This window comes from Novimethylophilus kurashikiensis, assembly GCF_003112435.1.
GTDB lineage: Bacteria > Pseudomonadota > Gammaproteobacteria > Burkholderiales > Methylophilaceae > Novimethylophilus > Novimethylophilus kurashikiensis.
On record NZ_BDOQ01000010.1, the window covers coordinates 1 to 54,222 of the forward strand.

Sequence of the window (54,222 nt, forward strand, 5' to 3'; positions counted from 1 at the left end):
AGCCTGCCGCTGGGCTTGGCCAGCGGCAGGCTTTTCCGCATGTCGCATAATGACGATGGTGGTGTCGGCAGCCACTGAGGACGAAAACAGGGACATCGCCACAATTAACAGCGATAGCAAGGGCGCAATCATATTTTTACCTTTTTTGAATTAGGCTTATTATATCAAAAAAGATTGAAAAGGTCAAGCCCCTTTCTAATCCTCCTTCTCGTCCAATTCTTCCACTTCTTCCTCATCTCCGTATTCGTCGACAACCTCAATATTGAGGTGAGCAGCGAGCGATTTAAGCGCACTCTCCACCTCCTCCATTCCGTCCCAGCCCACGCTATCGTGGCTGCAACTGGATATCACCTTATCATCGAAGCAAACCTCGAGGACCTCATCATTTTTGCGCCTGAATATCAGTTTAGCCATCGCTTACCCCACAAGTGCCAGCAACCAGGCCTCATCGGCCACAAGGATTCCAAGCTCCTGTGCTTTGGTCAATTTGGAGCCAGCGCCCTCCCCTGCCACCACCGCGTACGTTTTTTTGGAGACTGAGTCTGAAGCTTTTCCGCCGAGGGACTCCACCATTGCTTTTGCATCTTCACGCGAAAGGGTTGGAAGGGTGCCGGTAATCACCACAGTTTTTCCGGACAGCGCATCTCCCGCGCGGATAACCTGCTCCGCCTCTGGGCGGACTAATTCTGCCAAACGGTCAAATTCAACACTGGTATGTGGGTCGGCGAAAGCACCGTGGATGGCGGCTACGGTAATGGGACCAATATCTGGCAAGGCAATCAGGTCGGCCTCAGTCGCCGCACGGAAGGCTTCCCAGGTGCCAAACGCCTGCGCCAGTTGTTTTGCTGTACTTTCACCGACACCTTCAATGCCGAGGGAGTAGATGAACTTGCGCAATGGACGACCCACGCTTTCAGCGATGGCCGTCAAGAGGTTTGCGGCCGAAACCTTACCCCAACCTTCCAGTTTCGCAACTTCAGCCGCGTCGAGGCGATACAAGTCGGAAATCTTGGTGACCATGCCGGCATCCAGCAACTGCTCTACTGATGACTCACCCAGGCCATCAATATCCATTCCCTTGCGCGAGCCGAAGTGCGCAATACGGAACAGACGCTGGTCGGGGCAGCTGGTGCCGCCAGTGCAGAAATGTTGCGACTGGATGCGAATAATAGGCGAACCACAGCATGGGCAGGCATCAGGCATCTCCCAATCCTGAGAATCAATCGGGCGCAGCTCAGTCATCACAGACACCAACTCAGGAATCACATCGCCTGCCCGGCGCATAACGACCGTATCCCCTACCCGGACATCCTTAAGCCGAACCTGTTCAAGATTGTGCAGCGTGACATTCGAGACGGTGACGCCGCCGACTTGTACCGGGCGCAAGCGTCCAACCGGGGTTACGGCGCCTGTGCGACCAATTTGAACGTCGATGGCCTCAACCACCGTCGGGCGTTCTTCAGCCGGGAACTTGTAGGCAGTCGCCCAGCGCGGTTCGCGAGAATTCCATCCCAAATGCTCCTGCTGGTCAAAGCGATTCACCTTGAAGACGACGCCATCAATATCAAATGGCAGGTCCTGTCGCATGGCTGCCATGTCAGCGAAGGCTTGTTGGATGCCTTCTGCACCATACACCACGCGGGCTTGAGGCGCGACCTTGAAGCCAGCTTCGCGGAACCAGTCCAGCACTGCACTTTGCGTCGTAAATCCATAATCAGCGGCATTCACCAGGACGTAGGCGAAGAATGTAAGCCCTCGAGCTGCTGTCACGCGCGGGTCCAGCGCACGCAAACTCCCTGCAGCAGCATTACGACAGTTCTTGAGTTCCTTTTCACCAGCAGCAAGGGCCTTTGCATTTAGCTCCGCGAAGACTTTCTTGGTAATCATCGCCTCACCGCGAACCTCACCGGTGAATTCATTTGGCAGGCGAAGCGGGATTGAGCGAATGGTGCGGGCCTGAGCAGTGACATCCTCACCTGTTTCACCATCACCACGGGTTACCGCCTGCGTAAACCAACCCTCGACGTAACGTAACGCCAGGGAGGCCCCATCATACTTTGGCTCACTGGTGTATTCAGTCGCCGCTTCAGCGCCCAGTTCTGCATCAACCCGGGTGGCGAAAGAGAGCGCTGAGGATTCATCCATCGAGTTGCCCAGGGAGAGCATCGGTGCCGAGTGCGGAACGCTAGGCAGGTAGGCAGCCGGCGTGCCGCCCACGCGTTGCGTCGGAGAATCGGCCGAAATCAGGGCAGGGTTGGCCGCCTCCATATCCTGCAACTCACGGAACAAGCCATCGTATACCGCGTCAGATACCACCGGGTCGTCCATCACGTAGTAGGCATGCGCATACTCAATCACTGTATTCTTCAATGTCACGTAACGGACGGCAATCGGGGAATCCTGAACGATGATTTCTGGCACAACAGCTCCTTTCGAGAGAGGCTTAATCTTTTGATTTGATGAGCAAAACTATATCACAAAAGACAAAATAACGCAAGGAGTTTATGCCCAAACATCGATGGAGGAGCGACCTTCCGCACTCATGTATCCAGCCATTTTAATAGTCTCTACTCGGTCGCTCTGGTGCTTGGCTTCATTCAACACAGCCTGCGTTACACGTTCCCGGTCACGTGGGCCGACCTGGCCATAAGCGACATCAAGCATTGCGCGGTTGCGAGTTGGGTCAATCGTAGTCATACACTTTTCCGTATCATTCAATATTTTGTAAGGTCAACGCTCCATCCCCATGGAGCGACTTGGTTGGGAGGTTGTCTGGGCGTGTTGTTGAGTTGCCTTTACTGTCTCTCCGCCGCGAGAGGGCGCCGCATGAGGAAGGTCATGCGCAACTTCCCCCGCCTGCCGAGCCTTTACAGTCTTAGCAGTATCGAACATAGCCGAGCTCACATCCTTTAAGGTCGCCTCCTTGGGCAGACTGGAAATGGCTTTTGCCGTTTCCAGGGCAAGCTCCCGGTCATGGGGCTTGCCGCTCTTCACCATGTCGGTGATGATGGTCCCAAGGCCTTCAATTTGTTTGTTGTGCTTGCTCACAGGATGCTCAACAACGGCCTTTTTGAGCCCGTCCAGGGAATGATTCCCATAGGCCGCGCGCAATTCTTTCTGGTACTCATTCTGGCTGATATGCGACAGACGGCTAATAGCAGACTTCATCGTATGGAAGTCTTCAGGTGATTTAAGCGACGCCCGGGTGGCATCATTTTCCATGATGTTGAGAAACTTCTGCGCAACCGGCCCGCGATAGTTGTTGAAGATTTCTTCTTTGGCTATCCGGGAATTATGCTCAGTGATGAGTTGCAAGTCCTGTAACGCCTGCTTGTTTGAGAAGGCGTGCTGGGAGCCGGTGTAGTAATACATGTTTTCTGCAGCGCGAGCCTTATCCAGAGGGAGCGCCGTTTCATGCAGCTCTTTCTTGATGAGGTTGTCGATTTCCATGCGGATATTGTTACGAGCCCGCTCGTCCTGCGTACCAGCTAGCTCTGCGACCTTCGGGCGCAACAATGCCTCCGCCTCCTCGATGGAGCGGCCACCGCCATGGCCATTCATTGCCTTTTCCATCCCATAGTCAGGGTAGAATCGCGCGCTTCGGTCAATTGCATATTCGCCGACATAGCCAACCTTCCCGGCCACACCGTTATGCGTGTACATGGAAGCCACGCGCGGCGTCAGCGCAGCGTGCATCACCGTATCCGAAATCACGCCACCCTCTTGGATGGGGGTGGAGGTGCCGCGGTAAATCTTTGCGCCCTCGAGCAAAGGCTTCTTCTCGATGAAGTTTCTTTCCAGCAGCTCAAAAAGGTCTTGAGCGCCGCGCTTTAGTAATGCAGATTGGAGGCTCATATTCGTCTCTTGACAATGAATTGCTTTTTTGGGCTAAATAAGGTATACTTTGTTAACAACGTATAGAGCAATTGCCGCTCCAAAGTTAACAGAAAGTGAACAAACTATGTCTGATACAAAATTGAATTCTGTGCTGGAAGATAACGGTTATACAGTTCTCGACGAGAAGTTTGGGGTGTATCGTTTGCAGCAATTTTATGGGCCGAATAAAACTCTCAGTTTTGATGGTGTGGGTGTATTCTGCTCTCCCGTGCCCATGAGCCAAGCTAAAGAAGTGTACCTGAGCCTGTACGACGCTATTGAATACAGCAATGGTTCTCAGGAAGCCATCGATGCGACCATGGAATCATGGGCAGTGCTGAATGCCTGTCGGCTGTCTATGACCGGGATTCCTACTGCAGTCATTAACGACATGTCTCGATTTGGCAAGGTTGTCCAGGATAACGTGACGCTTGTGCGCCCGGATGGCCGTATCCGCCACTGCGCCATCATGGAATCGGGTGATGTCATCTGCTATCACTGAACCACTAAGGTTGGCGCTGGGGTATCACCCCGGTGATAAACCTGTTTCGAAGGGCGCCGTCCTTGCCGGTGTATTCGGCGCCCTGATGGGAGATGCCTTTGGTGTCCCTCATGAATTCAAGCCTCCCTACATCTTACCCACCGCAGACCACTTGAATCTGGTCATGCCGGCCCATTATCCGAAAACCTATAGCGGCATCCCGTACGGCACCTGGTCGGACGATGGCAGCCAGTTATTGTGCCTGCTCGATTCGTTGGAAAGCGAAGGGGGACAGCTTGTTTTGAGTACTTTCGGCGCAAGATTACTAGCCTGGTACGAACGGTCCCTCCATCAAGCAGGTGGAATCGTATTTGATTGTGGCGGCCAGACTGCCTACGCTTTAGGTCGCCTCAAAGAAGGTGTAACCCCTTGTCGGGCTGCCTTGAGCCGCTTCACGGCCGAGGCGGAGCGCTCCAGCAACGGGAATGGGGCCCTCATGCGTGCGTTGCCGGCAGCGTTCAGCAGCGTGCTATGGGAGGTATCCGAGGAAGAGGCAGTTCGTATGGGCGCGCAGCAGTCCAGGATTACGCATGCGCACCCAATTTCAATGATTACTTGTGCCTTGTATACCCAATTGGCCATCCAGGTCATGCATGGGTCAAGGCTGCCCTCCTGGAAGGACCGTGCAATTTCCGCGGCGCATCAACTTGAATCCGAACTCGAGCTCTCGGATGAGGAACTGAAGGCTCTGGACGAAATACGTCGCTTTGGCCGTTCAGAGATGCCAACTGGCGGCGGATATGTCGTCAATTCATTCTGGTCGGCTATCTATGCCTTAGACCGCAGCACTGATTACCTTTCAGCAATCCGAGCGGCCGTGAGCCTGGGAGACGATACCGACACCACCGCCTGCATCGTGGGCGGGCTTGCTGCGTTGGAGCACGGGCTCGCCACTGTGCCCACTCAATGGTGGGAAGTGCTTACGCTGCCAGAAGAGTCTGTTGGGCTTCTAACCCGTATTGCTGCCTAAGTAGCCAGCTTTCCACCGCTAGCGTGTAGAAGGCGTTGACCGAGCGGCGATAGCGTACGGCTGCCCGACGCATCTCCATATCAAACTCGGCGGAGAGCACCATAGCTAAGCGGCGGCGACGAGTCCCCTGGTAACTTTGAGACCATCGGCGGGGATGATGGACCTCGGCACCCTCAGGCTGTCGGGCCAAGTCTGCGACGGCAACACGTACAACTTCCGACTTGTAGAGTTCTTGGGTTGAGCAGTGTGTGCAAAGGGCGTTGTAAACACTTTCAGGAAAGGAAATAATTCTGCGCATGAGACGAGTACGATGCAATCTGTATCCTGTATAGCTTGCATCGGCCAATCCCGCGGCGCGCTAAGTCCCCTCGGCGTCAGGCAACTCCATCTCCAGTGGCCCCAGGGTGAAATAGAACACAGAGCCGCCAGGCACAATTGTCTCTGCCCACATGCGACCACCATGCCGCTCCACCATTCGTTTCGCCAAGGCCAACCCTATCCCGCGGCCCTGATGGGCTGACGCCTGATTGAAATAAGGCCTAAACATGTCGTCATGCATTTCTGTATCAAACCCAGGCCCATTGTCCTTCACGTAGAACACAGTTTCCATCTCCAATTGCTCCGCACCAATTTCAACAATTGGGTTTTCATTATCGATTGATGCGAAGTGGACCGCATTGTCGAGCAACGCGTTGTAGATGGTCCTTAGAATCAAGGCCGAGCCAATCATTCGCGGCATCGGCTTGGTCGTGAACGTAACCTTTGGGTAGCGCTGATGCAGTCCCAGCACCACAGGCGCCAGGATATCCGACATACTCAAAAACTCGGGTTCGAACGGCATCGAGGTTCCACAGAGATAACTCACCGCACCCTCCAGCAGTCGTTCCATTCTGGAGGCAACGTCCATCATCTCACCAACATTCTTGGCAGGTGGCGGCGTATCTTCCTCGCGCATGTTCTGGAGTAACTGGACCAGGGTCTCAAGGGATTCCTGAAGCAGAGTCGAAACCGAATAGACAAAAGTTTCCAAATCACCCACCGCGTCCGAGAGACGCTTCTTCTGGGTGGACACGCGTTGATTCAGTTGGTCATTGAGGCGAAGTACTTCCGTTTCATTACGCTTACGCTCGGTGATATCGTCAAACAGCATGACGAAAAATCCCTTCTCAAGACCGCAAACACTGAATTCCAGCCAACGGCTAAGAGAGGGTACCCATGCTTCAAAACGAGAGGAAACTCCAGAGTTGGCGGCGGACGCACAGCGCTCAAACAACTCCTTGTTGGTGCGGTAAAGGTCGGGCATGACATCACGCAGTTTTTGCGCGGTGATGTACATCGGATTCAACCCAGAGACAGTCTCAAAATGATTGTTGGACTCCAATACGATGAGGTCCGGCGAGCCGTCCTCAAGAGATATTGCCTGGCAATAAGCTACGGCGGCCATCATATGCTCAAACAGACTTAGATAGCGCTTCCGGCTCTTGAGCAATTCCTCTTCAAAACGGTTTTGTTCGCTGATATCGACTATCGACCCCATGAGGTACGATTCTTTATTCACCGGTAACGTGTCGCCGTAGTAAGCAACATGGAACTCAGTTCCGTTCTTCCTTCGATGAATAAGCTTTAGTCCTTGTAGGCGGCCATTTAGGGCTAACCCTTCTTGAATGTCGTGGAAGGAAAATCCACCCGCCCACAAATTCAGCTCTTCCGGAGTTTTACCAAGGATTTCATCTTCGGTATACCCAAAGGCATGGCAGAACGCTTCATTTACGGCGAGATATCGCCCATTATCCCGTTCGCTAATGAACGTGCTGGTCGGACTGCATTGGAAGAATTGATAGAACTTCCGCTCACTTTCCTTAAGCTTGTCCTCCATCTCCTTTCTGGAGGTGATATCCGTCGCAATGGCGCAAACTCCGTAAACAATGCCATCCGAATTTCGCATCGGGGTTTTTGTCGTGAGAAAAGTAAGCGGCGCTCCTTTGGCGTTATGGTGCAGCGACTCCTCGAAAATAATGCTCTTCCCTTCTCGCATCACTTCCCGGTCGCTAGCCATAAATTGTTTTGCGAGGTCCTCTGGGAAGACTTCGTCATCAAAGTGACCGATAACATTGGATGCCTTCAGGCCAAACATATTCTCCGCGGCATGGTTGAATACCAGATACCGACCGGACATGTCTTTGGCAATAATGACATCCGCAGAATTATCCGCCAGCGCCGAGAGCAGGATGCCCATTTCTGTTGACCGGGCTCTCGCCGAGTCCAACTCCGTACGCCATTTTTTGGTCTTGTAGATGTGATATCCAACGAGAAGTAGCAGGACAACCAGCGTCGCCACAAAAATGAAATAGAGGAGCGCCTCACTTGTCTTCAGGGCCGGATTACCGTCTTCACGGACATACCCCATCATCAGCAAAATGCCAAAAATCTGGAGCACAACTACGGAAGTGTGCGCAATGATAGGGAAGTTCGAAGGAGTCCTTCGGTCTCGTCGCGCTTGCATATTCTTTTTAGTAGCAAAAAAACAATATTCTAATGATTCCTAAGATGCTTTTCCATTACAAATGTAACGTACAAAATTCCTATGCGGACATAGGCTTTAAGTCTTTGTATATAAAAATGGGACCCGACAAAGGGTCCCATTTGACGTTACATGTCTGTCAGGCAAACGTTACATGTCTGTCAGGCAAACGTTACATGCGACTAATGATTTTCATTAATCACCCACTCCCAGTTGTAGGCTTTTTTGCAGTCTCCATTGATGGCCATCTTGATGATGGCTCCTTTATCGAGAGTCCCACCCAGGAGCGTTCCATCACCGTCCCACCACCAACCCACGAAAGCTGTTTCGCTGGCATACAGGTGAACACGATTAGTGACTAGCTCACGCCGCAGAGCGGCCTCACCTTCACCCGTGCTCCACCAGCAATTTTGAAAGAGGAAGGCGAGTAACTTACGACCCAATTCCGAGCTTTTATTAACCGGCGCCATATCGGGGGCAACATCAAAATTTGAGTAGCATCCGACACCCGGGCCAGGGAAGACCTGGTTGCGCATCAACTCCCCAAAGGTCGTTGCGTCGTCCAGCTCTAGCAGGTTTTCGTGAAGCATAACATCCTTAACAAATAATTTTTTGCAGGGTGGAGGGTGGAAACAGCAAGTCGCCAGGGCCAGGTGCGGTCACCTTGTTGAATACCAAATTGAGATGCTCCTTAATGGATGCCCACTCCTCCGCCGTCGGCGCCGCTGCCACCAACTCCGCACGGCCCTGAAGCCAATAACAGAATTGTTCCGGAGTCATCGAAGGGCCAAGGTGTTTGGGCGCAGGGAGGCCTAATGTTGATGGTATTTTGACAACTGAAGGGGCTTTATTGAATACCAACTCATCGAGCGGTGAGCCCCGGAATGTTCCTCGCCATCTAAGTGCAGAGAGGTCACCCGCTTCATCATGGGTAATCTCTAATTTTCCATTTTTGCGGGCTTTCCGCCAGCATCCATTTTTACGCCACGCCGTATAGCCCTGCCGAATAGCCATCTCGTTGGTATAGACCACACAGTGAAGGCCGGACGCCTTATCTAAAATAACGTCCCCAACAAATAGCGGCTTACCGTTAAGGTCGTCCACACGTTTAGCCTCGAAAGGGATGCCCGTCAAAACCCGTAGGTCATTTATCCATTGAGAAGTTGGGCCGGTTGGCTCTGATGCGATGGCGGATTCCATTTGCGCAATCGACTGCAGGTAGTGGGATAACGGGTGCGTAGGGTTCTTCACCCGCGCGTACACTTTTGAAAAAGGCTCCCCCGCCCCGCAATCACACAACGTTGCATAATCATCAGTGTGGTCATGCCCCGTGACGATATTCATCTTTATCGGCAACTTGCCACAATGAGCGCACACGTTAGCAGAACCGTTCCAACGGAAATTAACCGCCAATAATTTTTTCGACATCCGAGTCTCCTTGTTACTTTAATACTATACCATTATATGCTATATAAAGCAATAATTGCTTGAGAAATATAGCAATTTATGTTAGTATAGTTAAACACTACCAATAACAGTTACTCCATCAAAAATGTACGATTCTGACCAGTTAGTTGTTGTAAACCATGGCGAGGGACCGATGCTGGTTGTTGCAGGCGCAGGCTCGGGAAAGACCACTGCCGTCGTTGGGCGTGCTGCCCGCCTCATTCTGGAAGGTCTCGACCCGACCAAGCATTTAATGCTTACCTTCACTCGCAAGGCAGCTGAGGAAATGCGGGAGCGAATTGCAAAGCAACTACCGGGGATTGACCCAATGTTGCTGCAGATTTATACGTTCCATTCCTTCTGTTGGAAAACCATCCGCAAAAGCCCGGGGCTCTTTGGCTGCCTACCAGGATTGACACTGCTTCTCGATGACGACATCGACAAACTCTTCAACAAGTTCGCCAAGTCTCGCGGTTTATTGTCGGCGACAGACCCTGCAGCTAAGCGCAAGCAGCAGAGATTCGTTAATGACCTCCGGACCTGTTATGGGGTATTGAGGAATGAGGGCGGAACCCTCGATGACGCAGACATGATTGCAGACATCCTGGGCCGGTTCATCGATGATAGCGCTGACACGCTCACGGCATTCAATGGGTTGGTGACCGCCTATGAGGAGTACAAGGCCTCGACCAATACGGTGGATTTTGACGATTTGATTGGCATCATGGTGCATGGCTTGCGCAAGGAACCCATGCTCCGCGATAGGATGCGGGCACAATTCCCCTACCTCACAGTTGATGAATCGCAGGACACCAACCTGCCGCAATTCCAACTCGTGGAATTATTGGCCGGCGACTCACGGAATGTCGTCATGGTGGGTGACGACGACCAGGCCATTTACGCTTGGCGTGGTGCGCGTCCTGAGAATCTTCAGGACTTCAAGAGCACGTTTGGCGCCAAGGTGGCGTACCTCATGAATAACTATCGTTCCCAGAGCCGGATTGTCGAATCAGCCGGGGAGCATATCAGCTACAACATTGCCCGATTTGAGAAGACTCCCGTGCCTATCCGTGCTGGGGCCGAGAAGCTTAAGGTCTGGTATCTGGAGGCGGGCGCCGAAGCTGCCAAGCTGTTGGCCAAGTCCATTCAATCCGCCATTCGGAACGGCGTAGCGCCTGGTGAAATCGCCGTGTTGTACCGGACCAACCGGGCCGTGCACCTCCTAAAGCGTGCATTGATTGCGTTGCGTATTCCGCACCATATCGTGAACGGCATGGATTTCATCGAGCAAGCAGAAATCCAGCTGGCTATTGCCGCCGGTCGACTCGCGCTCAACCCACGGGACGCGGCCGCGCTCACCCGCCTATCCGAACTGGCAGATGGCGTTGGCGAGAAGGCGCTTGAATCGCTGTTTATGCATGCAACAGATGCCGGGTTATCCATCCTGGAGGCTATCCCGACCGCAAAGCTTTCTGCAAAGGCGCTAGGTAGTCTGGAATCCATCAGAAAAGGCATTGCCCGGCTCACAGAAGATGGCCCGCTGGAATTGTTTTCAGTGCTGGAGGATTTGGGAATCCGCGCATACTTTACAGCCAAAGATAAGGACAAGGAACTCACGGCACGTCGGTTGGCGGCGCTCCACGAGCTGCAGAACATGATTAACGACTGGCTGGCCGGGAGCCTCATGGATGCCGAGTCCCAATGGGATGAAGTATTTGATTCCCTGTTGCTCGACACTAAGCACAATGACACCCCTGACGGCCAGGTTTGGCTGTCCACTGTGCATCAGGCAAAAGGTCTGGAATGGGGACATGTCCATGTTTGGGGTTTATCCGACGGCATCTTCCCGTTGTCCCACGGGGATGAGGAGGAAGAGCGACGGCTATCGTACGTGGCAATTACCCGCGCTAAGGATGTGTGCGAGCTGTGGCACGCAAAAGAGTATCCTGACCGTCAGGGGCAAGCCTTTTCACGCTCACGCTTTATCGGCGAATTGCCAAAGCATCATGTCGAATTCAATTAGATAGTGAAGGTAGCCACAACATGACCATATTGCTCAACGAAGAAACTTTCGCAGAACCACTTAGCCCTGAGGAACTCGCCTGGGCGACAAAGCTCGACAAATTATTGGGGCAAATGCCACCCAGGATTAAGCTCATCGAAATCGATGACCGTCTCAAGATTGTTGATAAGGCGCTCGCAGAATGTGCGGGCTTATCAGGCGGCGGCTATGGGCAAATTGTAAAAGCGGGGGCCGAGCTGGCCGACCTCACCAACGGGATGTTTCAAATCAGTGGTATGACGTTTTAATCACTAGTCGAACAGCGAAAATGACTGAGTACCCACAAAACAATAAGTAGACAAATATAGTAATTAATAGTATACTTTTCGGCAATCAAAGAAGTTTGGAGCCGAAATGTCCCTCGCGGTCATTACCACTTATTATAACCCTTGCCGTTACGTTACTCGCCGCAAGAATTACGACATCTTCATGGCGGGTATGCGCGCCGCCGGCGTTCTTTGCCTCACGGTAGAGTGCGCATTCCCTGGTCAAGACTTTGAGCTGCCTCCCTCGCCGGACGTTGTGCAGGTTCGCGCGACTACTTTGCTTTGGCAAAAAGAGCGGTTGCTTAATATGGCTGCGGCCTATCTCCCATCGGACGTGAAATATGTTGCATGGCTGGATTGCGACATCGTGTTCGACAACAATAAATGGGCGGATGACCTGGTTGAAGTGCTGAAACAGCACCAGGTTGCCCAGGTCTTTGAAACAGCCATTCGCCTCGACCGCGATGGTATTACTGATGCCGAGCCGCGTGCGGAATCATTTGCCTCAGTGATGTCGCGTTGTCCAACAACACTCAATGCCGGCCGGTATGACGTTCATGGCCACACCGGGTATGGCTGGGCGATGCGACGAGAGTTGTTTGATGAAGTTGGGTTGTACGAGGCGGCCGTAAGCGGTAGTGCCGACCATTTTATGGCGCATGCCATCTATGACCATTACGGCTTCTGCATCGAAAATGCACTGAAGCATGACCCGGCGCAAATATCGCATCTCAAGGAATGGGGTGACCAGTTTTACAAGCTGGTCCGCGGGAGCCTGGGTGTCGTCCCCGGCACGATTCGTCACTTGTGGCATGGAGACACCGTAAACAGGCGCTATTTCCTGCGCATGCATGAAATTACCGACTTGGGATTTAATCCCTATACCGACATTCAGGCACAACCAGGAAAACCCCTTGAGTGGACGCCTGGAATTAACAAACCAGGGCTTGAAGCCTATTTCGCAAACTATTTCAATCAGCGCCAGGAAGATGGCGATGGAAAAGAACGCCAAGGAGTATACGCATGACGCAGTACCCCACATCGATTACGTCTGACGCGGAAGCTGCAGCCGTTGAAGCCAAAATAACAACGGCCCAGCAGGAGCTCGAAAAAATCCGCGGACAGGTCCGCGATATTACGCGTGGCCGCACCAACGCCGGCCAGCGTATGGTGAATACCTATCTGGGGAGCCTTAGCTCTACAGGGTTAACGACACTGGCTCGAGCATTTCCAGGGTTCCTCAAGGCGGAATTGCGTGAACTCTATCTCAAGAACATCCCGATTCTCTGGATATTCAAGCCCTCTGGATACGCGAACGCGCTTTCGCTGCTCAAGACGCAATTCCTGGCCTACCTCGACAAGAGCGGTCAGTTCCTGGTTGAAGATGGCCTGCTGCGCGAGCTGGGCCTGCGCCAGGCCATGGTTAGCCAAGAGCTGACCCGACTCGTTACCCTGCATGCTCAATATCGACACATGCAGTCCATGGGGGTTAAGTCGCCCGTCATCAAGCGGTCCACGACCATTATCGAGGAAGATGATGAAGATGTTCAGCCCTACCTCGTCGACATTGCAGATGACGAAATTCTGAATCTCATCAATCCTCCTTCTGTAGTAATTGCTACCGACGACAGCCTTGGCTATTATTCCTAGGCGACCTTCCTCCAGCCCCGTTCTCCGGGGCTTTGTTTTTGGATGCCGTGATGCTGGTTAGAAAATTCGAACGAAATTCTCAAGGCCGTGACTTTGTCGTGGGAGACATCCATGGTGCGTTTGACCTGTTGGTCAATGCTCTAAATTTGGTGGAGTTTAATCCGGATGTTGACCGCCTGTTCCTGGTTGGGGACTTGGTAGACCGTGGCCGCTATTCGAAGGTGGCAAAGGATTTCCTCTCCCAGCCGTGGGTCCACTCCACACGAGGCAATCACGAACAGTTATTCCTTTCCCTCTTCGCCAATGGTAAGCCATCCGCTAATGAGTTAGCCTGGCACGTCGAAAGGAATGGCTTGGGGTGGGTTACCGAACTCACGCAAGATGAAATCGCTGAATTCTGCCGTCTGTTCTCCGCCCTTCCTTTCGCTATCGAGGTCGAGACAGTCCGCGGCAGCGTCGGGCTGGTCCATGCAGAGGTCCCTGTCGGTATGGATTGGGCAACCTTCCTACGCCGCATCTCCGAAGGAGACGAGCAGGTTATCCAGTCAGCCATCTGGGGGCGCACGCGCGCCAAACAGGAAATTGTGTCAGGGGTTTTAGGTGTCGACCGGCTCTTTGCCGGGCATACCCCCCAGGCGCAGGGCGCCAAGCGCTTTGGAAACTGCTACATCGTGGATACAGCAGCGGTATTCGGAAGTGCTCATGGCCCGACTGAAGGGCACCTTTCGCTTGCGAACATGACCTGCACTACCGAGGTCTTGGTGTCTCCCGCGTCGCAAAAATCACTGGTCGAGATTTTCAACATTCCTTCAAATCGACCATTTGGGTATTACGCTAGTAATTAAGCGGTATTTTTAGCACGGATTTTGCCAAAAATACCGCCGGATACTCTCAACTTTCGAAATTATCGCGCACCAATCCAAGCGCCTTTAATGCTGCCAACGTGCTGTCGACATCTGTGTGATGGATGGCAATACCACCTGCCTCCTCCCATGGCTTGAGGTTGCGCTCCAGGTCATCGACCAGGACAGCCCCAGGGGAGACAAACTTGTATTTGTTGACCCCGCCGTACACCGTGTTCACCTTCAGGTCTGGAGATAGATTCCTCGCTACCCAATGGCGCTTATCGCGCTCCGCTGTGACCAGGAAGCCTGTTGGCAGGGGCATGGCTGTCAGGATTTCAACCCCCTCCCCCAGATGAGAAACCGCATCCAGAAGACGCATGGAATCAGGGATAAGGGGAAGCTTTGAAAATAGATTCGGTACCAGGGACAACCGGCCCCAGGCCATCGCGCCACTCATCTCGGTGTAATCGCGCTTCAGAATCTGCCGAACAAACGGGAAGAAATCTGCGAATACCCCATCCAGGTCAAAATAGAGCCTGGTCGGGACATCAGAGATTACACCGGTTTGGTTGCGCGCATCATTCATGACAGGCAGGCTTGGCAGTGGTATTGGCGCCCCTGCCGCGCCTGAGGAGGGGTAGCAACATGGGAAGCAATGAAGCACCCCAGGATGCGTATGACAATCGCAGGTACACCCGCCATAGGCGATTGGCAGACGCCTCATCGGGGGCCCCCTCGCTTGCGGAGAAACTTTTTCACCAGGGTGGCCATAACTTCCTCGACCTCGGCCGCCGAGTCAAGAATGAGAACCGGGACAACGTTGAGGTCGTCTTGGTAGAAAACCCTTGCCAGGTGGTTAATCTGCATCTCGGCAGAACCTGGCAGGTGGATACTATGGCTAAACAGCGTATCTGCTGTAGGTTCCAGGTAGGCCTCGAGCCCGTATTGGCCAATATCCGAGATTAATTTTTGGAAGTGTGCAGGCTGCGCCTCGAGTAGCTCAAAGTCCCCGGTCGTCAATACGACCGCCGGGCGCCTGAAGCCTTGCCCGTCGTTGGAAAATAGAACTCCACGGATATTCAACGGAATTTCCCGAGGATTCATCAACCCCATAACCTCAAGGTTAAGCGAATCACCATGGTTTAAGAACCGACTCCCCTGCTCAAGTATCCAACTTTCATGCTCTTCATCTAGGAGGGCCGCAGCCAAGGGGAAACAATTCCACTTGTAGAGTTGTTCAAACATGCGGCCACGCAGGATGAATTCGGAGACATTAAAGACTTCAGAGAGCGCTGCAGCGCGATTTTCGGCTACGACCGCTTCGCACTGCGCCTCAATAAGAATATTCGCAGCACCGCGAAGATGCATGTTGGCGCGGGTTTCAACTTCAGTGGGGAGGCCAACCAGGGATTCGGGATGTGGATGATTAAGCATTGAGTTGATGCTGCCGGAAGCAAGGCCATCTCGCAGGATAGCGGCTGAATACGCCAGCACCAGCATCAAGGTCACCAACACCGGGTCCTGGGCCTCGAGATGAGAACTTACTTTCGGCGCAATGAGGGCAGCCAGCTCATCACACATCGCAAGCTCTGCCCGAGGGAAATGTACCCCAGCAGTGTCAAGCAAGTGAGTCGCCTGTATGCGACATAACTGCCCCTGCAACGATGGCGGGAAGAGGTCACTATAATGGTCGATAAGCACGGAGGCTGCTTGGTACGCCCGCGTGAGCTTAAGTCCGGAAAATTTCCCTCCCATAGCCCAATCACGCGCCATCAAAATACTATCGTTTGTCATTTATCACCTGCTAATGCCGTGTGTGGCGAGAATAAAGAAAAGTATAACTATAAATCCATTAACAGTCAAGAATCAAGGCCATATTAACTTCACATTACATTGACAAAAGTAAACAATAATGGTATAGTTTAACCTTCAATTTCAGACATAAACGGGCGCGCTCATGGCAAAATTATTCATCCCCTCTAAGCTCAAGGTTGGCTTCCAGAATCGAAACGACACCTTCACAGGGAAACTGGCTTACGTCACCTATTACGACGAAAAAGGTAAGCTTCGTAAAGAAGGCTCGTGGACGGGTTGGATTGATAAATCCATCGACACCCTCGAAATCGATAACAAGCCATTAGCTGGGTTTGTGCTGAACAAAGGGGTGCAGCGTAATGGTTACTGGGGCTCCGGCCGCTCTATCGTCCGGGTGCATCATCCTGACGGTTTTGAATTTGAAATCTCCATCGACAACCTCATCGGCATCCTGATGCATTCCGATGTCTCCAAACGCGATATCGTGGAAGAGTGCGTCTTTGCCTGGGCCGGGAGCGACCTGGTGCTGTTGCCGGTCAATTCCCAGGACTATCTGGATTCTCTGGAGTACACCAAAAAACAGGATGGCAAGGTTTCCGCAAAATCACTTGTGCCGGGCCGCCAGTATGCTTTAAAGAAGAACGACCATGTACTCACTTATGTGGGGTATTACGAATGGTTTGATTTCAACGTTACGCATGAAGAGATTGGCACCCGGAGCTATTACAGCGCGATGAGCTGGCTATCTATTACCAAACAGGTTTCAAAGGGCAAAAAGCATGTGTTCTTTGACGGGAATCAGTTTGTAGTGCCTAGTGTAGCGACTCTCAGCGGCGAGGTTTCCACCGACATCAACCCGGACTTTTCAGCCATCGTGGATAAGTTCTTCCATACCACGCACTCCCAGCCCATTGCTGGGCTGGCGATTGAGCCTGTCGAGGTGAAGGACTATACCATCGACTACAGTTCGCCATTATGTAGCCTCTACCGGCTCACGATGGCAACTGACAAGATGACCGGGTATGAGCGCATCACACATAAGGCCCATGGGCATTATTTCCATGAGCAGCCTGACGCTGCTAAGCAAGCAGCCCTTGTATGTAGCTCGCTGGGTCAACGGGATTTTGATGTGACATTCAATAATGGCTTTACTCAGACCAGCGCTGGAAACGAGCACACCTGTGCACTCCCGTTTGATGCCGAAGGAAAGCTTGAGGATGTCGTGTACCCAAGCGACATTCAATTCGTGGGCGAATCGGTACCCGGCTATTTGAAACCCCGGTATTCAGCACGATACGTGGCTCTACTGAACAAGCTGGGTTACGGCCACCTGCGCTACAAATTACAAAACGGCAATATTTCGAAAGGTGAAAAAGTATGACAACTGAACAACTCACGGCAGACCAAAAAGTTGAGAAGCTCCTCGCTGCGGTCGCGGTCCAACGTAAAGAAGTGGATGCTCTTGACGCACAAACCAAGCGTCCCTGGGAAACGAATTGCTCCTTCAAGCTGGAGTGGGCCGCTGTGCCGGTAAATTTGCAAACCGCACCCCTCACCATGGTGCTCTCATTGACGGCCGAGCTGGTTATGCGTCGCAGCGCTAGTGCTGAAGCAGCACGCATCCTGGGCTTGGAAGATGCGACCATTACCCTGAGTGGATTCAGCTATGAAGCCTGGGAAGCTGACTTCAAGAAGCGTGTCGCTATCATCCGCCTCCAGGAAAAGCGCAAGAAGCTGGACGATGTGGAAGCCCGCCTCAACCAGCTGGTTTCCCCGGAAAAGCGCCGTGAAATGGAACTGGCCGCGGTCGAGGCAGAACTGTTGAGCTGACACTTCGCTAAGCCTACAAAACTAATAGCAAAAAGGAATCTCCCATGGGCGGCAACGCATTGAGTTACACAACGGTTCGGCTTACCGACAGGAATTTCCACCGTTTTGCGGCGGATACCGTCAGCAAGCTTCGGTCGCTGCTGCCCGGTCGCAAAATATCAGCCATTGAAGCGTACCGCTCAAAGAGCGACTTCGGTGACCTTGATGTGCTGGTTGAATCCTCGGATTACGACCCCTTTAAGGCGGCAGAAGCCTTGGGCGCCATCGAAATCGTGCGTAATGGCCCGGTAACATCCATCGGTGTGGTTGTGCGGCCTGAGTTGGGGCTTCTGCACGGCAATGTGTTCCAGGTCGACTTGATTGCCATCGATGAGCCCTCGTTCGACTATGCCAAGGGCTACTTTGCGTTCAATGACCTCGGTAACCTGGTAGGACGGATTGCGCATGCCATGGGCGTTTCCCATCGACACGATGGGTTGTATTTCTATGTGCGGGACGGCGATTACAAATTCCGTGAAATTTGCCTAACTAAAGACCATGCCCTGGCTCTAGCCTTTCTTGGGTTCTCCCTTGAACGCTTTGCACAGGGCTTTGAGACATTAGAAGAAATTTTCCGGTTCGTCGGCAACTCGCCATTCTTCAATTCTGACATCTTCCTGCTCGAGAACAGGAATGCGGTATCGCGCGTTCGCGACCGCAAGCGGAAGACATACACAGCTTTCCTGAGTTGGTGCGAGCTGCATCACGAGTTACCCCAATTTCCCTTCCCTGAGGATAAGGCCGCCTGGCAACCAAGGATTGAAGAGTACTTTCCGCACTTCAACCACGAACATGCTGCGGCGCTTCAGGACCTGTCAAACCAACGCTTAGCTAAGGAAAAGTTTAACGGTGCGCTGGTGGCTTCGTTGACCGGCCTTGAGGGGAAGGCGTTGGGGGAACTGATGAAACGCATCAAGACATCGTTTGGTGGCCCCGAGGCACTGCGAAGCGAGGTGCTGGGTATCACGGAGGAGGCGCTTCGGCAAAGAATCCTCGATACCCACACAGCTATGCTTAATGACCGCCCATAAGCCATCCAACCTTGATTAGCGTCGGCTATACCCTTGATGTAGGTCATTTATAACTTCATCAAGGAGCATATTTTGGGCTGTTCTAATATTTTTTGTGGGGTAACCAACCAGGTGATTGGGCCGTGGGACCGGTGTTATGTGATTCCGGTTCGTCAATCCAGTACTTTTAATGAGGTTGAGATGTCGATTGGCGACCGCGATTTATCTATGCCAGGAATCGCCAATTCATCCTGTTATCCAGGCTGCTACTGGGAGCCGATGTCGGCCTTTGTCAGCGGCACGTATGACGACGACTATTATCGGATAAATCCGGATGATACCGCCGTTAATCGACGTGCCATGGCAAACTTCTTTCTGGAGCTGTATCGCAATGCTCCGGTGGTGAAGGTGGGTAAAAACCCGACGCATGACGTGCCCTTTAACATCCAGGCCTTCATTGCCGAGAAAGCCCCCAGTCTGGAAAAAGCTGTGCAGGGCCTTAAATGGTTTATGACGGTTGACCAGGTTGATGGCCTCAAATCCGATGAACTTGTGAAGGTGTGGGAGTACGTTTTTAGCGTCTCCTCACAACACCGGCTCTTTTGCAATGCTCATGGAATGATTCGTCCAGTTCAGTTTGCTGCATTTCACCATGTGACCTTCGACAACCTGGTTCAATTAACCTCAGGGTTCAAAACCTATTCAGGGGACTCCTATGAGCTAAGCGAACTGCTTCGCCGTGAGCTGGATACATTGGAAGCCAAACTGCAAGAAGTATTGGCCAATGATGAGTACGATGAGACCAAGAAACTGAGTTACGCGTATGTTCATCGTTCTAATTTCCAGAGCGAGCTGAAGCTGAATATGTCGGACAGCGTCCATAATATTCTGTATCCGTTTAACGGAGAACAGTTTGACCTGCTTGGCAAATATCTGGATGAGGGCATGCCCTTTGACGAGTATGTTGAAGCCATGCGGCCGACCATGGCCGGTGTTTATGCCCTAGCTGGCATGAATGCCTTGAACCTGAAGTTTGCACCGTTTGTTACGGCTGGCCAGGACTATGACAACAGCCAGGGTACCGCGTATGCAAAGTTCGTCACCTCGGTCTCCAAGGCAATCAACAAGGAAGTAACGAAAAAGTACCGCTAACCAGCAGTACTTTGTAGCACTCAGCGCCCACCGATAAGGTGGGCGTTTCTTAAGCCTTCCGCCAGAATTCTTTATAGGCCTTAGTTGCTGCTGCCAAAAACTCCTCCTCAGTGTAGTCTTCAGGCGCAGTGAGGCCTGGCAGAACTTCACACAGGACATATTCCGAGGTCATCCCAAGGATGTTTGGCGTATCTTCCCCTAAGTCGCCGCGCCGAATGTAGAAGAGCTTTTTGGCGGCTGCCGGCACACTGTGCTCATCATAGAAGTCCTCCTCTCCGCCCATATCAAAGAGCTCGCCACCTTCATAGGTGATGTTTACCTCATCAGGCTCATCTTCGAAAACCTCGATTATGTACAGCGCCAGGAAGGGCTTGGGTGGATTGAAGTCAAGTGCGACAAATTCCATGCCCGGCTCCTTTTTTGCCGCGACAATTGCTTCTTGATAGGTCAGGAATGTTAGGTTGTTGTTCATGTTGGCTCCGATGTGAAGCCAACAGTATAAAATTTCTATTGAGGAATATGGTAGTACTTAAAAACAAATGCTTTTGCAGCTGCCTCAGCCTCTGGCCATTTATCTCTTGGTAAAGGGGATGGAATCTTGCAATCCAATGTCATGCCGCATTGGAACCGTTCCATTCCATACGCAGTGGGCCATCGGTGGTCATAGGTCAGACCATCCTTTAGCTTTACGAACATCGATTCAGCAAGAATTGCTGACTTTTTAGCTTGGTCAGGATGGTCCTTTAGATAAGCGATTAACTGCTCGACGCCAGTTTTACCTGAGGTACTGAAAGGCAGCAAAAAGAATTTAGCATTCGTTTGAATCTCATCTCGACCGGAAGCAGAGCCATATCGCAGGGCATCATACCAACCTAACATCGCAGCAGTTAAAATAACAGGCAACCCTGATTCAATGCCTTCTCGTGGCATATAGAATGCGCCTAGGAGCTCCATTGTCTCCATGGGTGTCAACTGCCACCTCTCAGAGGCTGTCAGTGTTTTATCAAAGGCAGTTCCTGCAGCCGCGTCATGCGCCAATACACCAGTCATTTGCTCTCTTGTACGAAGACGGCGTTGTTCCCACGACTGTAGCCGATAAGGGGATTGCGCTATCTCGCCAACTTGCGCCGAAGGGCCGGCAAAGCTCGAAGCACTAAATACAAGTGTCGAAATAGATAAAAATGCCACAAGCAAAAGGTTTGGTGACTTGAGTTTCTGCATTTCAATGATGATAAGTTAACAAAATTATTTAGGTATAGATAAGTTAACTTAAGGCGCTATCGTCTCCTGCCAATTTGATATAACATGCTCGACAAAAGATTAATTATAAGGTATGATTCCGACAATTCCAAAGGATTTCCCGGAGCCATATTGAATAATGCACTTGAGTGCCTGGCTATTATAGCTAGGTATCATGGACTCGCTGTTGACCCTGAGCAACTTAAGCATGAATACGCAAGCACTGAGTTTGGGGTAACCGAAGTTCTGCTGGCAGCAAAGCACCTCGGGCTTAAAGCAAAAAGCACCTCCGTAGCCCATGACCGTCTAGCGAACACACCCCTTCCTCTATTGGCAATAGGGACAGATGGGAAGTGGTTTATTGTTGCAAAATCCGATGGAGACAAGGTTCTTATTCAAGACCCCGCTGTTGGCCATCCAGAAGTTATAAGTAGAGCATCCCTTCAAGAGCGATGGGATGGCAGCTCAATTTTGATGGCTTCACGCGCATCAACCGGAGCCGCCTTTGCAAAGTTCGACTTTACTTGGTTTATTCCAGCCGTCATCAAGTACAGGAAACTCCTATCTGAAGTGCTCTTGGTATCTTTATGCCTCCAATGCCTTGCTTTGGTTACGCCTATGTTTTTCCAGGTGGTAACCGTAGAGATTAAAACTGGGCGTAGACGGTTAATAGAATACGTTTTAAGCCCCCTTGAGCAGCATACCTCGAGTGCTTTGCATGAAAGGTAAAAATATAGCCAATATTATTTCAGTTGCAAGCTTAATTACTGACTATCTTTGAAAGTAAACTCATTTTGAATACGCATCCTAAAGCACTTGTTGTTTTTTGTTCAATTATAGGCATCTCTGTATTTGCAGGATGTTCAAAACAAGTGCCATCTAAAGATTTGCCGAATCCCCCAGAGGTAAATCCCACTCCTCATGAAAAAGTAGAACTTGGCTTCATTGAGAATGGCACAAAATGGCCAAAGATACTGAATGTTATGTATGTAGCCAAAAATAAAAATTGTGACATAAAAAATAAATTCGAAGGCGTTTATACAAAACAAGTTCTAAATGAATATTTAAGCCTAAGTTCGTCACAAGGCAGCGGTGTTGTTTCCTTCTACGCAGACAAGTATTTGGCGGGAGCCTGCCAATGGGAATTAGCCGGAATTACCCTTGGGCCATCTCCCTCTACATCAGTAAGTATTGGGTCTCTTCTCACTAGCCCATTGCACGATGTACCGAAGAAAAATTATTCCTACTCCTGCTCAATATCTAAGCAATTTTGGTGCTATGGAGCAGATTCAATCAACTACAGCACTAACCCGGGTGCATTCATTATCTGGAGAAATAAATGAGCGACGACACTACAACTGCATTTTTTGCAAACCTTGTATATGACACCGGGTTTGATAAAAGCATTCAAATGGGAATGGTAGTAGAGTCTCCAGATGGAAATTTGTGGACAGTATTAAAAACATCTGATGTTAACTTGCAAGGGTTTCAGGCTGCTGCCTACCAAAATATTGAAACTGGCCAAATTATAGTCGCAACAAGAGGAACTGAGCCAACCTCGAAAATGGATTTGTATGCAGACCTGCAAATGGGAATGGATGGTGTTTTAGCCGGGCTTCCTAACCAATTTGTTCTTGCCAGTAATTTTCTTTCTTCGGTTGAAGCAATCGCAGGGGCAAACCCAATTTCATTAACTGGGCATTCCCTTGGGGGGTCACTGGCTGAATGGCTTGGAGCTGAGAGTCATTATCCGACTGTAACGTATAATGCCTACGGGATAGGGACAATATTAGCTGCTAACCTAATGCTTCCCGATGATTCGGATTTCTCTAACATTGTGAATAATGTTATAGATAAAGACCCGGTAATGATGTCCTGTATGGGACTTCCTCAGGCGACACTTACATCTTCAATCTAGGGGATGGAGCCGATACTATTACCGAGCCTACCGGCGGTAAAGGTATTGACACCCTGAAGTTTGGTGCTGGCATCAAAGCATCTGACCTTACAGTCACTTATTCTGTAAATGACCTCATCATTTCCCTTCCAGGGGGAACTGACAAGTTAACCCTGAAGAATTATTTCGCAGCAGGGGTAAACGGTGGGAATCCAATGATTGACGTGTTCCAATTTGCAGATGGAACCTCAGTCACGTCAGCTGACATGGCTGCAGCCGCCAAAGGGATTAATGGGACATCCAGCAACGATGTTCTCACAGGTAGTGCCTTAAATGACAAAATTTACGGGCTATCTGGAAATGACACATTAACTGGTGGTGCTGGAAATGACCTTTTGGTTGGCGGCGTTGGTAGCGATTTGTATAAGCTTGGGCGAGGTGCCGGTCAAGATATCATTGATAACTCCACCGCAGACACTACGCCTGGAAAGCAAGATATCGTTCAATATTCAGCCGACGTAGCCTCTAACCAGCTCTGGTTCCAACATGTTGGGTCTGATTTGGTGGTAAGCATCATTGGGACGACAGATAAAGTGAATATACAGAATTGGTACAGTTCAACCGCCAATCACGTTCAAGAGTTCATTGCAGGTGACGGGAAAACTCTTAGCGATTCGCAGGTGGACCAGCTTGTTAACGCAATGGCTGGGTTTGCTCCTCCCCCTCAGGGACAAACCACTTTGCCTCAATCCTACCAAGACCAGCTCGCACCCACATTAGCTGCTAGTTGGCAGTAGGCAGAAAAAGAACAGCCGGCAATGCCGGCTGTTCTTTTTATCTTTCAATTAAATCACTCTGCGGTGTTTATTGCCTTTTCCCTAACGAATAGCGGATGCATCGCCGGCAGTGGATTTTCAATCAGGTCATCAGGCACAAACTCACCCATGATGCCCCAGGTTTCCGTAGTGAGGATGTTCTGGGCAAGATAGTCGCGCTTGAAGGCCAACCCAAAGTACTGGCAGGTCTCAGGAGACTGCCACGTGGGGTCGATGACATCCCCATCCAACGTGACCAACCAGGCGTGCGGGACGGGAATCAATCGAAGCGCTACACCCTCGACATAAATTAAGTCTTCGCGCTGCAGGGCAATACGGCCGGCGTTTTCATAGCACATCTTGGCCCGGCCGAGCTTCAGCCAATCTGGGTTGGGCTTCGGCGTCCAGGCGCGGCCATACGTGCTTATAAACTCGTAATACCCGCCTGTAAGCTTGGCGAACTGCTGGATGTAGCTTTCAAGTACATTGCTCATACCAAAATGTTACCAGGGCTAAAGAATTACGCCACCCCTGCTACCTTAAGACTCGTCCGTACCAATTCACGAAATTCCGCATCACTGAGCTTATCGTTATCGACGTTTTTGCTCAGGAGATTTAAGGTCGTATCGGCCATCGTGGTTTCTTGGCTTAAATCGACCGCCCCAACCAACCGCTCCGCCTTTTGGAGAAGCGATTGTAGCTCGGCAATTGCCCTGGCGTTCCTTTCGGATTTGCTCATGGTTACGCTGCCAGCTTAAGTTGAGGATAGTCTACCGTTACCTTGAGGTCTGCCGATACTTGTACGGTTGCCCCTTCCTCCCCCGGCACCTCATAGAGTGCGTCCTTCAGCAAGTCCTCGAGGATGGAGCGTGCACCGCGGGCACCCGTCTTCAGCTCGTAGGCTTTCTCGGCAATGGCGCGCACTGCGCCGGCTTCGAAGTTAAGCTTTGCACCATCCATATCGAACAGGGCTTCCATCTGGCGCACGACGGCATTCTTGGGCTCAACCAGGATACGCTCGAGCGCGTCTACATTGAGTTGCTCCAGCGTTACCACCACCGGCAGACGCCCGATGAATTCCGGAATCATCCCATGCTCAACGAGGAGGTCCGGGGTCACCGTCTTTACACCCTTGGCATCTGGTGCCTGCGAGAAGAAACCCATCGAGCGGACTTCCTTAGGCTCCTCCAAGCTCTCCAAAACCGACACAAACGCGCCAGAACAGACGAACAGGATGTTGGTGGTATCAATGAACTCAGCCTGAGCACCTGGATGCTTACGGCCGCCTGCGACCGGTACACGCACCTTGGTGCCTTCAATCAACTTCAGCAAGGATTGCTGCACACCTTCCCCAGATACATCACGGGTGACCGAGGGGCCGGTAGATGCTGACCGCAACTTGTCGACTTCATCGATGAAGACGATGCCACGCTCGGCCTTGGCGATATCCCCATCTGCCGCTTGCAGGAGGCGCTGCAGGATGGTTTCCACGTCGTCACCCACATACCCTGCTTGAGTAAGGCTGGTGGCGTCAGCGATGGTGAAGGGCACGTCCAGCAGACGTGCGATGGATTGCGCTAGCAGCGTCTTCCCGGTGCCGGTTGGGCCGAGCATCAGGATGTTGCTCTTGCTGATTTCAACGTCGGTCGGGTTGGACAGGCGCTTGTAGTGGTTGTATACGGCGATGGCGATAGCCTTTTTTGCGGCTTCCTGGCCAATGACATAATCATTGAGGAAGGCTACGATTTCCTTGGGGGTCTTGCGACCTTCAGGAATGGCTTCTTCCTTCTCTTTCTGCCCCATCACGAGCATTTCGTTGGCCAGCGCGATGCACGCGCCGCACAGGTTCGAACCGTTTTGCAGCTGAAGCATCGAGGCGGCTGCCTCTGGGGACGTGCCGCAGTGTACGCAATTATGGTTATTTTCTGCTTGTGACATTTTTGACCTCTGTGGCTCGATTGCGAAAACAGGCATAAATATAGCACAGTTATCATGATAAATCAAGTTTGTTAATTCGTCTTAAGTATTGGTGGAGCAGATTCCTATACTGGATGTGGGTCAATACTTAACTTTTTGAGAGGTCAATCATGCTTACACTTAATTCGCGTCAAATGGCCATTGTCCGTAACCATCCTCATACCCAAGCGGTAAAGGATACCGGCTGGCTGCTCCTGGCCGACCGCAACATGTGTGGGAATCGTATTTTCATCGTGAGCGAGCACCGCGACATTGCGGTGACATTCGAACACGAGGAGCCTTATGCCGACCATATGCGGTCGTACATCAAGGCTACGGAATACGCCAAGGAAAATCCTGAAAAGTCTGAAGCAGGTGTTGATGGGCTTGAGATTGTCCATCTGCAGTTTGCTGCGGCTTAAATCACTCCACCCCGGCTAGCTTTGCTTGCTGGGGTTTGTTTTGCGCAACAAAAATCCCGCACGAGGCGGGATGGAGAGAGAAGAGAACGATTAGTGAACTCGACCTGGGTTTGGCACATACTTGGAAGCATCCAGAGTACGGTGCGCATCACCACGGCAATTCAACCATACAGTCTTGAGAACCCACTTATCCGTGATAACGAGAACCAGGTCATGATGTTCGTCATACTTCTGACGATACACACGCTTGGTCACCTTACCTGCGGCATGGTCCACTTCGACCTCGATTAACTTTGCCTTCCGTGCATCGAAGTATTCAGGAATATCTATCAGGCCATACCGGTCCGTTTGGGCCGCACGTGAAGCATGATAAGATACTTTCATACGACCCTGCAGATTCGGTTCTACTAGCTTCAGCAATTCGCCCGTGCTCAGCCGAATACGTTCGGGCATGTATACATCGGTATGAAACAGCAACAGCATGATAGCCTCCCAATAGATTTTCCACAGCTAGGTATAGCGCAAATATAGCAAAGAAACACACAAAGCGCAAGCGTAAAGTTTTCAGGAATGAAGTCGATATCTAATTCAGAGCAACCGAGCTTTTCAATTTGTTAACTTCTGCTTATAATCGCCATTATCGGCGTATTGATTGAGGTCCCTGATGCTGAAAGATGTCTACCCCTACCGTAAGCTGATTGCTGATGAATCCGTCACCATGCAGAATGGCCGCACCTTCCGGTTTATTGCCTATGGTGAAGTCGCTGGTGAACCAGATGCAAAGCGTGCTGCGGCCGTTTTCGATGAGGACCACAAGCTGGTTCTGGTCGATGGCCTGTTTGCCGATGCTCAAACCCCCGAACAACTAATGTCAAGCCTGCAAGGTTTGCTGAAGGCTGACCTCCCTGAACTAGTCCGCACCATAAACACCCATCCCGAAGCTCGCCACCAGATGACCGCAGATGGCGGAATCCCCTGGTAGGACTTAAGCCAAGACACAAAAAAGCCTGCATTAAGCAGGCTTTTTTATTTCAGCGTTTACTCGGTAGGCGTTGAGGTATCGAACGCCTTTTTCAATATAGCTTTGAATCGCTCATTCACCTCGCTGTTGTAGGCGCCGAGCTTCCCAGGTACGGACTGCATCTCCGCCTTGTGTGTTTCAGACATCAGGATGACCTCGAGTTCCTTGTAGGTGAACTGGTCAGCCAGAACCTGAGCGTTTACGTTCCGGATGGCCTCAGGGGTGAGCTTTTTTAGTTCTGCTGCGACCGGCACACGTTGGATATAGGGGATATCCTCAATCTGCTTATCCAACTCCTTACGAATACCGTCAGCATCCACCGTTATCAGGGTAATTTTCTTGGCCAGCGCCAATCGGGATGCAGGAGTATCTTGGACGGATACTGTCGCTGCGTTCGATGTCAATGTCGCGGCCAAGAGCATCAGGCCAACCAGGAGATGAGCCTTTTTCAAAGGGCGTCCTTTCATGATGAGATTGAGTATATGTTATGGCTTCGGCAACTAAGGAACCTTCAGCCTTTACGTTTTCCAGCATTTTAGAAAGCAGTGCGGCCTCATGCTCTTTAAAGGCGGCAATATTTTCTGGTAAGGAATGTTACAATATGAATTCGGGATTCATAAGGCAATGCTTAACTTGCGAAAGATACCATTAAATGGCATATTACACCATCTGCTATGGAGTGCGCAATGGCTAATCCAATTCCCGTTTTTATTTATTTTGCTGATTTAAGTAGAGGAGCAATCAAAGCTGGAATGTTTGCATAGCACCTGACCATCAGGGACAAGGAGCGGCAATACCACAATTGACCCTAAATTCAAGGTGCGGCATGATTACTTCTCAAAGGATTCACGGAAAGAGGAGCAACGAGTTTTGGCTAGTTTAAGATTGATTGCTGGTACGGAAGTGACCAGGGCTGGAAAAGAGGTTTTCACTGGCTTTACCATCAAGCAAGCCGCAAAGGCTTCGGCCGGCACATCTAAGCGTGACCTGGAAGAATTAGCCCGTAAGGTGATTAACAATCATGTGGTCGATGACGCTGGAACAACGGTCAGGATGCTCCTGGACGAGCACAACAAAACGTTAGACCGCATTGGAAGCCATAAGGCTAAGCCTAATGATGCCAAGCGCCTGATGGAGATTAGCACCATTCTGAGAAGACTTGGCTTGCAGTCGGCCTTTTCCGATGAAGATGACGAGGTGGATGTCTGGTCATACGGGAATGTCTTTGACCCTAAAACGCTTATCGAGCGAATTCCTTTTCTGCACGTTTGCCAGTCAGTGCTATTCCGTCTTACCTTTTAAGGGGTATCCGGAAAAAGCTATGGGATATGAGAGGATTAAAGCATCATGGGCTCCACTATAAACAGGATGACGGCTAGCGAATTCAACCATGATTTAGCCAAGGCAAAGCGTCTGGCAAGCGATAACCCGGTGGTCGTGACCAACCGCGGGAAGGACGAGTACGTCCTGCTTTCTGCCGAATACTTCAGTCAGCTCATCGCCCATTATCCGAGCCAGCAGAGCTCGATTGTGGATATGCTGCGTATGCCAGATATCAAGGACGAGATTAAGTTTAAGCCGCAGAAGATGACGATGATGGCTCGTCCTGTGGACCTTGACGACTAGCGAAACGCATAGTAGACAAAATATGTAATTAATGGTATATTAATGGCTGTCGTGTGCCATTCTCAGCCATTATGCCAGCCTCATCTAAGCAGACCAATCGTCCCAAAAAAGTTCCAGGAATTATCTATATTGCGAATCCAACCAAATTGAATGATTCAATCAAGTATGGAAAGGCAAAAGAGTCGGTTGGCGTCATTGGAAAACAAAAATCCTACATGACAACAAACAAGGATTTTGCTATAAAGATGGCATGGAATGTCGATGACATTCATTCTGCTGAGAGGGAAGGGTTGGCAAAATTGCGATTGGTTGCTGGGACTGATTATAAGGGGCCCGGTAGAGAGATTTTTCCATTTTCCGTGTCAGAAGCGGCAAGGATATGTGCACCTACAACCTTGAAAAAACAGTTGTCTGAGGCGCGTGAGCTTATTCTTAAAAAGGTCGTTCTTCCTTGTGGCATGACTGCCCATGCAGCCCTACTCTGGATGCGGGCGCATATGGATGACGCCAAAGTACAAGACCGCTGGATTGCGCTTGTGGTCGAGTTGGATTCCTTCGGAATCTCGTTCCTGCCACCTTGGGAATCCGCTACAGTCGTGGGGGTCCTTGAAGACCCGAAATCTCTTTTTCGAAAACTCCCTAATTTTGAAGTTTATATTGGCGTGCTTGAACCCGGAACGGACTTGTATCTGACGTCCACGTAAATTGCTAAAACCTGAAATAAAAACATCGGCTTAAGAAAAGCCGATGTGAGAGTTTTTTACTTAAGCTTACCCTTTATTGCCAGAACTTTAGCTGTCTTTGTGCTTCCCGTAACTTTCGGCGGAGCTGTCTTAGAGCTTGCAGAAATTGTCGTCGGAGCAGCCAAAGACTTCATTATTTCGACATTCACCCAATCCATCAGAACAGGAACCATTACCTCAGCATACTTATTGTACTGAGAGTCAAGGCTTCCCAAACGATGTTTTGCTTTGAAGTTTGCCTTATAGTCTGGGTGTGCTTGTTCAATGAGCAATTTAGTCAGCTTTGACGGGGTTCCTGATGCCTTCCCCTTCACCGCCTGAATAATTGCAGCTTCCATATTGATGAAAAATGCATTGATTGCACTTACAGGAAAGCCCTCATTGGCCATTGCAACAAAGGAACGGAACACAGCTAAGGCCACCCCTGGATTGAAGTAGTTTTGAACACTGTTGCGCTCTTCTGCAACCGCATACAACGCATCAACCAGTTTATGAGCAGTCAGGTTACTCTTCACAACCTTCGTTAACGTAGAAGTTGGCTTCTTGTGGTCGCCAACCACATCGTCTCGCTTGAAAAACGACGTAGCATTTCGGCCATTACGATAGGCGTTGGAAATAAATCCTTTGCCATACGCGGCCTTCAAAGCTGCTCGAATCCAATCGAAGTTCTGTTTTGCCGATTTCTTGCTGTCGATTGCGGATAAGATGGCATGAATCAGCTTTGCCTGCTCTTCCAGACTCAGGTCAGCATCCACGTAGTGATTGATTAAGGTAATTCCCTTGAATGGGCACTTACGTGCAGCCATCCAAACACTCATACGATGAAATCCATCGGCCAGCTTATTCTCGAGAACCTCAAGTTTCTTGCCGCGCTTCCTTACGATTTTGATGCAATGCATCACCTTTTGGGGACCGATTGGGTCTGTGAGGCTATCGAAGACATGCTTAACCTTAGAACGAACCTTCAAACGTTCTTCCTGGTCTCGCTGGCCCTCAATGCTTGCTTCTTTTTCTTCCAGCACCTGGGCGCCGTACTCCTCAATCATTTCAGCAAAAGGCTTATTGGCAACAACGTCAGACTCGATATACATGATTTTTCCTCTCAGGGGGCTTGTCGCCCCCAATTAACAATTGATGGGCGGCAGAGCCGCAAATAAGTTTCACGAATCTGTATAGCTCAGGCTGTGAGACTAGGAAAAATCGAATGGGTGGAAAAACAAAAGCCCGGCAGCTTACGCTACCAGGCTTTTAATTTATTAGCCTTAAAAGGCTAAATTCTTAGCAGTTTTTTCAGCCTTATAGGCTTAAGCGGCCTTGGCCATCTGCGGCCGGATACTGATGCTACCGCTACGTGGAACCAGTGTTAGCTTGTTGGTGGACAAATGGATGCACAGGTCACGCGGCAGCGCCACTACCGGGTCGTTAGCTGCTTTACCCACTGTCCAGTTCGAGTCCTCAGCCGGGGTCAGTGAGATAAGGTCATTTCGGACCGTCACCTTGAATTGCTTACCCGGCGTAAAGCCAGCTGCATGCAATACTTTTGCCGGAATTGTCAGCGTCTTGGCACTATTGCCCAAGGTGATGTCGACCGGAGAATAATCACGAGGCACATGGACCTTGATAAGCGGGATTTCGTTCTCAACTTCAGCCGGCAGCAAATATAGAGCGCCTTCAACAGCAATCACCTGGATGGAATTTTGAGCTTGAATCCATGTGAGCTGTCGTTCACCAACACGGTATGTAGGGTAGAGCCTGACATTATCTTCCCCGTCCCTTCGAGAATAGCGTATCTTCTGCTCATGTTCGCCTTGCTTAGCCCGAGAAATTTTAATGGCGCCGCAAGCCATACGCTCTGAATACAAGCATTCTTCAGCTTCAAAGCCAGCTGCGCGCAAAGGAATATGACCGATGTCCGCGTAACGGATATGCCCGCGCTGCTTACAGACAGTGGCCAGATGCTTGCCTATAACCTTTTCATGACTCAAGTCAGGCATTGCTACCTTAAGCAACTTCTCAGGCTCCGCACCCACGTTGGAGGCCTGCAGGACCCAACCCAAGTTTGGTACCGACAGGACATGCATGGACATGCAATGTTTACCCTTATCCAGCAGCTCCAAGGGTAAGCGGACCACTTTACCGTCCCACAGATTAAGTGGAACACCGGCACCCGGGTTTTTCGACAGGACGATACGCTGAATCTGCGTATTAGGCTGGCTCGCGTAGGCACCGTAAAGAAGCGTTCCCGGCTCAACGCCTGCCAACGAAACACTCTCCTCAGGAATCACGATGCCAGCGCCAGTAATAGGTGCCACATGGCTAAATTTAGAGTTGGACAACACCCGGCTATACATCGAGCGGGGCAATTCGGGGATTGCGTCCAGGTCCCATCCTACAGGGAGCTTATCCCGGCTAGTAAACAGGATACCTGTACTTGTGCCGACCATCACACCGTCTTGCACAAACCCTTCCAGCCACTCCACTTCCAGCACCTTAAAGGTAACTTCAAGGCTCGCACGGCAACGGGGCAGGAAACGCTGTTCCGTTGCGTCCTTGTCCGCATGAATGAATAAGCCGTTTTTGTGCTTAACGACCTTGTATGCAGCACGCTCTCGGATGCCTGGTACCAGGCACTCAAAGATGTGGTTGATTGACGACTCGATGCCGAAGCGTTCGCGATAAATCAGGGGGATTCCGATATCAAGCTTAGCCACGAACCACTCCTTGCGTCTTCGCCCAGCTCATCAAATCAGAAAACAACTTTTCACCAACACCACGGGTCTTGGCTTGCCAATCCTTGTCGAGCGAGCGAAGTTGCTTGGTTGTACGAATCCCTTGGGAAGCGAGGACACGTAGGATACGAGAAGGCAGGGCATTAAAGCCGGACACCTTAGCCAACAGGAGGGCACGGTTACGCTTGGGCTCAGGCACAACAATTTCCGGGACTGCCGCCGTTACCGGCTTCACTGGTACAGGCATTTTGCCAGTCGCTACTGGCTTAACAGCCACGGGCGATTTCACCACAGGAGGCTTCGCCTTTGCAGCCTTCTTAGGCTGAGCCGCTTGCTTTACTGCAACCTTAGGCTTCACTTCGAGGTTCGACTTGGCAGGTGCAGCAGCCTTCTTAGCAGTTGTTTGCACCTTGGCCGCCGGTTTGATTTCAGCCTTCTTTTTACTGGACTTTGCCTTTTTGGCAGCCACACGATTCTTGAGCTTTTGCTCATCAGCACTCACGGACTTTTCGTTTTCGCGTAATGCAATTGCAATGTGTTTAGCTTCACGCAAAGGCAAAGTAACTTGCTTCGTAGCAGGGTTGGCGGCCAATGCTTTCGCAATACGCAGCCGCAGGATGTTAGATGCGGACATAGGTTTCCTCAGTGACGTTGTTAAGTGTTTTCAATTATTGCATAGAAAGCATAAAACGTCAAGTAAATGAGGAGGCTTTTAGTGAGGCTGCCTGATTCTGTATTCTTCACACGCCAAGACGGGAAACACACTCAGCCGCCACATAATTTCAGGCGACAAGAAAAAAATTTGGTAAATAGATTCTGTTAGCTCAGCGCAGATTGCGTCTAATTGTTTTCCAGGGACAGCTTTATAGGCAGCCCTAAATACTGCATCGACATCGCCGGCAATGATTTCTGCAGTCAACCAATAAGCTTCAGACGCCAATTCAAAATCTGTACGTTTTGTCTTCTTGGGTGGCCAGCTTTTAGCGGTGAATATTCTCTGTAAAACTTGGATGATGATTTCTGGTTTTTTTGATTTTGTGCTGAGCAGGGCGACCTGCTCTGTGACCGAGGCCTTGAGTTTGGCCACTAAATCATCTAATTTCTCGTACCGTATCGGCAGATGGGGGAGATAGCTATCCAATATCAGCGGCATTAGGTATTCAACCGCTTCTCTGCGACGGGTCGCAATTGGCCTGAAAGAGCCTTTTGGCTCCATCCAGTCGAAGTAATCAATCAAGCGAGTATCCATGACGGACTCCTTCTTAATTCATTACTTCATACTGTACGCCTAATTTTTGTCTTGTTGATTCTTTTTTTAGGACAGTAAAGACTGCACCTTGGCCAGATAGCCGGGAACCGCTTCGATGATGTTAAAGGCTTCCGGATTCAGGAACGGATGCAGGCTATGCGTCGCTACAACGAGTTGCCGCGTCGAGCAGTCGGCCTGTTGAATAGCCCGCCATAGTTCGAGCTCAGTAAGCGCATCCAAGGATTGCTCTGGTTCATCCAGGATAATCATTGGGAGGCCAGCGCCCTTGTAGGCGGCCTTACGAGCCTTCAGGATTTCACTGCGGTATTCGTACTGCCCTACCCAATTTTTACCTGAAAGCTCGCGCGGGGCTTCGCCACCGGACCAGTTGATGTACTGGTACTCGAAGTCACCCGATGGGGCCTGCAGGGCAGCTCTCACTCGGTTCAGGAGCGCATTACATCCTTGGCCGGACGATTTCCTTTCAACCGCATCTGCGTAGGCGCGAGCTTCGTCCATATAGCCGACCATCATGGCCGTGACGATGCAGCTTTCATTTCCAGCCAGGTGCTGCGGGCGATAGAAGACCGCCGGCGCATTATCCGTCTCGAACTCCGCGCCCGGCAGAAACACCGCATCATCTCGCCATGTCCGCTCACTCCAGAGCATGTCCGCTTCACGACCGGTTCGTGTGAAATTGTCATCAAGCGAAGTGACGCCACTGAAATAGGTCAGGGTTTGATAGGCCAGCAGCGTCAAAAAGGCAGTCTTGCCTGAGCCATTAGGCCCAACTATGACGTTAGGCTTTTCCAGTGACAGGGTCAGTTTGTTCTTGCGCGCCTGCGTCGCCCATAAGGACGTGCCCTTGAGATAGGGAACAGCCGCAAAGTCAGCGGTGAGCTTAATGGAGTTAATCATGGTCAGTGAAAGGTCACCGTGAAGGGTGCGTGTGATGCCCATGCGAAGGCGAATCCGGCGAATACCACACAAGCTAGCAGATAGGAGCCTCGCTTCACCCATGAATTAGGGACACCTCCAATATTGTAGACGCCCAAGCAATTCACCCCAAGCACACCCAGCACTGCGCCAACACAGAGCAGGATGAGTCCGAGTACAGCCCACCCCAAAATAGCCATGGCTACGCCACCCCCTTAAGTAAAGGCATTGAGTGCCCCAACACCAGCACGAAGTAGCACATCACAGGGATTGCCCCGCAAAACACGAAATACTTAAGCCGGCTCTTCAAGCTGTACTCGATATATCCCAGCATCATGATGGCAGCTATCAGGCCTAAACAGCTCAAACACCAGAGCGCGTGACTCATCAGACGCTCCTAGTGGACGCTTGTCGGGCCCGGATAGGCATTCGCCCACAACCACCAGGCATACATGATGGCGGCGACAATGGCCAAGGCGACGGCGCGCTGCCAGGGCTTGTACGTGCCGAAATTATTGATAATCCGCACACAGGCCGCGAGCGTTACCGTGATGAGCACAAAGGCAGACATGTACCAGGTGAAAAGCGACATTCTTGTTCTCCTTGAGTGGATTGCTTATTTAGGTTGATATTTCTGTGCCCAGGCGGATACTGAACCACCAAATGCGGTCACAACTTCTTCTGCTCGGGTACCGCTGAAGTCGACATGCATCTCGACCATCCAACTGACGGCAGACTGCGCAATCATGATTTGGCGTTCGAACTCATATTTCAAACGGGTCTTCTTCATTGCCATCGATGCGACCGTGGCGAGATTGCAATCTGTTAGGTAGGCGAGCGCCTGTTCGGCCGTCCGGACTGCGGATTTCGAGGTAACACTCATCAAGGCTCCCTTAATTCGATTGTTGTGAGCCAATCAGCTCGAGCGTCGAACCACCATTTGCACGCGGCAGCTCGCGGCGGGCATGCTCACGGAACAAGCGAAGCTGACGAATCACATCATCGATATCGGTTACCAGATAATCCTTAGAGCCATCTGCAAGGGCGGTTTCCCAATTTTGCAGGAGCACCTTTGCTGCGGCCTCTGCGGCATAGCCAGCCAGGTCCGCTGTAAACCCATCCTCCACTCCCGGCGAAGCAAGCTTGCTTAACCGTGCAATGGGCGCGGCTTGCAGCCGGGCACGAACCAGCATCAACGCTTCCCCAAGCAGGTTTAACCCATGCCAGTTAGCCGGGTCTTCAACACGCGGGTCGTTTTCATCAAGCCCAACACCCCAAATGGTGTCTACCGGGCTTGCCTCGACGATTTCCCGACTACCCGTAGCCAGTAGCTCAGCTTTCATGGCTGAATTCTGAGTAAACTTGAGAAAGTTTCCTTCGGTGACAATTTCAAGCCGCTTAGCCGCCCATACCGCATCGTCGTAGCCCTTAACTTCACGACCAAGTTGCTTCATATCCATCGGGTGAACCTTGCGAAGGATTTTTGCAGCCGTCTCGGTATCCCCAAACAGCATGGCCTTATGCCACATCATGTGCTGCTCGGTGTTAATGAAGCGGACACCATTTTCATAGAACACCGCGGGATGCCAGTTCGAAAAGACATCCTCAGTGCGCCAAAAAAGCACCATGGTTTCGGTAATACGCATGCTGATTCCTGATTTTAAGTTTTATTGGGTTGGCTAAGCTGCCACTGATGAAAAACAGTATATCACATATAGTGTAAAAATGCAACTATTGTTAACAATAAAGAGGGCTATGACCTAGCCCTCTGAGATGTGAACTATCAATCTTCTGTATCGCGATGCAAAACAATCCGGATACCAGGGAGATTCGGCTTTCCATCAAAATATTGGTCATTTTTCGAGAAGTTCACATTGAACGTGAACCGTCCACGCCGCGGCTGAGTAGTCACCATGCTGAGATAGAGAACGCCGAGATATCCGGTATCGTTGCCGAAGAAAGCTTGCAGCTGCGTTCCACCACCGCACAACACCCAGATACCCCCCACATTCAAGCTAGTGCAGAATTCATACATCTGCTTCACTATGGTGTGATGGCGCTCTATGATGAGCTTACGGTGAATCACGTTTTCCTCAACATTACGCAAATCGCCATGGCAATCCATTACATACTGGACTCCGTCGTGCTCAGCGACAACCATCGTGCCTCGATGATTAAACCAAGGACTACCCTCGGTCAGTGCAGTCACGGTGAGGCCATGCGCGGCGTATTCTTTTACAAGCTCGGGATTAAGTAACATTTGATTTCCTCCAGATTAAATTAGACCTGCTTCTGTATAGCCGCAGGCCACCCTTTCTCTGGCTGGACAATTATTCTTTCTCGAGGAAGTGTTCGAGTACGGTTGACTCCCGGCCATCTAACCAATAGGCAACTTGGCCCAATTCGGCCTCAAAGCAGATGCCGATGACGCGATGCCCGCTGACTACCTGCCCAACCGAATACTTAGGCTGCATTATCGCGGCGCCGGTCTTTACACTGAATACCGGAAGCTGGTTGTTTACCGCTGCGGCTCCTTGCTTAGTGTCGTCGGTGAACCGGTAAACGACGTCCACATTTTCCTTCATAAACGCAGCGCCCGCATCCAGGACAGACATCCTGAATACCGGACTATCGACGTCCCGTTCACGTACCTTGAAGGTGACAATCTGCTTGGCAAAGCCACCAGGGATGAATCCCTCAGCAAAGACAGTCTTGCAGTCCTTGATGACCAACTCCATCTCGACGGCAACTGCTTTTTTCACGTCTGCCATTTAATTCCCCTCATGCAACGAACAAAACAACAAAAGGGCCGTAGCCCTTTGTTGTCGTCCGGTATGTTATGCAACCTTCCATTCGATGCTACCGATTTCTGGGCAGGTCCATGAGGCACGCAACCGCTGGCGGATTTCTTCTTGCGTCGTTGTGATGACAAACTTCCCATCGCGGAACACGACTTCCAATGCGCCCTGGTTGAATTCTTCTTCAGACTGCTGCTCATAGAGCACGTAGTCGTCCCCTTCCTTCTCGACGCGCAGGAGACCCTTGGCGGATTTCTTGGTCCCTTCATCCGTTGCCGGGTCCTTATAGATTTCGATGCCCTGCTCACCCAGTTGCGCGTAAATGGCCTTCAATGCCCAACCGAAGGTATCCCGAGAAAGGAGATTATAGGTAAAGCTCCCTATTCCGAATACGACGTTGTTGGATGCGAAACCCTTTTCACTCAGCCGCACCAGGATGTCGCGGGCACGTTCCAAGGTAATGGAATCGCCGTAAATCAGACCAACACGCTCATTGAGGACCTTGTATCCATTATCCGTTGCCGTGCCGCCATAGATGTCCCAGAGGCACTGCACGGCGCCTTTCTTTTCGGCTTCAGTGATAACCAGATTACTAGCCTTGACGACGTACCTTCCATCATCGGCCGCCACCACTTCCTCATCTCGATATCCAGCCAGGATGCGGACGGGGTCGCCGGAGTCGGGGCGGAAGACCACCTTGGCCAACCCGAGTGCGTTGACCTTGCGCGCCTCAATTTCCGGCTTCAGCACCTTGGAAATATTGGTGATGACGTTCCAGAAGTCGAACGTGTCCGATACGATGGACACCAAACCTTCGGCATAGTCGACCGTTACAAACTCACGAATCACCTCAAGCTCGGCCTGACGACGGATTTCCTTCTCAGGGATACCGGCGTTTTCAGCCAGCGCCTGCAAGCGCTTCATTGTGGTCAGGATACGCAGTGCCATGACGCTGTGCTCGGACGCAGGGATTGAGCAGCCAATCAAGGCCTCGTCCGAATTTGCGCCATAGAAGTCTTCGGCATAGTCGATGGCCGGAATCGTGTCGGTACCGGTAAAGCTTGCCAAGTGAGCAAAGCCGCAACGCATTGCGTCGTGGACGCCACTCATACCGCGCATCGAGAAATCGTGCCCTTGTAAATCCACGAACCATTCTGGCGCACCGGTGAGGCGTGCGAAATAGGTCAGCAGCTTGCGGAATTCGAAGGCAATGGTCGCTACGGTCGAAGGCTTCCACATTTCTGTGCTGATGAGTGTTTCGAAGTAGGTGGCGACGAACGCAAAGTCCTCATGGGTGCTGATGAACAAAACCGGAGGCACCTTGATGTTGACCCGCTCACCTTCAGGGATTGCACGGATTTCCAGCGGTAGGTAACCCAGGTCGTGCAATGCCGCCAGCCGGTTAGGCGTTACCACCCCAGCGCCCAAAGCGTTATCCATGCGGCGCATGTATTTGCGAACGGCTTTATCCTTGGCCATGCCGAAGAATTGTTCGTTGAAGGTATCAATCAAGTATTCCTGAATGAAGCCTTGCAGGCCCAGCCAGACAATTTTGTTGTCGTAGAGCTCCGGCAGCACAGGGGCATACTTGGCTGAACGGGGCGTGAAGTTGGCGACGAGCTTGGTCGTAGCCTTGGGATACATGCCCGGGTGGCCGGTCTTGTAAAAATCCGCAAGCGCAAATGGGCTCGGCTTCTTGTCGGCCGAGATGTTTGCCATTTCGTTTTCGATGGTTGATTCAACACGCATATTCATTGTTTTTTCTTTCTTTGTTGTTAGGGTGGTTAGTTGGCCACGAACAAGTACGGGTCCTTGCAATCGGTCCAGTCATAACCGGTGTAGATGCGGCAATAATGCTTGCGCAGCTCGCTGAGGCCACGGCTGAAAATGCCGTGGGTCACATAGAGGTGCAGTTCATAGTCACCAACTTCTTGTGCGGCCTTGGCGAGCTCGAGGAACGTGCGGCCGCCGTCGCAGATGTCATCAATGACCAGGATGGGCTTATCTGTTGAAACTTCAGGGAAGCTGGTGCCGGTAATTTCCCCTGTCACCGTGTTTCGCACCTTGTCTGCGAACACGACGTCCGTCACACCGACCTTCCGGGCAATCGACAGCACACGCTTGCGCGCACCGGCATCCGGGGCGAGGAACGTCACCCCATTGCCGAACACCGCAGTGTTGGTCAATAGTACGCGCTGCACCAGCTCAGAGGCATCCTGGATGACCACACGGTCGAGCAAGGCGCCAACGACATCGCTGTGCGGGTCGGTGATGCGCACATATTCGTAGTTCTGGGCGTTGATAAGGTCACAGAACACCCGTGCCGACAAAGACTCACCAGGGTTACAAACGCGGTCCTGGCGTGCGTACGGCACATACGGCATTTCCAGCGAGATAGGGGTCGTCGTCGGGATGATGCGGCGCAGCGCATCGGTTACCAACAGCAACTGCATGACGTCGTCAGAAGTCTTCAGCAAGGCTGAAATGGTAACGCCCTGGAAGCGTTCAGCATCCTCCAAGACATCCTCCGGAATGCGGACGTGGGCCTCGCCGCCGGCAAAAACCTTCAACTCAGGGCGAATTGCACGGCCATTGCCATCAATGTCGAGCGCGAAAATTGTTAACATGAATAGTCCTTACTTAGTGTTGTTTTGCAACTATGTAAAATAGTATAGTGTATTTATGCTACTAAGTCAATAAAAAAGTTATTAACTATTTTTATTTGTTAATAACATATGTAATGCTTAACAGTTTTTTGTGTTGAACGCGGATTTGTATTGGTCTGGTTTGGATTTGAGCACATATCGCGGGTGAAGAATTTCCCGGCCAGACCAGTCCGCAGCACGAATATACTGGGTTTGCTCGAATAGATTGCTTGCTGCAAGTGCCGACCGTACCCTCTTCCACACGTCATTGGGATGGACGTTGGCTGCTCCGCGTGCCAGCTCATAAGCTTCATGCCAGATGCGCTCTTGGCCAAACCAGACATGTTTTTTGCCGTCACGCTCCATGACCAGCTTAACTGCGGCAGCAATGGTCAACCTATTTGGGTGGTTAGTCATTGGTCCATTTCACCCTGCAAAATGGGCGAAGCCACGCGGCGACTTGGCGCAACACCTTGGCGTCTTCTTCTGGGCTTGGCTTGCTTACTCGGAAGCGTTCATAGATTCCAAGCTCAAACGGACCAAGCCAGATACTGCTGGTCATTTTGACGCTCCAGTGGCAGGTTGAATTCGTTCACGGAAGACCGACACTGACCAGTCCGAAGCGACGTCCCATAAGGTAAAGTCTGCGCATACCGGCGCACCTGCATAAGCACTGTCAATAAGCGCCACCTCGTCGTCCTCGCCACCTTCCTGGCCTTGGATGTATTCGATGCTAAGGCCTTTCGCCCAACTACCCTGGCCACGCAGTTTACGCATCTCATGGGTGACCGAGTTGGCGCGCACACTTTCGAATGTCTTTACCTGGATGGCTGGTACGCGAACCAAATGCGGGCTTCCTGTCTCAAGGCCATAGACCAAAAAGTAGGCGTGCTTGGGTGCTTTTTTACGCTCCATGAGGTACAGGCGTGCCCGGCGGCCAGTATCTTGTAATTCGATTAGGAAGAGATACTGCCGCAGCAATTCCTTTTGTTGAGGAGTTGCGAGGCCCGCGGCCGCAATGCCAGCCAGAGCTTCTGCCTGACGGCGGGATAGCCTCTCAGCATTGAACACTGACAGCTTGAGGTCAAATTTATCCTGGCCATACACAAAGGCGCGACCATCTTTGGTCTCGAACCAGCAATTCTTGCCGTCCGAATAGATACCAGGCCGCTTGATTCTAGGCTCGGTCTCGCGATATCCGTCGTAGTCCAGGGTTGATTCCAGGGCGTCCTCATTGGCCATCCAGTATTCCAATGGGAGCACCTTGAGATGCTTTTTAGCGGGTTGTGCTGCATGGGGGCCGGCATCCAGGGGCTTCCAGTACAGGATGGTGTCCGAGACATCCCAGCCTTCTGAGTCAGCGGTATACCAGACCTGGTCACCCCCTTCAGTACGCGCAAGGTAAACCACGCGCTGACGGCCATCCTTGAAGTACCCCTGAACTTCAGAGGATACTCTGCGCCATCCTTCATCGATGGAGAGCTTGGGAGGACGGGATACAGGACTCCATGCAGTTTTTTTCATCGTTACAACGCCTTGTTAAATACCATCACGTTTTCGAAGCGGTAGAACTTCGCCGGGCGCTGCATCCCCGATTGGAATTCTCCGGTTGGAATGACACATCCCATAGCATCGATTCGGCGACGGAAGTTCGCCTTGTCGAGTTTCACCTGCAAAACCGCCTCGTAGGTTTTTTGAAGCTGCGTCAAGGTAAACTGCTCTGGCAGCAATGCGCAGGGCAGTGTCGAGTAAGCCGATTTGTTGCGCACACGCTCCACGGCCGCGGCGATAATACGCCGGTGGTCGAAAGCAAGGTCTACCGGCAGGTCATCGACGTCATAGAAGTGAAACACCCCCTTGCCCGCAGCCTCGAGGTCAGCCAGCGGCACAAGAGCAATATAAGCCACCGAGACAGACCAGTCCCAGCGATTGTCGCGTTTACCAGAGAAAACACGCAACTGCTCGATATACCGAGGAATGAATCCAGTCTTCTGCTGCAACACACGCAGCACAGCCGCGTCGGTGTCCACATCCTCATCGATATGGATAACCCCTCCCGGCAAGGCCAACTTACCCTGCTCAGGAATGTTCTCACGGCGATGCAATGCGACATGCAAGCGCTCTCCTCGCAAGGTCAACAATGCAGCGTCGACCGTAGTTACAGGGAGCGGATATTCAAATACGTTCATAAATCACTATCCTTTTTCGTGTTATTGTTTAAGTGCATTTGGCACGATATTAGTATCTGTTAATTAGGCAATACCAAATCAACAGGGCCGCAATCCTACCATTACAGGGCTTAAACAGAACACACGAGCGCCTTAGATGGGCTCGGCATGGGGTCAATCGAGTAAGTGTTAATATAGCACTAAGTATAACAATAGTCAATATTTACCTCGTATGCATTCTCGGAAAGTTGCACAAAACAACAAAACACGGTATATTTTTGTTATGATGTTTCATTCTTAGGGTGCCTCACCCGCTTCATCTACTCACTGGAGTGACCTTACTTGCTTTCAGCTGTCGATTTTGTTTCCTTGCAGGCGTTTATGGATGTGTTGCCGGAGGACCGTTTGGCTGTGATTTCCATCGGCGACCCGGCGCAGCTTCCACCCAGCCAGTTCTATGGGCACGCCCATGCGTTACGTCTTGAGTTCCTGGATAATGAACTCGAAGACCTGGCCATCCATGGTATTCCAGCAGAGGCGCTGTGCTCGCTCGAGCAGGTAGAATCGGCCGTCCACTTTATCCGTGAATTACATGCATCACCGCAATCCTATCGCTTGGTTGTTCATTGTCGAATGGGGGCTTCCAGAAGCGCAGCCATTGCACTGGTGGCGCATTCCATGACGCAATGTCATTTTCCGCGATGGGCGGAGGCCAACTATGCAAACAAGCATGTGCTGCTGTTGGCACAGGACATTCTTGGTATCCAGATTGCCGTGCCGCCCTTCCCTTACGATTACGACTACCTGCCCAGCGCTCTCGCTATTTAGCGCCGGCGCTATACCCATCAGGACTTACTATTTAACAGGAGGAAATGATGTCATTTAACTACGTGGTGCAGGTCTTCTGCACAGGGATGGGATGGGTAGATTCAAAACACGGGGGCAATACGCCGGCGGAAGCAAAAGCTGCAGAAGAACGCCTGCTTAGCACCGATGACGCTTGGGTCAACCCGGCCGCTCCCCGACAAACCCGCATCAAGCCGGAGGTGTCCCATGGCTAGATATGCTCCATTCACAGGCCAATTGTATCAACTGAATGCTGCATACAAGTTGCATGTCGGGGCCTACGTGGCAGTTAATGGGCCGCACGACCGTTACGGCATCGTTACGAGTATTGCAGAGTCGAAGTCCAGTGAGGGCTTCCTTCATCAGATTCGTGGATGTAAACCCCGTTCTCTGGAAAAACCTGCATATCAGTTCTAATCTCAACGCCTGGTACCGCCAGGCGTTTTTCTATTGAAAAACCCCGAGCTATGTCGGGGTTGAGTTTGTTGTTATGACAGGTTTGTGCCTTCGTACTTTGCCTTGAGCCGTTCAACCTCAGCGGAAAGTTCCTTGTTTTTCTTTTCGAGCTTGGTCACGTAATTGCCGTACCCATCACTTACATGGCAGCAGTCGGGATTGGTGCAGATAAAATTTGCTGTTTCCCAGTTGGCGCCCAACACCTGAAACTCCTTACGATGAAAATCTTTCTTGGTAAGTTGGTGATAGGCCGAGCCAGGGGCACTCAGAGTCACTTGGACCTGCATCCGCGTATCGCTACCGCATTTTTCACATTTCATTTTCCATTCCAGTCCTGATGTATTTGAATCCCACAGGTGGTATAGGTTGTGGCGAAAGAAAATCCCGGCCATACGACCGGGATGCGAGTTAGGCGTTGTACCAAGTACGCACGTATTCCGGGGGATTTAACCCCAAGCAGTGCAAATCTTCCTTTTGGAGCTTGCCGCAGTGACCTCGGCAGCAGGTGCGAGTTGCCGGCTTCATCACGATACCCAGTCGTTGGGAATGTTCATCATAGAATTCAGCCGGGGTATAGCGCCAGCGATGATGCCCAAAGAAGCAGGCAGTTTTACTGGCCAGATGACGAAGCTTACGCTTCGCAGCTTTCAAAATGGTTTGTTGCATGGATATGTTCCTAATATGTTGGCGGTGGCCTGTTGAGGGAAGTTACATTCCGTATAGGCTCACCAACCATCGAAAAGTCAAAACCCCGCAAAGGCGGGGCTCGACCTTAAGTACCTGGTAGGGAGACGACTGGCGTGTGAATCTAGGAGTCCCAGGACTCAATGATTGAGTATAGTGCGATTTTACCTACGCGGAAGTATTTTGATTCCGCTAGAGCTCAACCCAACCCGAGCTGGTCAAGTAACCGGTTAGCGTTATCCCCACCATTAGAAGCGCAGGCGTGGTTCACGCAAAAAATTAAAACCGCCCCTTCTGGCGAGGTTTCCTTGCGCATATCGGGTTCACCACAAATCGGGCAGTCTACCCAATCACGCCGCACAACTTGTCGCGGGTCTTCAACCACAACAGAAAGTTTTCGCGTCTTGCGTGGCTCATACCGCTGCTCGGGATGAAAATCGGGGAAGCTTCCGCGCCCAATCGGACATTGCAGCGTATTTGCGCGATGATTTCCTTTTTGACGTCCGCAATGCTTACACAGGGGCACCGGGCTGGTGTTCAGGTTCAACTCAAAGGTTCCGTCTTCAATCAGGGGCGCATCACTCATACATCTTCCATTTACGCAGGCAAACCGATATGCGACCAAACCCATTGGTTAAGCCAAGCCTGCTTACGCGCACTCAACATCGAATTAACTTCAGCAGGCGGCACCAGCCGGAATTCATCCACTTCCGGATAGTCAGGGCCGCTGGGATTTGTCACCATCGACATGCAGAACATCTCGGCCGGATTGAGCGATACCCGGGCAAGGTAGAGCCGCATATCCTTTTCCTCGGTAAAAGGGTGCTGGCCAAAATCATGAGCGTTGGAGACCTCCGCTGCCGATAGGATGACGCCGGTCTCCTCCCGCAGCTCACGTACAGCTGCCGAGAGATGCGTTTCACCTTGGGCCGCCCAGCCTTTGGGAAAGTCCCATACGTCCTTGCCTGGAGGATGAACCAATAGCCAATGGCCGGTCTGGTTATCCACGAGAATGAACCCGCAACTGCACTTTTTCATTATGTTTTAATTACGAAAATGTAGTGTTAAACTATGCCACAAAAATGCTTATTTGTCAATTACATGGTTGTTAATCAGGCTCAGTCAGTCCATGACGGACGGTCGAGCGTAATTCTTCGTGCCCGAGGAATTCCTGGACCTCCTCCGGGGAGTAGCGAAGCAGAGCCTGGCGCGCAAAAGTATTGCGGAGAAGATTGACGCCGCGGTCTTCCTTCCGGTGGATGTTCGCCATGCGAAGCCAGGTATCGATGCGACGAAACACCCCTGACTCGGTGTAAGGTCGGCCGGCGCGCGTTGCTGGAAAGGCAACCTCAGAACGTACGCCCATGTCATGTCGGTCTCGTTCCCATAGCTCCCAGAATCCCCGCGCCTGTCCTGGAAGGATAATGGATACATGCTCCCGGTGGACGCCGGCCGGCAGGATACGCACCCTGTAATCCGGCCCAACAGCAGACCAGGGCATGGCCAGGAGTTCATTACAGCGTAACCCTGCGCCGAGGAGGAGCGCTGCCATTGCCCGGTCGCGGTCGCCCTTCCATCCATCCAGGAGCTTGATGGCCCTCCACAGGCGGTCCACTTCTTCGTCGGTCAGACTGGCGGGTTCAGGGACGGCAAGCCCGCGTTCTTTTTTGAGTTCAAGAAGCATGGGGTTCGCTCCATCCCAGCCTAGTTGCCGCAAGGCGCGGTAGACGCGGTCGATGAGCTGCAGGTAACGCCGTCGGGACACCGCCTCGATGCCTTCTTTGTGCGTTCGCCGGCGGGAGACGTGCTTCAGCGAGAGTTGGTTGAAGTAGGCCTCAGCATCGTCCTGGGTTGCCTCGAGCAACGAGCTATGGCGTGCTTCGAGGAATCGCAGCCAGGTTTCGAATTGATGAGTGTAGGTATCGGCCGAGGAGGCGCGGAATTGCCGGCGTTGAGCAACCACCTCGCCGGCCAGCCAGCGTGCAAAGGATTCTCGCGGATGCAGAGACCAATCGAGCAATGAGCTGCCGGCAAACAGCAGACCGGATTTAACGTCAATTTCGGGACTTTTCGCCATAGTGGGTACGAGATTACGAAGCACCAAAGTGAAAGTCAAGTAACGAACAACCCGAATGAAACATAATGCCTAGCTTTTCTTGGAATATCCATGTGAAAGGGTCTTCCAGAAATACAAAAACTAAGCGGCTAAAGTATTTGAAGGTCTTGTGCGTTACTTGACTTTGTTGATGCCGAAGGCATTGGCGGTCGGATTTCTTTGCATCGTTTGCGAAATGAAGAATCTCCCGGCTGAGTCGTGGCTCAATGCGGCAGATGGTTACTTTTGAATTACGCGGAGGGAGGGATGCTGGTCAGTCAGGAGTAAAAAATATTCCCATAAACCGATGGGAATAGCTCGCGAATCAGAATTGGTTTCAGGGGCCTCATAGCGCTGCCAGGTGCGATACCCTTTAGCCCCTGCATTAGACACAAGTTGGGCGGCCTCGGTTTGGGTCAGCCCTGCCGCCCTGCGAGCCGCAACAACCTCTTCAGGCGTGGGCGGGCGGAGCTTGGTTCGCATCTTGACGGCTTGCCAGTTTGTTAGCCCAGTAGCGGTCCCGCTCAGCCTCACTTACCGTGAGCGAGTGATAGTTTTTTGCATCCTGCAAAGCCTGTTCAGCCGCAGCTTCTTTCGCGGCATAGAAACCTTCCAGGAAGGCTGCCAACTGAAATGAGTTTTCCAAATAGCTGTGCTTACCGCGACCTGTAACCCCGAAGCGCTGGAAGGCTTCACGACCCTCTTTTCGACAGGCGTGCGCCGTTTCGTTTGCCAACAGCGAATGATTGTACATAGTGTTTAAGGGAAATATGGATGATTCATTATACGCCCAATGGGCGTATAATGTCAAGGACGTTCCACTTTCCTATACAGGTATGCCAATAGGCATCATCTAATCTTGAGAGGAAAAATCATGCGTTACAAAGTGAAAGTCGAGATTGTCGCCTCGAACCGGCCACCAGTGTACGTGGGCAGTGCCACCGTCATTGCAGATTCAGAGGAAATCGCCATCGGGGATGCGTTAATGCAATGTGACGACGGCTCGCTCCAGGCGGATGAACATTTGCAAGGGACAGCAGAACTGCTCCCCTCTTTGCTAAGCGTCCAACGCTATGTGCTGGATTACGTCACTTACCGCTTTATCTACAACCTGGACGACGGTACGCTTCACCATCTCCAGCAGAACCGGGGTCCATTTTTATCGGAGTCAAATGGACCATGGCTGTCGGTGGGCAAGGATGTGCAGAAAAAGCTTCTGGATGAACTCGCTAATGGGCAGGAAAGCCTGCATACCATTATCGTCAATCCAGCCCGGTATTCCGCGGAGCAATGCTTCACCTTACCGGATTGGGTTCCACAGCGCTTCCTCTGGGTGGATTCGTGCAGCTACAAATTTAAGGGGATGCATAGGTATGCTGACCTTCGATTTGTGTATGACCGGCTGCATAATAAAGTTGAGTATGCGCAAATTGAAACGAAGACGGCCGGTTGGGTTTCATTACTCGATGAACTGGTTCCTGAAGTCGAAAGTTATTTCAAATCGATTCCTGGCGCGACTGAGTGTTGTGACCCCTGGGACTTCATCATCAGTAACGAGCTGCCTCCCTGGGTGGTCAATATCAAAAATGACCTTCCCTCCTGGGCCGAAGAAGAACCAGTGTCCTCGGTTATCGGACCTGTGAAGGTTATCGTGCTTTCTAACCTAGTCAACGGACAGCCAGCGCTGTACATGGCTGAAGTCGAGGGCGGTGATGGCAATCGGCATATCCACCAGGCCATCCAGGTAGGATTGATGGCTGGGTTGATGGAGCCCATGCTGTGTTTCTCCAAATCGGACCCAGTGGGCCAATCCATGGCCGACGCACTCGCCTGGTTGAACACTCCTTAGGCAAATACTGGCATCTCCACACACCTCATTCGAGGTGTGTTTTTTGCGTCAATCGCACCTTCCTATACTCAAAAGCCATAGGGCACATCATTCGCCGGTTCCCGGCGCCAATAATTACGGAAGGAAAAACATGCGATTCAAAATCAGTATCACGGCACAATTCCCGAGTCTCGCCGGTAGCGCGCCATTCCCCCTGGGTACGGCTATCGTGACGGCAGAAAATGTGGAAGCGGCAAAGGCCAAGGCCTTGGCGGAGCTAAGCACCGATGAATTTGTAGACGGCAAGGCATCGCCAGACTTCACCATCATCGAAATGCCTCGTTTCCTTATCTCGGAAAACTGGAATCACTTCTTCGAAAAACTGGGGCAAAGAATAGTTCGGTTTGTCTATGACCATGAAACCGAATGCGTTGAGCATCTCGATATCCTGGGCGGCGATGAATGGACCCAAGTTTGGCATCCAGCTACCGAGATTCAGCGACAGGACTTCCAAGACAGTCTCGTCAATGCCAACGAAGGGTGCCTGGTCAATCCGCAAGACTACACCTGCGAAGAGTCCAATTCATGTCCGAGCTGGGCGACGCGCGTATCTGCCAACCTGATATATCCCAAGGTGGCGGTGCTGTGCTCCAATTCCAACGGAGAACCTGAGTTGTATACCTGTTCGCCCGCGGTCACCAAGGAGTCCTACGATGAAGGCCTGCATTACAGCATCGCCAAAAGCAATGCTGAAGACGAGGGCTACGAAGGACCCTACCTCGCCTTTGATGACAAGGACCAGGCAGCCAAGCAATTGGTGTCGACTGCTGACTGGATGGGGACTCGCGAGAAGGCCTCAGAGGCGTCTGAAGTGGCCAGCGAACGGCAGTGGAATGCAGTTTGCAGCGACCAAGGCTGGAATGACGCCACCCAGATTATTCATCTGATTGGTTTTATCCGGGGAAAGGGTTTGTTTTCAGAGTTTGCCGCCTATGCTGAAAAGGCTGCTGACGAAGAAAACGAAGAATCAATACTCGATATGTAACGCTCAACACCTCGGCTTGCCGGGGTGTTTTTACGATAAACAAAAGAGCGCCAGTCGGCGCTCTGAGATTGTTAACTGTCCTTCTTGGGCAGAGCCTTCAAGACCTGGTCGATGGTGCCGACGAATTCTTTCCCGTCAGCCTTTTTCTCGAGCAGAATGCATTTTGTCCCGCGGGCTTTCATCCCCTTGATGACAAAGACATCCTTACCCAGCGTGAGCTCAGTATTCAACGGAGGCAAACCGTAGAGCCCATGGCTCGCCTCATAAATCTGCGCTTCACGCGACAGTCCGCCTTCCACAAGGCCCTCGAGCTTCAACGTGAAGGTCGTCTCCGTGTAGGAGGCGTGACCTGCAGAAATTTGAATGCCGTGCTTTTCAGCAACACCTTTCAAGGCCTCATTCACCTCCTCACGAAGAATCTTCAGGAAGGCCGGGGTAATCGTTTTGTTTGCCATAATATTTCCTCTTTAGCCGACAGGTTGTCGTAAAGAGGTATAGGCAATTTGCGCGGTTTAGGCCGCGATGCCAAACTTACGCAGGTGGGCCTGTTTGACCTCATGGTAGCCCCGGCCATGCGTGATGATGAACAACTCACCATTCTCACGGGTCAGGATGGCGCCGCTCATCGAAGAGCGCCCCTTATCCTTAAAACGGGTCAAGAAACAATCACCCGCTACATCTGAAAACATCCGGAGTGCTTTTACTAGCGTATCGGAACACTTAGGCGCGCCATTAGTGTGGAGCATGTAGCGGGTTTTTGAGTGACGGCGTAACGCCTTAAGCTCTTGCGAGGCCTGCAATCGCGACGGACGAGGCAATCCCTCTGCCCGCGGCAATTGATACCAGAATATGGCAGGAAACCGCACCTGGCCCAGTGCGTCACGGAAGAGATAGCCGCGCTTTACCAAGCTGACCTCACCATTCTGCCGCACCGTCACATACTTATTCCGGTCGTACGCCAGAATATCCACCAGCTCCAACCCAAACCCCGTATCTAAATACCCAATCATGCTCAATCCTTAAATATCTTCAGACACGTCGAATTGCGCCTGTATGGCTGCTTTCAACCGTGTTTGCCGGCGCACCGAATTCACATTCTCGACCGCCATCTTGAGTGCCTTCTTCTGTCCGACCAGCACCACCATCTTCTGCCCGCGCGTCACGCCGGTATACAGCAGCTTTCGCTCCAACAATGCGTAATGCTGGGTCGTAAATGCCATGACAATGGCCGGCGCCTGGCTCCCCTGGAGCTTGTGTACGGTCGCGGCGTAGGCGAGCTGCACCTGGTCGAGGTCGCTCACGTCGTAGACCACGCTCCGACCGCCGAAGTCGATAGTGATTTCGTCCTCGACGATGCTCTCGATATAGCCGACGTCGCCGTTGAAGACGTCCTTGGCCACATCGTTCTCGGTTTGCATCACTTTGTCGCCCACTTTGTATTTCGTGTCGAATCGCTCAACGAAGGGCTTGTCTCCGGGATTCAGGATGGCCTGCAGCCGTTCATTGAGGTGCCGCACACCCGTCACCCCCTTGTTCATCGGGCTAATCACCTGAATATCGCGTTTGGCATCAATCCCCAGCCGCGCAGGGAGCCGAGTGCTCACCAGGTCCAACACCTGCGCCACAACCTGCTCCGGCTCGTCGCGCTCGACGAAATAGAAGTCACCGGGTCGGTCTTTGGTTGAGAATTCAGGCTCACCCCCGCGATTTATAGCATGGGCGCCCGTAATGATGTGGCTACCGGCCGCTTGGCGGAAAATTTTAGTCAACCGGCAAACACGAATCGCGCCAGAGGCCATAATATCGCCCAACACGTTCCCAGGCCCGACCGATGGCAACTGGTCTTCATCGCCCACAAGGAGCACGCTGGCGCCGTCCGGCACTGCCTTCAGGAGGCCATGCATGAGGTGGACATCCACCATGGAGCACTCATCGACCACCAAGAGGTCGCAATCAAGGCGATTGGTCTCGTTGTAGGTAGCGCCACCACCTGGCTTGAAGCCCAGCAGGCGGTGTATGGTGCTGGCAACCCGTCCCGTCGTCTCCGACATGCGCTTGGCTGCCCGGCCGGTCGGGGCGCAGAGCAGCATCTTGGCTCCTGCCTCGGCATACATTTTGAGGATAGCGTTTTCCAGGCTGGTTTTACCACAGCCCGGCCCGCCGGTAATCACCATGAATTTTGCATATCCAGCGGACAACAGCGCAAGCTCCTGGTCTTCAGAGAGCTTCATCCCTAAACTTCCCTTGATGCGCTCATACAAGGCGCGGGAATCAAACGCGCGCATCCGGCGTGGCGCCTTCACCAGCCTAGCAATATTCTGGGCAATACCAGTTTCGGTCGCATACATCGCCGGGTGATACAGGACGGTGCGGCCACGGTCATCCTCTTCCGGCACCAATCTCCCCTCAGCCAGTTCACGGTCGACACCCGCACTCACGAGGTCTTCACTGACACCCAGCAGCTCACAGGCCGCTTCTACGAGTTTTTTGCGTTGTAGCCCGCAGTGGCCATCATTAGTGGCTTCCCATAAGGCATGGCCAATGCCGGCGTCGATGCGCTCACGCGAATCCATCCCCCATCCGAGATTTTGGGCAATCTGGTCAGCGGAAAGGAAGCCAATGCCGCGAACATCATGGGCAAGACCATATGGATTGGTGCGGACCTTGGTCACAGCGTCGTCGCCATAGGTCTTATAGATACGCGTAGCGCGCGAGGTCGAGACTCCGTTGGTGTGCAAGAACAGCATAATGTCCTTGATGACCTTTTGCGAGGCCCAACTCTCAGCAATGATGCGCATACGGCCTTCACCGATTCCACGCACCTTAAGCAGTTCTGCCGGTGAATGCTCGATGACTTCCAACACCCGCTCACCAAACACATCCACCATGCGCTTGGCGTAAGCCGGACCAATTCCCTTGACCATGCCGCTACCAAGGTAGCGTTCGATGCCCTCGACGCTCGAGGGCGGCGTCAGGCGGACCGTTTCTGCCTTGAATTGGCGACCGTAGGATTTGTCGTTGAACCATTGCCCCGCAGCGGTGAGATACTCACCTGGCTTTACGATAGGCGCATGGCCCGTAACCGGAACAAGCCCCTTATGTAACGGAGCTTTCACCTGCAATACGCAGAATCCACTTTCCTCATTATGGAACGTGACGCGCTCCACCAGGCCGGAGAGTTCCTCCATGATGCCTCACTTTACTTTTTGGATGTTAACATATAACCACAAATATCGTTTGTTGTCAAGTAATTACCAAACTTGAAAACGAATGTTAACAGCGTGAGACATCGGTTCAACAGACTTAACTTTCCGGCCCAGCCAATTCTGGGACTCATACAGCTTGACCGGCTTCATCCTTGGGAGGACATAATTATTGAGTAAACCCTTGAGGCGTTCTGCATAAGCCGGCTTCAATCCGGCGACATCCAAACTGAATAGCTGGAAGCCATCTGCCATCAATGACGCCGTTTCTGGAGACCAGCGTGGTGTGGCTTCTGCGCAGAAGTGTCCAGTCAGGTCCACAAACTGCGGCTGGGCATCCATGCACACCAGCACCCGTCCGGGCATAAGCTCGATGACGGGATGGCTTAGGTCGACACCTTTAACAGTGCGCGGGAAGCTGCCTGCAGCAACCTTGTTGACCGTTGCCTCGGACAGCTGTGGGTTTAGCTCCAGTGCGTGGCTAGGACTTGCCGATAGGCCGAGCAGGAGCGCAAGCCCAGCGCCCAGGCTAACGGCCATGTCGCTTATCCAACGCCCTTTCGAAAAAGGAGGCCACAAACAGGATGCTCACGACGGCCATGAAAATCACGACATGAAGCCCGTGCTCCCCGGTTTCCGGCGTCACATTGAGCGCGCGAAAGACTTCGGGTTGATGCATCAGGATGGTTCTAACAGTGAACAAGACGGTCAGCCAGCGCACCGCGTAAAACACGTCATAAGCCCAGATACGACGGGGCGGTTGGGGCAGCGTAGATTCAGTCATAGCAGTCTCTAGTGAGGAGTTTTGAGATGTGCACGGCCCAAGTCGGTCAACTGTCGACCGCGTGGTGTGCGCTGGATAAAACCTTGTTGCAACAGGAAAGGCTCCATGGCGTCCTCGAGCGTGGCCACATCCTCAGAGAGAGCGGCCGCCAAGGTTTCGATGCCTACTGGACCACCCTTGTAGAAATCCTCCATGGCACGCAGGAGCCGAATGTCCGCATCATCGAGGCCGGCCCCGTCCACGCCCAGCATTGAGAGGGCACGACATGCTGTTTCCTTATGAATGCCTGCAGGCAAGTCCTCGCGCGCTTCCGCATAATCTCGAACCCGGCGCAGAAGACGATTCGCAATTCGGGGCGTCCCGCGGGAACGGCGAGCAATCTCATAGGCGCCGTTATCAGTAATCATGGTATTCAGCAGCATGGCAGTGCGAGACACAATCTTCTGCAAGTCATCAGCTGCGTAGTATTCGAGGCGGCAGGTAATACCGAACCGGTCGCGTAAAGGGGCCGTCAAGGCCCCGGCGCGCGTCGTAGCGCCCACCAGCGTAAATGGGGGAAGGGGAACCTGCACCGACTTAGCGGCGGAGCCTTCTCCAACCAGAATGTCGAGCATGTAATCCTCCATGGCGGGATAGAGGATTTCCTCAACCAATGGCGAGAGCCGGTGAATCTCGTCAATGAACAGAACGTCATTGGGCTGGAGCTGGGTCAGAATGGCGGCAAGGTCACCGGGCTTCTCAATAATCGGGCCGGAGGTTACACGGATTGCCGCGCCCATCTCGGCGGCAATAATCTGGGCCAGCGTCGTCTTGCCTAAGCCCGGCGGCCCATACAACAACACATGGTCAAGCGCCTCTCCGCGCCGCTTCGCTGCCGTCAGGAAAATCTCAAGCTGCTCACGAACCCGAGGTTGCCCCTCATATTCAGACAGCGTCTGCGGGCGAAGCGCGCGCTCAACACCCGACTCTCCGGACAATTCCGTAGATTCCAGAACTTTTGATGTAATAGACTCT

The 54,222-nt window shown here is 51.9% G+C and carries 68 protein-coding genes (1 of these 68 only partly in view); 24 read left to right on the forward strand and 44 right to left on the reverse strand.

Annotation, left to right across the window (positions count from 1 at the left end; all coding sequences use genetic code 11):
- Positions 1-195: 195 nt before the first annotated feature.
- The 4 genes from NMK_RS11875 to NMK_RS11890 all read right to left on the reverse strand — a co-directional run bounded on the left by NMK_RS11875 (position 196) and on the right by NMK_RS11890 (position 3,855).
- Positions 196-414, reverse strand: coding sequence for a hypothetical protein (locus NMK_RS11875; RefSeq protein WP_109015982.1), 219 nt, complete (start codon positions 412-414; stop codon positions 196-198).
- Between the two features lie 3 nt (positions 415-417).
- Positions 418-2,421, reverse strand: coding sequence for an NAD-dependent DNA ligase LigA (ligA, locus tag NMK_RS11880; RefSeq protein ID WP_227871469.1), 2,004 nt, complete (start codon positions 2,419-2,421; stop codon positions 418-420).
- Positions 2,422-2,502: 81 nt separating this feature from the next.
- The gene (locus NMK_RS11885) at positions 2,503-2,697 is read right to left on the reverse strand and encodes a hypothetical protein (protein WP_109015983.1); all 195 of its coding nucleotides are present in this window, start codon (positions 2,695-2,697) and stop codon (positions 2,503-2,505) included.
- A gap of 33 nt (positions 2,698-2,730) precedes the next feature.
- Entirely contained in the window at positions 2,731-3,855 is a 1,125-nt protein-coding gene (locus NMK_RS11890) for a hypothetical protein (RefSeq protein ID WP_109015984.1), read from the reverse strand.
- Between the two features lie 106 nt (positions 3,856-3,961).
- Here NMK_RS11890 and NMK_RS11895 point away from each other — a divergent pair, with 106 nt between their 5' ends.
- Positions 3,962-4,378: a hypothetical protein gene (locus NMK_RS11895; RefSeq protein WP_109015985.1), complete on the forward strand. Its 417-nt coding sequence runs from the start codon at positions 3,962-3,964 to the stop codon at positions 4,376-4,378.
- A complete protein-coding gene (locus NMK_RS11900) occupies positions 4,359-5,387 on the forward strand; it encodes an ADP-ribosylglycohydrolase family protein (RefSeq protein WP_181376267.1) in 1,029 nt (342 codons plus the stop codon). The genes NMK_RS11895 and NMK_RS11900 overlap by 20 nt, the downstream gene beginning before the upstream one ends.
- A 358-nt stretch (positions 5,388-5,745) precedes the next feature.
- On the opposite strand, the gene NMK_RS11905 is transcribed toward NMK_RS11900, so the two are convergent.
- From NMK_RS11905 to NMK_RS11915, 3 genes are all read right to left on the reverse strand, one after another.
- On the reverse strand, positions 5,746-7,797 hold the full coding sequence (locus tag NMK_RS11905; RefSeq protein WP_181376268.1) for a PAS domain-containing sensor histidine kinase: 2,052 nt from the start codon (positions 7,795-7,797) through the stop codon (positions 5,746-5,748).
- A gap of 293 nt (positions 7,798-8,090) precedes the next feature.
- Positions 8,091-8,498, reverse strand: coding sequence for a hypothetical protein (locus NMK_RS11910; protein WP_109015988.1), 408 nt, complete (start codon positions 8,496-8,498; stop codon positions 8,091-8,093).
- A gap of 7 nt (positions 8,499-8,505) precedes the next feature.
- Complete coding sequence (locus NMK_RS11915) at positions 8,506-9,336, reverse strand: hypothetical protein (protein WP_109015989.1); 831 nt, start codon at positions 9,334-9,336, stop codon at positions 8,506-8,508.
- 124 nt (positions 9,337-9,460) lie between these two features.
- On the opposite strand from NMK_RS11915, the gene NMK_RS11920 reads away from it, so the two are divergent.
- The 5 genes from NMK_RS11920 to NMK_RS11940 all read left to right on the forward strand — a co-directional run bounded on the left by NMK_RS11920 (position 9,461) and on the right by NMK_RS11940 (position 14,177).
- The gene (locus tag NMK_RS11920) at positions 9,461-11,377 is read left to right on the forward strand and encodes an ATP-dependent helicase (protein WP_109015990.1); all 1,917 of its coding nucleotides are present in this window, start codon (positions 9,461-9,463) and stop codon (positions 11,375-11,377) included.
- A 20-nt stretch (positions 11,378-11,397) separates the two neighbouring features.
- Complete coding sequence (locus NMK_RS11925) at positions 11,398-11,664, forward strand: hypothetical protein (protein ID WP_109015991.1); 267 nt, start codon at positions 11,398-11,400, stop codon at positions 11,662-11,664.
- Between the two features lie 106 nt (positions 11,665-11,770).
- The gene (locus NMK_RS11930) at positions 11,771-12,709 is read left to right on the forward strand and encodes a glycosyltransferase (RefSeq protein ID WP_109015992.1); all 939 of its coding nucleotides are present in this window, start codon (positions 11,771-11,773) and stop codon (positions 12,707-12,709) included.
- The gene (locus tag NMK_RS11935) at positions 12,706-13,332 is read left to right on the forward strand and encodes a hypothetical protein (protein WP_109015993.1); all 627 of its coding nucleotides are present in this window, start codon (positions 12,706-12,708) and stop codon (positions 13,330-13,332) included. The genes NMK_RS11930 and NMK_RS11935 overlap by 4 nt, the downstream gene beginning before the upstream one ends.
- Positions 13,333-13,382: 50 nt before the next feature.
- Complete coding sequence (locus tag NMK_RS11940) at positions 13,383-14,177, forward strand: metallophosphoesterase (protein ID WP_146187191.1); 795 nt, start codon at positions 13,383-13,385, stop codon at positions 14,175-14,177.
- Positions 14,178-14,223: 46 nt separating this feature from the next.
- Here NMK_RS11940 and NMK_RS11945 read toward each other — a convergent pair whose 3' ends face one another.
- Positions 14,224-14,763: an HAD family hydrolase gene (locus tag NMK_RS11945; RefSeq protein ID WP_109015995.1), complete on the reverse strand. Its 540-nt coding sequence runs from the start codon at positions 14,761-14,763 to the stop codon at positions 14,224-14,226.
- 134 nt (positions 14,764-14,897) lie between these two features.
- Positions 14,898-15,971 (reverse strand): hypothetical protein, encoded by a 1,074-nt coding sequence (locus tag NMK_RS11950; protein ID WP_109015996.1) that lies wholly within the window; start codon positions 15,969-15,971, stop codon positions 14,898-14,900.
- Positions 15,972-16,134: 163 nt separating this feature from the next.
- On the opposite strand from NMK_RS11950, the gene NMK_RS11955 reads away from it, so the two are divergent.
- From NMK_RS11955 to NMK_RS11970, 4 genes are all read left to right on the forward strand, one after another.
- Complete coding sequence (locus NMK_RS11955; protein WP_109015997.1) at positions 16,135-17,373, forward strand: hypothetical protein; 1,239 nt, start codon at positions 16,135-16,137, stop codon at positions 17,371-17,373.
- Entirely contained in the window at positions 17,370-17,822 is a 453-nt protein-coding gene (locus NMK_RS11960; protein WP_109015998.1) for a hypothetical protein, read from the forward strand. Before NMK_RS11955 ends, NMK_RS11960 begins: the two co-directional genes overlap by 4 nt.
- 44 nt (positions 17,823-17,866) lie before the next feature.
- A complete protein-coding gene (locus NMK_RS11965) occupies positions 17,867-18,892 on the forward strand; it encodes a hypothetical protein (protein ID WP_109015999.1) in 1,026 nt (341 codons plus the stop codon).
- A 180-nt stretch (positions 18,893-19,072) separates the two neighbouring features.
- Entirely contained in the window at positions 19,073-20,023 is a 951-nt protein-coding gene (locus NMK_RS11970; protein ID WP_109016000.1) for a hypothetical protein, read from the forward strand.
- 49 nt (positions 20,024-20,072) lie between these two features.
- On the opposite strand, the gene NMK_RS11975 is transcribed toward NMK_RS11970, so the two are convergent.
- On the reverse strand, positions 20,073-20,495 hold the full coding sequence (locus NMK_RS11975; protein WP_109016001.1) for a hypothetical protein: 423 nt from the start codon (positions 20,493-20,495) through the stop codon (positions 20,073-20,075).
- Between the two features lie 35 nt (positions 20,496-20,530).
- Positions 20,531-21,244, reverse strand: a complete 714-nt coding sequence (locus NMK_RS11980) for a hypothetical protein (RefSeq protein ID WP_146187192.1) — start codon at positions 21,242-21,244, stop codon at positions 20,531-20,533.
- Positions 21,245-21,328: 84 nt separating this feature from the next.
- Here NMK_RS11980 and NMK_RS11985 point away from each other — a divergent pair, with 84 nt between their 5' ends.
- The 4 genes from NMK_RS11985 to NMK_RS11995 all read left to right on the forward strand — a co-directional run bounded on the left by NMK_RS11985 (position 21,329) and on the right by NMK_RS11995 (position 23,956).
- Positions 21,329-21,991, forward strand: coding sequence for a cysteine peptidase family C39 domain-containing protein (locus NMK_RS11985; RefSeq protein WP_109016003.1), 663 nt, complete (start codon positions 21,329-21,331; stop codon positions 21,989-21,991).
- Positions 21,992-22,056: 65 nt separating this feature from the next.
- The gene (locus tag NMK_RS18315) at positions 22,057-22,605 is read left to right on the forward strand and encodes a hypothetical protein (RefSeq protein ID WP_146187193.1); all 549 of its coding nucleotides are present in this window, start codon (positions 22,057-22,059) and stop codon (positions 22,603-22,605) included.
- Positions 22,602-23,180, forward strand: a complete 579-nt coding sequence (locus NMK_RS18535) for a Tle-like phospholipase domain-containing protein (RefSeq protein WP_181376270.1) — start codon at positions 22,602-22,604, stop codon at positions 23,178-23,180. The genes NMK_RS18315 and NMK_RS18535 overlap by 4 nt, the downstream gene beginning before the upstream one ends.
- 119 nt (positions 23,181-23,299) lie before the next feature.
- Positions 23,300-23,956, forward strand: a complete 657-nt coding sequence (locus NMK_RS11995) for a calcium-binding protein (RefSeq protein ID WP_227871471.1) — start codon at positions 23,300-23,302, stop codon at positions 23,954-23,956.
- Between the two features lie 53 nt (positions 23,957-24,009).
- Here the strand turns inward: NMK_RS11995 and NMK_RS12000 are convergent, their stop codons facing one another.
- From NMK_RS12000 to clpX, 3 genes are read right to left on the reverse strand one after another with little or no spacing between them, the layout of a single operon-like run.
- Positions 24,010-24,468 (reverse strand): hypothetical protein, encoded by a 459-nt coding sequence (locus tag NMK_RS12000; RefSeq protein ID WP_109016005.1) that lies wholly within the window; start codon positions 24,466-24,468, stop codon positions 24,010-24,012.
- Positions 24,469-24,494: 26 nt separating this feature from the next.
- Positions 24,495-24,713 (reverse strand): hypothetical protein, encoded by a 219-nt coding sequence (locus tag NMK_RS12005; RefSeq protein WP_109016006.1) that lies wholly within the window; start codon positions 24,711-24,713, stop codon positions 24,495-24,497.
- Between the two features lie 2 nt (positions 24,714-24,715).
- Positions 24,716-25,948 carry an ATP-dependent Clp protease ATP-binding subunit ClpX gene (clpX, locus tag NMK_RS12010; RefSeq protein ID WP_306419343.1) on the reverse strand — a complete coding sequence of 411 codons (1,233 nt, stop codon included), beginning with the start codon at positions 25,946-25,948 and terminating at the stop codon, positions 24,716-24,718.
- A 113-nt stretch (positions 25,949-26,061) separates the two neighbouring features.
- On the opposite strand from clpX, the gene NMK_RS12015 reads away from it, so the two are divergent.
- Positions 26,062-26,352, forward strand: a complete 291-nt coding sequence (locus tag NMK_RS12015; RefSeq protein ID WP_146187194.1) for a hypothetical protein — start codon at positions 26,062-26,064, stop codon at positions 26,350-26,352.
- 90 nt (positions 26,353-26,442) lie between these two features.
- Here the strand turns inward: NMK_RS12015 and NMK_RS12020 are convergent, their stop codons facing one another.
- Positions 26,443-26,835: a hypothetical protein gene (locus NMK_RS12020; protein ID WP_109016009.1), complete on the reverse strand. Its 393-nt coding sequence runs from the start codon at positions 26,833-26,835 to the stop codon at positions 26,443-26,445.
- Positions 26,836-27,016: 181 nt separating this feature from the next.
- Between NMK_RS12020 and NMK_RS12025 the strand changes: the two genes are divergently transcribed.
- Positions 27,017-27,334: a hypothetical protein gene (locus NMK_RS12025; RefSeq protein ID WP_109016010.1), complete on the forward strand. Its 318-nt coding sequence runs from the start codon at positions 27,017-27,019 to the stop codon at positions 27,332-27,334.
- A 56-nt stretch (positions 27,335-27,390) separates the two neighbouring features.
- Here the strand turns inward: NMK_RS12025 and NMK_RS12030 are convergent, their stop codons facing one another.
- On the reverse strand, positions 27,391-27,825 hold the full coding sequence (locus NMK_RS12030) for a hypothetical protein (RefSeq protein WP_109016011.1): 435 nt from the start codon (positions 27,823-27,825) through the stop codon (positions 27,391-27,393).
- 418 nt (positions 27,826-28,243) lie between these two features.
- Between NMK_RS12030 and NMK_RS12035 the strand changes: the two genes are divergently transcribed.
- The 3 genes from NMK_RS12035 (at position 28,244) to NMK_RS12045 (ending at position 29,703) form a co-directional block, all read left to right on the forward strand.
- Positions 28,244-28,675 carry a hypothetical protein gene (locus tag NMK_RS12035; protein WP_146187195.1) on the forward strand — a complete coding sequence of 144 codons (432 nt, stop codon included), beginning with the start codon at positions 28,244-28,246 and terminating at the stop codon, positions 28,673-28,675.
- 45 nt (positions 28,676-28,720) lie between these two features.
- Positions 28,721-28,999, forward strand: a complete 279-nt coding sequence (locus tag NMK_RS12040; RefSeq protein WP_109016013.1) for a type II toxin-antitoxin system Phd/YefM family antitoxin — start codon at positions 28,721-28,723, stop codon at positions 28,997-28,999.
- A 71-nt stretch (positions 29,000-29,070) separates the two neighbouring features.
- The gene (locus NMK_RS12045) at positions 29,071-29,703 is read left to right on the forward strand and encodes a hypothetical protein (protein ID WP_146187196.1); all 633 of its coding nucleotides are present in this window, start codon (positions 29,071-29,073) and stop codon (positions 29,701-29,703) included.
- 56 nt (positions 29,704-29,759) lie between these two features.
- On the opposite strand, the gene NMK_RS12050 is transcribed toward NMK_RS12045, so the two are convergent.
- The 16 genes from NMK_RS12050 to NMK_RS12125 form a co-directional block, all read right to left on the reverse strand.
- Entirely contained in the window at positions 29,760-30,833 is a 1,074-nt protein-coding gene (locus NMK_RS12050) for a hypothetical protein (protein ID WP_109016015.1), read from the reverse strand.
- A 213-nt stretch (positions 30,834-31,046) separates the two neighbouring features.
- Entirely contained in the window at positions 31,047-32,453 is a 1,407-nt protein-coding gene (locus NMK_RS12055; protein ID WP_109016016.1) for an AbrB/MazE/SpoVT family DNA-binding domain-containing protein, read from the reverse strand.
- Complete coding sequence (locus NMK_RS12060; RefSeq protein ID WP_109016017.1) at positions 32,446-33,105, reverse strand: hypothetical protein; 660 nt, start codon at positions 33,103-33,105, stop codon at positions 32,446-32,448. Before NMK_RS12060 ends, NMK_RS12055 begins: the two co-directional genes overlap by 8 nt.
- Positions 33,106-33,183: 78 nt before the next feature.
- The gene (locus tag NMK_RS12065; protein ID WP_109016018.1) at positions 33,184-33,720 is read right to left on the reverse strand and encodes a hypothetical protein; all 537 of its coding nucleotides are present in this window, start codon (positions 33,718-33,720) and stop codon (positions 33,184-33,186) included.
- Positions 33,721-33,786: 66 nt separating this feature from the next.
- Positions 33,787-34,680, reverse strand: a complete 894-nt coding sequence (locus NMK_RS12070) for a hypothetical protein (RefSeq protein WP_109016019.1) — start codon at positions 34,678-34,680, stop codon at positions 33,787-33,789.
- Positions 34,681-34,858: 178 nt separating this feature from the next.
- Entirely contained in the window at positions 34,859-35,044 is a 186-nt protein-coding gene (locus NMK_RS12075; RefSeq protein ID WP_109016020.1) for a hypothetical protein, read from the reverse strand.
- Between the two features lie 9 nt (positions 35,045-35,053).
- Positions 35,054-35,248, reverse strand: coding sequence for a hypothetical protein (locus tag NMK_RS12080; protein ID WP_109016021.1), 195 nt, complete (start codon positions 35,246-35,248; stop codon positions 35,054-35,056).
- 24 nt (positions 35,249-35,272) lie between these two features.
- The gene (locus NMK_RS12085) at positions 35,273-35,539 is read right to left on the reverse strand and encodes a hypothetical protein (protein WP_109016022.1); all 267 of its coding nucleotides are present in this window, start codon (positions 35,537-35,539) and stop codon (positions 35,273-35,275) included.
- Between the two features lie 10 nt (positions 35,540-35,549).
- Positions 35,550-36,302: a riboflavin biosynthesis intermediates N-glycosidase gene (gene ybiA, locus NMK_RS12090; protein ID WP_109016023.1), complete on the reverse strand. Its 753-nt coding sequence runs from the start codon at positions 36,300-36,302 to the stop codon at positions 35,550-35,552.
- A 137-nt stretch (positions 36,303-36,439) separates the two neighbouring features.
- A complete protein-coding gene (locus tag NMK_RS12095) occupies positions 36,440-36,916 on the reverse strand; it encodes a hypothetical protein (RefSeq protein WP_109016024.1) in 477 nt (158 codons plus the stop codon).
- 70 nt (positions 36,917-36,986) lie between these two features.
- Positions 36,987-37,427, reverse strand: coding sequence for a hypothetical protein (locus tag NMK_RS12100; protein ID WP_109016025.1), 441 nt, complete (start codon positions 37,425-37,427; stop codon positions 36,987-36,989).
- A 66-nt stretch (positions 37,428-37,493) separates the two neighbouring features.
- Complete coding sequence (locus NMK_RS12105) at positions 37,494-39,209, reverse strand: nicotinate phosphoribosyltransferase (protein ID WP_109016026.1); 1,716 nt, start codon at positions 39,207-39,209, stop codon at positions 37,494-37,496.
- A gap of 29 nt (positions 39,210-39,238) precedes the next feature.
- On the reverse strand, positions 39,239-40,081 hold the full coding sequence (gene prs / locus NMK_RS12110) for a ribose-phosphate diphosphokinase (RefSeq protein ID WP_109016027.1): 843 nt from the start codon (positions 40,079-40,081) through the stop codon (positions 39,239-39,241).
- Positions 40,082-40,198: 117 nt separating this feature from the next.
- Positions 40,199-40,516, reverse strand: coding sequence for a hypothetical protein (locus tag NMK_RS12115; RefSeq protein ID WP_109016028.1), 318 nt, complete (start codon positions 40,514-40,516; stop codon positions 40,199-40,201).
- Positions 40,517-40,657: 141 nt separating this feature from the next.
- On the reverse strand, positions 40,658-41,623 hold the full coding sequence (locus NMK_RS12120) for a hypothetical protein (protein ID WP_109016029.1): 966 nt from the start codon (positions 41,621-41,623) through the stop codon (positions 40,658-40,660).
- A 2-nt stretch (positions 41,624-41,625) separates the two neighbouring features.
- On the reverse strand, positions 41,626-42,288 hold the full coding sequence (locus NMK_RS12125; protein ID WP_109016030.1) for an NUDIX hydrolase: 663 nt from the start codon (positions 42,286-42,288) through the stop codon (positions 41,626-41,628).
- A gap of 321 nt (positions 42,289-42,609) precedes the next feature.
- On the opposite strand from NMK_RS12125, the gene NMK_RS12130 reads away from it, so the two are divergent.
- Complete coding sequence (locus NMK_RS12130) at positions 42,610-43,095, forward strand: protein-tyrosine phosphatase family protein (RefSeq protein WP_109016031.1); 486 nt, start codon at positions 42,610-42,612, stop codon at positions 43,093-43,095.
- Between the two features lie 44 nt (positions 43,096-43,139).
- Complete coding sequence (locus tag NMK_RS12135) at positions 43,140-43,328, forward strand: hypothetical protein (protein WP_146187197.1); 189 nt, start codon at positions 43,140-43,142, stop codon at positions 43,326-43,328.
- Between the two features lie 273 nt (positions 43,329-43,601).
- On the opposite strand, the gene NMK_RS12140 is transcribed toward NMK_RS12135, so the two are convergent.
- The 6 genes from NMK_RS12140 to NMK_RS12165 all read right to left on the reverse strand — a co-directional run bounded on the left by NMK_RS12140 (position 43,602) and on the right by NMK_RS12165 (position 47,159).
- A complete protein-coding gene (locus tag NMK_RS12140) occupies positions 43,602-43,889 on the reverse strand; it encodes a hypothetical protein (RefSeq protein WP_109016033.1) in 288 nt (95 codons plus the stop codon).
- An 88-nt stretch (positions 43,890-43,977) separates the two neighbouring features.
- A complete protein-coding gene (locus tag NMK_RS12145; RefSeq protein WP_109016034.1) occupies positions 43,978-44,235 on the reverse strand; it encodes a hypothetical protein in 258 nt (85 codons plus the stop codon).
- A 217-nt stretch (positions 44,236-44,452) separates the two neighbouring features.
- Positions 44,453-44,839: a hypothetical protein gene (locus NMK_RS18320; protein WP_146187198.1), complete on the reverse strand. Its 387-nt coding sequence runs from the start codon at positions 44,837-44,839 to the stop codon at positions 44,453-44,455.
- 11 nt (positions 44,840-44,850) lie between these two features.
- Positions 44,851-45,291 (reverse strand): NUDIX hydrolase, encoded by a 441-nt coding sequence (locus tag NMK_RS12150; protein ID WP_109016035.1) that lies wholly within the window; start codon positions 45,289-45,291, stop codon positions 44,851-44,853.
- A gap of 70 nt (positions 45,292-45,361) precedes the next feature.
- Positions 45,362-46,330 carry a tyrosine-type recombinase/integrase gene (locus NMK_RS12155; protein ID WP_109016036.1) on the reverse strand — a complete coding sequence of 323 codons (969 nt, stop codon included), beginning with the start codon at positions 46,328-46,330 and terminating at the stop codon, positions 45,362-45,364.
- Positions 46,331-46,799: 469 nt separating this feature from the next.
- Entirely contained in the window at positions 46,800-47,159 is a 360-nt protein-coding gene (locus NMK_RS12165; RefSeq protein ID WP_146187199.1) for a hypothetical protein, read from the reverse strand.
- 63 nt (positions 47,160-47,222) lie between these two features.
- On the opposite strand from NMK_RS12165, the gene NMK_RS12170 reads away from it, so the two are divergent.
- Both NMK_RS12170 and NMK_RS12175 read left to right on the forward strand, forming a co-directional pair.
- On the forward strand, positions 47,223-48,197 hold the full coding sequence (locus tag NMK_RS12170; protein ID WP_109016039.1) for a hypothetical protein: 975 nt from the start codon (positions 47,223-47,225) through the stop codon (positions 48,195-48,197).
- A gap of 130 nt (positions 48,198-48,327) precedes the next feature.
- The gene (locus NMK_RS12175; RefSeq protein WP_109016040.1) at positions 48,328-49,221 is read left to right on the forward strand and encodes a hypothetical protein; all 894 of its coding nucleotides are present in this window, start codon (positions 48,328-48,330) and stop codon (positions 49,219-49,221) included.
- A gap of 71 nt (positions 49,222-49,292) precedes the next feature.
- Here NMK_RS12175 and NMK_RS12180 read toward each other — a convergent pair whose 3' ends face one another.
- The 6 genes from NMK_RS12180 to ruvB all read right to left on the reverse strand — a co-directional run.
- Positions 49,293-49,676 carry a hypothetical protein gene (locus NMK_RS12180; RefSeq protein WP_109016041.1) on the reverse strand — a complete coding sequence of 128 codons (384 nt, stop codon included), beginning with the start codon at positions 49,674-49,676 and terminating at the stop codon, positions 49,293-49,295.
- A gap of 57 nt (positions 49,677-49,733) precedes the next feature.
- Positions 49,734-50,231 (reverse strand): hypothetical protein, encoded by a 498-nt coding sequence (locus NMK_RS12185; protein ID WP_109016042.1) that lies wholly within the window; start codon positions 50,229-50,231, stop codon positions 49,734-49,736.
- Positions 50,232-50,240: 9 nt separating this feature from the next.
- Positions 50,241-52,409 (reverse strand): SF1B family DNA helicase RecD2, encoded by a 2,169-nt coding sequence (gene recD2, locus NMK_RS12190; RefSeq protein WP_109016043.1) that lies wholly within the window; start codon positions 52,407-52,409, stop codon positions 50,241-50,243.
- 63 nt (positions 52,410-52,472) lie between these two features.
- Entirely contained in the window at positions 52,473-52,964 is a 492-nt protein-coding gene (locus NMK_RS12195) for a hypothetical protein (protein ID WP_109016044.1), read from the reverse strand.
- Positions 52,954-53,208 (reverse strand): hypothetical protein, encoded by a 255-nt coding sequence (locus NMK_RS12200; RefSeq protein WP_109016045.1) that lies wholly within the window; start codon positions 53,206-53,208, stop codon positions 52,954-52,956. The genes NMK_RS12195 and NMK_RS12200 overlap by 11 nt, the downstream gene beginning before the upstream one ends.
- Before the next feature lie 8 nt (positions 53,209-53,216).
- A protein-coding gene (ruvB, locus tag NMK_RS12205; protein ID WP_109016046.1) for a Holliday junction branch migration DNA helicase RuvB crosses the window boundary here: on the reverse strand, positions 53,217-54,222 show its 3' portion. It continues 11 nt past the right edge of the window; only the last 1,006 of its 1,017 coding nucleotides appear in the window; its start codon lies off the right edge, out of view; its stop codon occupies positions 53,217-53,219.

Coding starts and splice junctions, on each gene's coding strand:
- NMK_RS12125 (WP_109016030.1), bottom strand. CDS start 42,288: ATGAACGTATTTGAATATCCGCTCCCTGTAACTACGGTCGACGCTGCA.
- NMK_RS11885 (WP_109015983.1), bottom strand. CDS start 2,697: ATGACTACGATTGACCCAACTCGCAACCGCGCAATGCTTGATGTCGCT.
- NMK_RS11895 (WP_109015985.1), top strand. CDS start 3,962: ATGTCTGATACAAAATTGAATTCTGTGCTGGAAGATAACGGTTATACA.
- NMK_RS12045 (WP_146187196.1), top strand. CDS start 29,071: ATGCCAGCCTCATCTAAGCAGACCAATCGTCCCAAAAAAGTTCCAGGA.
- NMK_RS12155 (WP_109016036.1), bottom strand. CDS start 46,330: ATGGCGAAAAGTCCCGAAATTGACGTTAAATCCGGTCTGCTGTTTGCC.
- NMK_RS11910 (WP_109015988.1), bottom strand. CDS start 8,498: ATGCTTCACGAAAACCTGCTAGAGCTGGACGACGCAACGACCTTTGGG.
- NMK_RS11970 (WP_109016000.1), top strand. CDS start 19,073: ATGTCGATTGGCGACCGCGATTTATCTATGCCAGGAATCGCCAATTCA.
- recD2 (WP_109016043.1), bottom strand. CDS start 52,409: ATGGAGGAACTCTCCGGCCTGGTGGAGCGCGTCACGTTCCATAATGAG.
- NMK_RS12000 (WP_109016005.1), bottom strand. CDS start 24,468: ATGAGCAATGTACTTGAAAGCTACATCCAGCAGTTCGCCAAGCTTACA.
- NMK_RS11900 (WP_181376267.1), top strand. CDS start 4,359: ATGTCATCTGCTATCACTGAACCACTAAGGTTGGCGCTGGGGTATCAC.
- NMK_RS12135 (WP_146187197.1), top strand. CDS start 43,140: ATGATGTCATTTAACTACGTGGTGCAGGTCTTCTGCACAGGGATGGGA.
- NMK_RS12005 (WP_109016006.1), bottom strand. CDS start 24,713: ATGAGCAAATCCGAAAGGAACGCCAGGGCAATTGCCGAGCTACAATCG.
- NMK_RS11890 (WP_109015984.1), bottom strand. CDS start 3,855: ATGAGCCTCCAATCTGCATTACTAAAGCGCGGCGCTCAAGACCTTTTT.
- NMK_RS12150 (WP_109016035.1), bottom strand. CDS start 45,291: ATGAAAAAGTGCAGTTGCGGGTTCATTCTCGTGGATAACCAGACCGGC.
- NMK_RS12095 (WP_109016024.1), bottom strand. CDS start 36,916: ATGTTACTTAATCCCGAGCTTGTAAAAGAATACGCCGCGCATGGCCTC.
- NMK_RS12085 (WP_109016022.1), bottom strand. CDS start 35,539: ATGAGTGTTACCTCGAAATCCGCAGTCCGGACGGCCGAACAGGCGCTC.
- NMK_RS12180 (WP_109016041.1), bottom strand. CDS start 49,676: ATGGCAAACAAAACGATTACCCCGGCCTTCCTGAAGATTCTTCGTGAG.
- NMK_RS12020 (WP_109016009.1), bottom strand. CDS start 26,835: ATGCTGTTGCTGTTTCATACCGATGTATACATGCCCGAACGTATTCGG.
- NMK_RS12075 (WP_109016020.1), bottom strand. CDS start 35,044: ATGAGTCACGCGCTCTGGTGTTTGAGCTGTTTAGGCCTGATAGCTGCC.
- clpX (WP_306419343.1), bottom strand. CDS start 25,948: ATGCCTGTTTTCGCAATCGAGCCACAGAGGTCAAAAATGTCACAAGCA.
- NMK_RS11920 (WP_109015990.1), top strand. CDS start 9,461: ATGTACGATTCTGACCAGTTAGTTGTTGTAAACCATGGCGAGGGACCG.
- NMK_RS12175 (WP_109016040.1), top strand. CDS start 48,328: ATGCGATTCAAAATCAGTATCACGGCACAATTCCCGAGTCTCGCCGGT.
- NMK_RS12065 (WP_109016018.1), bottom strand. CDS start 33,720: ATGGATACTCGCTTGATTGATTACTTCGACTGGATGGAGCCAAAAGGC.
- NMK_RS12105 (WP_109016026.1), bottom strand. CDS start 39,209: ATGAATATGCGTGTTGAATCAACCATCGAAAACGAAATGGCAAACATC.
- NMK_RS11945 (WP_109015995.1), bottom strand. CDS start 14,763: ATGAATGATGCGCGCAACCAAACCGGTGTAATCTCTGATGTCCCGACC.
- NMK_RS18320 (WP_146187198.1), bottom strand. CDS start 44,839: ATGAGTGATGCGCCCCTGATTGAAGACGGAACCTTTGAGTTGAACCTG.
- NMK_RS11915 (WP_109015989.1), bottom strand. CDS start 9,336: ATGTCGAAAAAATTATTGGCGGTTAATTTCCGTTGGAACGGTTCTGCT.
- NMK_RS11975 (WP_109016001.1), bottom strand. CDS start 20,495: ATGAACAACAACCTAACATTCCTGACCTATCAAGAAGCAATTGTCGCG.
- NMK_RS12025 (WP_109016010.1), top strand. CDS start 27,017: ATGCTGAAAGATGTCTACCCCTACCGTAAGCTGATTGCTGATGAATCC.
- NMK_RS12070 (WP_109016019.1), bottom strand. CDS start 34,680: ATGGGCATCACACGCACCCTTCACGGTGACCTTTCACTGACCATGATT.
- NMK_RS11940 (WP_146187191.1), top strand. CDS start 13,383: ATGCTGGTTAGAAAATTCGAACGAAATTCTCAAGGCCGTGACTTTGTC.
- NMK_RS11950 (WP_109015996.1), bottom strand. CDS start 15,971: ATGACAAACGATAGTATTTTGATGGCGCGTGATTGGGCTATGGGAGGG.
- NMK_RS12170 (WP_109016039.1), top strand. CDS start 47,223: ATGCGTTACAAAGTGAAAGTCGAGATTGTCGCCTCGAACCGGCCACCA.
- NMK_RS11905 (WP_181376268.1), bottom strand. CDS start 7,797: ATGATGGGGTATGTCCGTGAAGACGGTAATCCGGCCCTGAAGACAAGT.
- NMK_RS12050 (WP_109016015.1), bottom strand. CDS start 30,833: ATGTATATCGAGTCTGACGTTGTTGCCAATAAGCCTTTTGCTGAAATG.
- NMK_RS12120 (WP_109016029.1), bottom strand. CDS start 41,623: ATGAAAAAAACTGCATGGAGTCCTGTATCCCGTCCTCCCAAGCTCTCC.
- NMK_RS18535 (WP_181376270.1), top strand. CDS start 22,602: ATGAGCGACGACACTACAACTGCATTTTTTGCAAACCTTGTATATGAC.
- NMK_RS11935 (WP_109015993.1), top strand. CDS start 12,706: ATGACGCAGTACCCCACATCGATTACGTCTGACGCGGAAGCTGCAGCC.
- NMK_RS12140 (WP_109016033.1), bottom strand. CDS start 43,889: ATGAAATGTGAAAAATGCGGTAGCGATACGCGGATGCAGGTCCAAGTG.
- NMK_RS12060 (WP_109016017.1), bottom strand. CDS start 33,105: ATGTCCGCATCTAACATCCTGCGGCTGCGTATTGCGAAAGCATTGGCC.
- NMK_RS11965 (WP_109015999.1), top strand. CDS start 17,867: ATGGGCGGCAACGCATTGAGTTACACAACGGTTCGGCTTACCGACAGG.
- NMK_RS11980 (WP_146187192.1), bottom strand. CDS start 21,244: ATGCAGAAACTCAAGTCACCAAACCTTTTGCTTGTGGCATTTTTATCT.
- NMK_RS11955 (WP_109015997.1), top strand. CDS start 16,135: ATGGCAAAATTATTCATCCCCTCTAAGCTCAAGGTTGGCTTCCAGAAT.
- NMK_RS11960 (WP_109015998.1), top strand. CDS start 17,370: ATGACAACTGAACAACTCACGGCAGACCAAAAAGTTGAGAAGCTCCTC.
- NMK_RS11985 (WP_109016003.1), top strand. CDS start 21,329: ATGCTCGACAAAAGATTAATTATAAGGTATGATTCCGACAATTCCAAA.
- NMK_RS11930 (WP_109015992.1), top strand. CDS start 11,771: ATGTCCCTCGCGGTCATTACCACTTATTATAACCCTTGCCGTTACGTT.
- NMK_RS12100 (WP_109016025.1), bottom strand. CDS start 37,427: ATGGCAGACGTGAAAAAAGCAGTTGCCGTCGAGATGGAGTTGGTCATC.
- NMK_RS12200 (WP_109016045.1), bottom strand. CDS start 53,208: ATGACTGAATCTACGCTGCCCCAACCGCCCCGTCGTATCTGGGCTTAT.
- prs (WP_109016027.1), bottom strand. CDS start 40,081: ATGTTAACAATTTTCGCGCTCGACATTGATGGCAATGGCCGTGCAATT.
- NMK_RS12195 (WP_109016044.1), bottom strand. CDS start 52,964: ATGGCCGTTAGCCTGGGCGCTGGGCTTGCGCTCCTGCTCGGCCTATCG.
- ybiA (WP_109016023.1), bottom strand. CDS start 36,302: ATGCGTATTACCGAAACCATGGTGCTTTTTTGGCGCACTGAGGATGTC.
- NMK_RS12040 (WP_109016013.1), top strand. CDS start 28,721: ATGGGCTCCACTATAAACAGGATGACGGCTAGCGAATTCAACCATGAT.
- NMK_RS12145 (WP_109016034.1), bottom strand. CDS start 44,235: ATGCAACAAACCATTTTGAAAGCTGCGAAGCGTAAGCTTCGTCATCTG.
- NMK_RS12185 (WP_109016042.1), bottom strand. CDS start 50,231: ATGATTGGGTATTTAGATACGGGGTTTGGGTTGGAGCTGGTGGATATT.
- NMK_RS11875 (WP_109015982.1), bottom strand. CDS start 414: ATGGCTAAACTGATATTCAGGCGCAAAAATGATGAGGTCCTCGAGGTT.
- NMK_RS12015 (WP_146187194.1), top strand. CDS start 26,062: ATGCTTACACTTAATTCGCGTCAAATGGCCATTGTCCGTAACCATCCT.
- NMK_RS11925 (WP_109015991.1), top strand. CDS start 11,398: ATGACCATATTGCTCAACGAAGAAACTTTCGCAGAACCACTTAGCCCT.
- NMK_RS12115 (WP_109016028.1), bottom strand. CDS start 40,516: ATGACTAACCACCCAAATAGGTTGACCATTGCTGCCGCAGTTAAGCTG.
- NMK_RS12080 (WP_109016021.1), bottom strand. CDS start 35,248: ATGTCGCTTTTCACCTGGTACATGTCTGCCTTTGTGCTCATCACGGTA.